This window comes from Bradyrhizobium guangxiense (genome assembly GCF_004114915.1).
Taxonomy (GTDB): Bacteria; Pseudomonadota; Alphaproteobacteria; order Rhizobiales; family Xanthobacteraceae; genus Bradyrhizobium; species Bradyrhizobium guangxiense.
Genome location: NZ_CP022219.1, coordinates 1,825,710 through 1,883,380, shown reverse-complemented (window position 1 = coordinate 1,883,380; position 57,671 = coordinate 1,825,710). Strand labels below are relative to the sequence as shown.

Here is a 57,671-nt window from a genome sequence, read left to right as displayed (position 1 = left end):
CCAGTCGTTGCCGTCGAATTGCAGCATATAGCCGTCCTTGATCGGGCGGAAATCCTGCGGCGTGGTGTTGAGGGTGATGCCGGGCATCAGGAGCGACAGCGGCACGTTCTTCAGGTTCGCGGCCTGCGCCATGATGTTCTCGCGCGTCAGATTGTCCTTGCACTGCTTCAGCAGCACCACCAGCGCCTCGGCGACGGTGTAGCCGTAGAGGCCGGCGACGTTGTTGACGTCGGCATTGGGCAGGCGCTTCTTCATGAAGTCGATATAGGTCGTCATCGCCGGATCGTCCTTGGGCGTCTCGACGAACGGCTTGAGCGAGCCGAGCGAGAGCACGCCCTTGCCGGCATCGAGTCCCGCCGGCACCATCACGGTTGCCTTGTTGGCGCAGCCTGAGGCGAGAAAGCGCGTCGGCTGCCAGCCGACCTCATGGGCCTTGCGGATCGCCTGCGCGCAGGCGCGCGGCGTCACCGAATAGATCATGAAGACGTCGGCCTTGGTGCTCGCCAGCGTCAGCACCTGGGAATCGACGGTGGGATCCGCAACCTCGAAGCTCGAGGCCATCGCGATCGCCTTGTCGGCATCGGCGCCGAGCGCTTCCTTGACGCCGCGCAGATATTCCTTGCCGGCATCGTCGTTCTGGTAGAGCACGGCAAAGCGCGCATTCGGGTTCTTGGCGCGGGCATAGGCGACGTCGATGGCGGCCTCGCTGGTGTAGTTCGGCGCCCAGGGCAGCGCCATCGACCACGGCATGTTGGCGGGATCGTTCCACTTCGACGCCGAGCTGATCAAGAAGAGCTGCGGCACCTTGTTGCTGTTCAGGTACTTTGCGATCGCCGAGCTCGGCGCCGTACCCATGGTGGCGAAGATGAAGGCAACGCCGTCGCCCTCGACGAGACGCCGCGCCGCCTCCATGGTCTTGGGCGGTGAGAACGCGTCGTCGAGCGAGATCAGATTGAGCTTGCGGCCGCCGACCCCGCCCTTCTCGTTGACCTCGTCGAAATAGGCCGCAATCACCCTGCCCGTGATGCTGAGCGGCGAGGCCGGCCCGCTATAGGGCATGGTGTTGCCGATCTTGATCTCGGTGTCGCTGACACCGGGACCATAGGATTTTTGCGCGGAGACAGAAGTCGGCAGGCAGGCGGCAGCCAGCGCCGCGGCCAGGACCAAGGCAGCTTTCATGGTTTCTCCCCGGTGATCATCGTCCGCGCGAGACACTGCGCGGCGCGCTGCTTTTTGTCAGCGCGTCAGATCAGCGAAGTTCTGCATGACGGTCTTGCGTCAAGCTGCTGGTAGTGCAGCCCGACTTGATGCTAGCGAAATGCCTCGAGAGGACGCGAGACCGGGCGCGGCTTCCATGAACAACAAGGAGCCCCCCATGAGCCAGACGCGACGTGTGCTCTCCGCGCAGATCGCCCACGAGACCAACACGTTCTCGATCGTTCCGACCACGCTCGATGACTACCGCAAGCGGCTGTTTCTCCTCGGAGCCGAGATCGCCCCCGCACTCGGCGCCACCAAGATGGAGATCGCCGGGCATCTGGCTGCGGCCCAACGCTACGGCTGGACCCTGGTGCAGCCGATTGCAGCCTCGGCCACGCCGTCCGGCAAGGTGACGGCGGACTGCTGGGCCGAACTGCAACGCCTCGTCTACGAGGCCTGCGAGACGGGACCGCTCGACGGCGTCATCCTCGCCTTGCACGGCGCAATGGTGACCGAGACCGACGAGGATGCCGAGGGTGCGCTGCTGGAAGGATTGCGCAAGCGGCTCGGCGAGACGATCCCGATCGCGGGGACGCTCGACCTGCATGCCAACGTCACCGAACGCATGGGCCGGCTGGCCAACATCATGCTGCCCTACCGGACCTATCCGCACATCGACCAATACGAGACGGCACTCCGCGCGGCCGATCTGCTGCAATCGGCGATGGACGGCAAGATCCGTCCGAAGGTCGTCCACCTGCAGGGACCGCTGCTCGACGGATGCAATCACGGACGAACCCAGGGCGGCGTGATGAGCGATCTGTTGGCGCGCGCGGCGGACATGGAGGCGCGAACACCCGGCCTGTTGTCGGTCGACGTCTGCGCGGGCTTCAGCCGCTCGGACATTGCCGAGGTCGGCCCCAGCGTGCAGGTGACCTACGATGCCTCGCACAACGCCGCGGAGACGGCGGCGCGGCAGGCTGCGGCCGCGCTCTATGACGAGATCTACCGTCGCCGCGCCGAGGTCACCGTCGCGGTGCATGATTTGCCGACCGCGACCAGGCTTGCCGCGGAGGCCGCAGAAGATGTCGCCGATACCCGTCCCTTTGTCATTTCCGATTACAGCGACAACCCGGGTTCAGGCGCCTATGGCGACGGCGTTCGCCTGTTGGAGGCGCTGCTGAAGGCCAACGTCAAAGGCGTGCTGCTCGGCGTCCTCGGCGATCCCGAAGCCGCCGCCCGCTGCCATGCCGCGGGTCTCGGGGCCAGCCTCGAAATCGTTGTCGGCGCCAAGCGCGATCCCGCCAGCTACGGGCCGCCACTCACGCTGGCCGGACGCGTCGCCGCGCTGTCGGACGGCACCTTCGTCTGCGAGGGACCGATGAATGCCGGTCAGCCCATGACGCTCGGCCCGTCCGCCCTGTTCGAGGTGAACGGCATCTCGATCGCCCTGTCGACCAACACGCTGCAAACCTATGATCAGGAAATGTTCCGGATTCTCGGCGCGGAGCCGGCGCAGTTTCGGGTCGTCGCGGTCAAGTCCGCCCACCACTTCCGCGCCGCTTTCGGGCCGATGGCCAAGGTGGTGATCCTGGCCGACAGCGGCGGCCTTGCCACGAATGACTACACGACCCTCGTTTATCGCAGGGTTCGCCGCCCGATCTGGCCGCTCGACGAGATGCCGCTGGATTGATCTGCCAAAGCATGATCCGGCAAGGTCATGCTTCGACATCAACCTGAAGCGCGATCACGATTCATCCAAATCTGATCGCGCTTCGGCACCGCGCGCTTCACTGGAGGTTTCAGCCGCGCCGCTTCAGGCTGAGGCCGAGGCTGAGCCAGCCCGCACCGGCCATGATCAGGTCGATGCCGAGGAACAGACCGAGGATGTAGACGCTGTTCACCGGCCAGCGCGCCAGGATCAACAGCCCGAGCAGCAGCGTGACGACGGCCGACAGCGCCACCCAGACCCACGGGCTTTCGCGCTTCATGCTGAAGGCGAGAAACAGCCTGACTGCGCCGGAGGCCAGCAGCGAGGCGCCGAGGAACAGAGTCAGCAGAACCGCGGCGAAGAGCGGGTTCTCGAAGGTGAGAAAGCCGGCGATGATGTAGAGCACGCCGAGCAGGGCCCAGATCAAGAATTTTCCCCAGCTCTTCATCTGGAAGGCGCCGATGACCTCGGTCACGCCGGCGACGATCATCATCGCTCCGACCACGATCACGCTCGCCACCGTCGCCATGACCATGCTGCCGAGCGCGACGAAGCCGGCGATGAGGTACACGACGCCGAGCGCGACGATCCAGCCCCATTTGCCGTGCAGCGCAGAGATACCCGAGCCGAGACTGGGATGATGGGACGCATCTGAAGCACTTGTCATGGGGCCACTCCTGCATGCGAAGCCCGCGGGCACGCGCCACGATAGCACGCACCAGACCGGGACGACAGCCAGCAGAGCAGCCCTTGCCTGCTGCGACGTTGACGCAAATCAAGATCGAATGCGGCGAGCGAACCCGTCAATCGTCCGAATTGGCGAGCCCCAGCAGTTCCTGGCGCGTCAGCGCATTGTCGCGGAACACACCCAGCATCCGGCTGGTGACGAGATCGGTCCCGGGCTTGTGCGCACCGCGCGTGGTCATGCAGTGATGTGTCGCCTTGATGATGACCCCGACGCCTTCGGGCTTGAGTACGTCGTTGATGGTATTGGCGATCTGGGCGGTCATCTTCTCCTGGATCTGGAGCCGTTTCGCGTAGACGTCCACCACGCGAGCAAGCTTTGAGATGCCGACGACGCGCCCCTGCGGAATATAGGCGACCCAGGCGCGGCCGACGATCGGCGCCATGTGGTGCTCGCAATGGCTCTCGAAGCGAACGCCGCGCAGCACGATCATCTCGTCATAACCTTCGATCTCCTCGAAGGTCTTTTGCAGGATTTCGGTCGGATCCTGCGCATATCCGGAAAAATATTCCTCGAAAGCGCGTGCCACGCGATCAGGTGTCTCGCGCAAACCGTCGCGCTCGGGATCATCGCCGGCCCAGCGGATCATGGTCCGGATGGCCTGCTCGACCTCCGCCCTGTCTGGCCGTTCCACCGGCGCCTGCGCCACCGCGACACGTTCCAGCTTGCGCACTGGTGACTTCATCAAGACCCTCCCTGCAACGAGCCCGCGCATACGGAAGCGGGCCCACAGCTTGGACGGCTGCAATCGGAAAAGGTTCCCGCAGATCAGGGAAATCTTGGAGAACAGAGCTTGGACGGCCTATGATGCAGCCGCTGTCCGGACGTCGATCACGGCCTGCGCCCATTCGGCGGGCCGCTCCTGCGGCAGATTATGACCGGCGCCCGCGAACACGCGCCGCTCGAAGAAGGCCTCGAACTTGCGCGCATGGTGCGCGGTGCCGGGATTGACGCCGTCGCTGTCGCCGTCGATCGCAATCGTCGGCACGCGGATCGGCGGTTGCGCAGCGAGCTGTTCTTCGATCGCGGCATAGGCGGGGTCGCCTTCCACCAGCGCATAGCGGTGGCGGTAGGAATGGATCACGACATCGACGAAATCAGGATTGTCGAAGGACACCGCGCTGTTCTCGAACGTCGCATCGTCGAACGCCCATGTCGGCGACCACATCGCCCAGAGCTGACGGGCAAAGCCGCGCCGGTTCCGCTCCAGCGCGCGGCGGCCGCGCTCGTTGTGGAAGAGATATTGATACCAGAGCGCGGCCTCCTCCGGCGGCGAGGCCGGCTCCATGGATCGGGCGATGTTCTGGATGTTGTAGGAGTTGCCGGAGACGAGACCGATCACGCGCTCCGGATGGAGCGCGGCAACGACACAGGCCGCGCGCCCGCCCCAGTCATAGCCGCCAAGAACCGCGCGCCGGATGCCGAGCGCATCCATGAAAGCCAAGAGATCGGCGCCGAGCGCCGCCTGCTCGCCGGACCGCAAGGTCGACGCGCTGCGAAAACGCGTCGGCCCATAGCCGCGCAACCACGGCACCAGCACGCGCGCGCCGGCCTCTGCAAGGATCGGCGCGGTTTCGGCATAGGCGTTCACGTCGTAGGGAAAGCCGTGGCCCATGATGCAGGGCCAGCCGTCGGGCGCGCCATATTCGCGATAGGCGATGTCGAGGATGTCCGTGGTGACGGTTTTTTGTTGCATGGTGATTCACGGATTGAGGATTTCGTAGCCCGGATGAAGAGTAGCGCAATCCGGGAACGTCGGCATCCGCGAATCCCGGATATCGCTGCGCTCATCCGGGCGACAAGGGGCCTATTTCTGCGGGCCCGACAGTGAGATGTCGCGCTCGGCGCGGAACACGTTGCTGTAGAGATTGGCAATCCACTGCCGGCCGATCTCGGTCTTGTTGAGATAGCCGATCTCGGTCTGGATGTGCGGTGCGACGCTGTTCCAGTAGAACTGTGGATAGCGGTTCACGATATCGGCCGGCGAATCGTAGCCGAGCTGGCGATTCATGCCGACCTCTTCGAACTCGTAATAGAGGGCGTTGGCCTTGCGCAGATAGTTGGGGTCGCCGAGCTGGCCGATGAAGTCGGCCGCGCGCAGGATCGAGGCCTCGTCGTCGTATTCCTGTCCTTGGCGGGCCGGAAAGCGCGTCCCTTCGATGGCGCGGGCGATGCGCTCGGGATCGAGCCCGGGAATATGCCGCAGCCGCCGCGTCACATACAGCTTCGAGCGATCGACGTGATACATCATCAGGCTCGCGTCCGACGCACCCCGCGGCAACGAGATCTTGGTGTCGGCGGCGTCGATGACGAAGCCGTCGGCGTCGTCCTCCTCGAACAGCCCGCGCACATAGCCGATGTCGTGGGCGAGGCAGGCGATCAGCACGTGGACGTAGTCCTCAGCCGACAGATGGGTATGAAGGCTTCGGCCGCGGAGGATTGCCTGGGCCGCCAGCGTCACCAGCATCGTATGCTCGATATTGTGATAGAGCGCATCGCTGTTGCCGATGCATTCCATCGCGGTGCGGGTTGCGCTCTCGACGATACTGGCAGAAGTCTCATCGTACCGGCGACGCATGAACTTGCCGAGGAATTCCTCGAGGGATTCAGCCGCCAGTCTCGGTAAGGTTATCATGGATGCAGCCCCGTCCGCCGCTGGTGTCCCATGCCATCTCCCGACGTCTCTGTTGTTCTCGACGCAGCACTAGCATAGCGCATCTTGGGCCGGCTGACCAAATTCCGTATCAAAAATTCGTAAATATGCTACATTCCCGCTGCGCAACATCGCGGTTGTGGTTCAGCTTAGCCACAGCCTGAAGGCGATCGCGCCGGAAGGGCCCAGGCCGGCCTGTCGCCTTAGGGGGCGGACAGGATGTCGGCGCCATCCGCCGAGCGCGACAGGCTTCTGGCGAGATAGAACAGCTCGACCAGCTTGCCGCGTTTGCCTGCCAGAGAGAAGATGTATTCGGGCGATTCCGCCTCGATTTCTGCGATCGCCACCTTGGCGATGCGATCGATACGGCTCCAACCGTGCTCCCAGACGAAGCCGACACCGAGCCGGTTGGCGACCGCCTCCAGCATTCCCTCGCGCGTGTTGACGACGATCGCCGGGCTAGCGCGCAGATTGACGGCGCGAAACGCCCTGTCCACGGCCCGCTGGGTCGCCGAATCCCGGGTTCGAAACACCAGCGGATATTGCATCAGGCTGACGGCGGAGACGCGCGATTCCCGACTGAGGTCGTGAACGGGATGGCAGATCGCGACGACGCGCTGCTGCACGCAGGGCTCGCGACGGAAGCGGTTGTCCTGCGGCACCTCCGGCAGCACGGCAATGTCGACGCGCTGATCGACCACCGCCGCCATGATCGCCGACCAGCTCCCGATCTCGATATTGATCTGGATCTTCGGATACAGGTTGCGAAAGGCCGCGATCAACGCCATCCCCGGCATGGCGTTGCCGAGCCCGATGCGAAGCTCGCCCCCCGTCAGCTCATCGCGCTGCTCGAGGATGGCCTGCGCATCCGCCTCGAGCGCCTGCATACGGCTGGTCGCTGCGTAGAGTCGCCGGCACAGCGGCGTCGGGATCAGGTTCTGTCCGTGGCGGTCGAACAGCGCAACGGCGAACTCGGCCTCCAGATCGCGCACCAGCTGCGCAACAGCGGGCTGCGACACTCCCAGTTTCCTGGCTGCGGCAGCAAAGCTGCCGGTGTCGAACACCGCGTTGACCGCCCGGACACGCGACGACGTCAATGCCACGACAAGAACTCCAAAACCGGCATCCCGGCTTCAGAACGCCACAAAAGCAAAACCTGGGGTCAGCATAAGCAATGCCATTGACCGTAATGTGAATGTCAGATGCGCTCCTTAACTCCTCGTGCGCCGCAACAGGCAGCAGGGGACCAGCGCGAATGGCGCAAATCGAGCTTTCCGGAATCCGCAAATCCTTCGACGGGGCCGACGTCCTGAAAGGTATCGATTTCCGGATCGAGGACGGCGAGTTCATCTCGCTGGTCGGTCCTTCCGGCTGCGGCAAGTCGACCCTGCTGCGGATCATCGCCGGGCTGGAGCCGCAAAATTCCGGGCAGGTGCGCATCGACGGCGGCCCCGTCGACGACATTCGGCCCAGCGCGCGCAACCTCGCGATGGTCTTTCAGTCCTACGCGCTCTATCCGCATTTGAGTACCTTCGACAACATCGCGGTGCCGTTGCGGATGCGGCGTCTCTCGGCGATCGAGCGGCTCCCGCTGCTCGGCCCGCTGCTGCCGGGCCGGCGCGCCAAGGAACGCGGCATCCGCGCCGACATCACAGCCATCGCCGAGCAGCTCGATATCGCGCCATTGCTGCGGCGCAAGCCCGGGCAATTGTCCGGCGGACAGCGACAACGCGTCGCTGTCGGACGCGCCATGGTGCGCGAGCCCCGGGCGTTCCTGTTCGACGAACCGCTCTCCAATCTCGACGCGAAGCTGCGTGTGCACATGCGCGCCGAGCTCGCCGAGCTGCATCGCCGCCTCAAGGCAACGTTCATCTATGTCACGCATGACCAGGCCGAGGCGATGACGATGTCGAGCCGGATCGCCGTGATGATGGCCGGTGAGCTGATTCAGGCCGGCACGCCCGCGGAGATCTACAACGACCCCGGCGACATCCGCGTCGCCGAATTCATCGGCAGCCCCAAGATCAACATCCTCCCTGGCCGGATCCGGAAGGACGGCGGCATCGACGTGCTGGGCACCGCTCTAAGTCTTGCGTGTGGCGCGAGCGCCGGCGACTGCCGTGTCGGTGTGCGCCCGGAGCGGATCGAGCTGGGCGCGGGGCCATTCTCCGGACGTGTCGCCCATCTGGAAAATCTCGGCGCGGAGGCCTTCGTGCACCTTGCGATCGAAGGCGCCGGAGCGCGCCTGATCGCGCGGCTTGCCGATGTCCGGCAGCTGCCTGCGATGGGCAGTCCCGTCACGTTCGGCTTCGCGCCCGACGCCGTGCGGGTTTTCGATTCGGCCGGGAAGCGGATCGAGCTCAGCGTCGAGCAGGCCGAGCGCAACCGTGAGCCCGCCCATGTCTGACGGCTCCATGACCATTGATGCGGCGATCGGCCCGACCGGCGCCGCGAGGCGGGCGTTGCCGGCTCATCGCACCCGGCGCACGTACTCCGCTTACGCCCTGGTGACGCCCGCCGCCGCGCTCATGCTGGTCATGCTGCTTGGTCCGCTCGCCGGCGTGATCGCCCTCTCCTTCACCGATTATCAGCTCGGCGCGCCGCATTTCTCCTGGATCGGGCTCGCCAACTACCAGGACCTGTTCGCCGACAAGGTGTTCTGGACCGCGCTGCGCAACACGCTGACCTATGTCGTGATCGTGGTGCCCGGCGCGGTGATCGCAGGCCTTGCGATCGCGCTGCTGATCCAGAGCGGCACCAGCCTGCGCAGCCTCTATCGGACGATCTATTTTCTGCCCGTGATGGCGACCCTGATCGCGATGGCGGTGGTGTGGGAATTCATGCTGCATCCGCAATTCGGCCTGGTGAACGGGCTGTTGCGCGGCGCGGGCCTGCCGGCCTTCGCCTGGCTGCAGGACCGCAACACCGCCCTCTACGCGCTGTGCGCAATCGGCATCTGGCAGGCCGTCGGCTTCAACATGGTGCTGTTTCTTGCCGGCCTCGTCTCCATCCCCAAGCAGCTCTACGAAGCGGCCGAGATTGACGGCGCATCGAGCGGCTGGGCCCGCTTCTGCCTCGTGACCTGGCCGATGCTCGGGCCGGTCACGACCTTCGTCGTCGTCATCTCCGGCATCCGCTCCTTCCAGGTGTTCGATACCGTGCATGTCCTGACCAAGGGCGGCCCGTCCAAATCCACCGAGGTCCTGATCCACACCATGTACACGGAAGGGTTCGAGTTCTTCCGCTCGGGCTACGCCGCGGCAATCACCGTCGTCTTCCTGGTCTTCGTTCTCGCGCTCACCCTGATCAAATCGAGGCTCGCCGATCGCGGCGTGCACTACACATGAGCAACGCGCATCCCATCCCGTTCCGCGCGATCCTCCGCCACGTGCTCCTGATCGCGGGTGCCGCGCTCATGCTCGCGCCGTTCATCTGGATGATCTCGACCGCGTCCAAGCCGCAGACCGAGGTCTTTTCCAGCGAGCTGCACCTGATCCCGCATCAGTTCGCGCTGGTGGAGAATCTGCGCGAGGCCTTCGCCAAGGCCAACCTCCTGCGCTTCCTGCTCAATGGCGTCATCGTCACGGTCTCGATCTTCGTGCTGCAGGTGATGGTGGCGCTGCCGGCCGCCTATGCGCTCGCGAAACTTCGCTTCCTCGGCCGCGAGACGCTGTTTGCCCTGGTCCTGTTCGGGATCCTGATCCCGCCGCAGGCGACCGCGATTCCGGTCTTCCTGCTGCTGCACAAGATCGGCCTGCTCGACAGCTATGCCGCGCTGGTCCTGCCCTTCACGATCTCGGTGTTCGGCATCTTCCTGATGCGCCAGTTCTTCAAGACCGTGCCGGACGATCTCGTCGATGCCGCCCGCATGGACGGCATCTCCGAATTCGGCATCGTCTGGCGGGTGATGCTGCCGGCCGCGATTCCGGCAGTCACCGCCTTCGGCATCTTCTCCGTGGTGGCGCATTGGAACGACTATTTCTGGCCGCTGATCGTGCTCAACAGCGAGCAATTGCGTACGCCGCCGCTGGCCGTCGCCCATTTCCGCAACAACGAGGCCGGCACCAGCTACGGCCCGCTGATGGCCGCGGCGATGGTGATCATCGCCCCGCTCGTCATCGCTTTCCTCTTTGCCCAGCGCCGCTTCATCGAGGGCATCACCCTCACCGGGATCAAGTAACCGCGTCACCTCAAACAGGGAGTTATTCATGCTGAAGTCAATCATCGCCGCGGCGGCTCTGTCGCTTGTGGCCGGCTCTGCGCTCGCGCAGACCCAGACCGAGATCGTGATGCAGTATCCCTATCCGGAGCTGTTCACCGAGACGCACAAGCGCATTGCCGAGGAATTCGCCAAGGTGCACCCGGAGATCAAGGTCACCATGCGGGCGCCTTACGAATCCTACGAAGACGGCACCCAGAAGGTGCTGCGCGAAGCCGTCACCAATCAGATGCCGGACGTGTCCTTCCAGGGCTTGAACCGCATCCGCGTACTGGTCGACAAGAACATCCCGGCCGCGCTCGACGGCTACATCGCGGCGGAAAAGGATTTCGACAAGCAGGGCTTCCACCAGGCGATGTACGACATCGGCACCGCCAGCGGCAAAGTCTACGCCCTTCCCTTCGCGATCTCGCTGCCGATCGTCTACGTCAATCTCGACCTGGTGAAGCAGGCCGGCGGCGACGTGAACAACCTGCCGAAGAGCTGGGACGAGCTGCTCACGCTCGCCAAGAAGATCAAGGCGCTCGGCAACGACACCAATGGCGTCACCTATGCCTGGGACATCACCGGCAACTGGCTGTGGCAAGCCCCGGTCTTCGCGCGCGGCGGCACCATGCTCAACGCCGACGAGACCAAGGTCGCCTTCGACGGCGCGGAAGGCAAGTTCGCCATCAACATGATCGCGCGGCTCGTCAACGAGGGCGGCATGCCCAACCTCGACCAACCATCGATGCGCGCGGCGTTCGCGGCCGGCAAGACCGGCTTTCACGTCACCTCGACCTCGGACCTCAACAAGGTCACGCAGATGACCGGCGGCAAGTTCGCGTTGAAGACGATTCCGTTCCCGGACGTCGCCGCCCCGAACGGCAGGCTGCCGGCCGGCGGCAACGTCGTGCTGATCCTTGCCAAGGACAAGGCCAAGCGCGATGCGGGCTGGGAAGCGGTGAAGTTCTGGACCGGCCCCAAGGGCGCTGCGATCATGGCGGAAACCACCGGCTACATGCCGCCCAACAAGGTCGCCAACGAGGTCTATCTGAAGGACTTTTACGTCAAGAACCCCAACAACTATACCGCCGTCAGCCAGCTCGCCCTGCTCACGAAGTGGTACGCCTTCCCCGGCGACAACGGCCTGAAGATCACCGACGTGATCAAGGACCACCTCAACTCGATCATCTCGGGCGCCCGCGCGAGGGAGCCCGAAGCCGTCCTCGCCGACATGACGTCGGATGTGCAGAAGCTGCTGCCAAAGACCACCGGCGCCGCGCGCTGAGCATCACAACATCTGCCGAAGCACGGGGCGCGACCGGCGCCCCGTGCCGCAAGAAACGGAGGGAACGATGAAGCTGCTTCACCTGAGCGACATTCACCTGACGGCGCCCGGCTCGACCATCGGTGGCCGCGATCCGCGCGCCAATTTCGAGCGCGCGCTTGCACATGCCTTCAAGGATCATCATGACGCCGAGTTGATGGTGATCACGGGCGACCTCTCGGACTGGGGCGATGCCGCCGACTATCAATGGCTCAAGCAGTGCCTCGACGTATTCCCGCTGCCGGTCCGGCTGTGCATCGGCAACCATGACCGGCGTGCCGCCTTCCTGAGCGTGTTCCCCGATCTCGCCGACGAGAACGGCTTTGTTCAGGGCGTGCACGATACGGCCGCCGGCCGCTGCCTGTTCCTCGACACCGCGCATCCGGAAACGCATGCCGGCCGCTATTGCGACGATCGCCTCGGCTGGCTCGAGGCGCGGCTTGCCGAGCATGACGGGCCGTTCCTGCTCTTCATGCATCACAACCCCATGCCGGTGCATCTCGCGCCCTTCGACCAGATCCGCCTGTTGGACGACGCTGCGTTCCGGCACCTGGTTGGCCGCAACCGTTCAAAGATCCGTCACGTCTTCTTCGGTCATTGTCACCTGCCTCTGGCCGGTTCGGTCGCAGGCGTTCCCGTCTCGTCGCTGCGCGGCACCAATCATGCGAGCTTTCCACTGTTCTCCGAGACCAGGCTGCTGAGCGCGTCCGACCTGCCGCAATCCTATGGCGTGGTCTTCTTTGGCGAGGACTATGTGACCGTGCACATGGTGGAATACGGCTACGATGGCCCGATCCGCATCGAAGGTTCGCCTGACTATCAGGCCTGGGATCGCGAGACCATGATCCGGTAAGGGGCGAGCGGCGACCGTTTCCAGGGCGCGTAACCATAAAGCCGCGCTGCAGGATCCGCTCCACCTCTATGGCGGCACGTTGGCGTCCCTCACCCTAGGTTGAAGATGGGCGAGAAGCTGAACTGCATATCACCGGACTGAGGGCCATGCAGTGACCAGGATCACATACATTGGGCTCTTGTCTGTCTAGCCATGTCGATTGAGAGATCTTTGCATTGGGGATGGCATGGAGAGGTACGGAGGGGGCGCCATCGAAGTGCGCGATTACGATCCGAACTGGCCGGTTCTTTTCGAGGAGGAGCGTATTCGCTTGCAACCTGTGATCGGTCCGACGCCCAAGATCGAACACATGGGCAGTACATCAGTCCCGGGCTTAGCGGCGAAGCCGATTATCGACATCTTGGTCGGCGTCCCAAGCTTGTCACAAGCGAGATGCACGCTTTTGAAGCCGCTCGTTCAACTGGGATATAGCTACATCCCCGAGTACGAGGCATGGTTACCCGGTGAACTATTCCTTCGAAAGGGAATACCAGGACCTTGGACACACCATCTTCACGTCATGGAGCAGTCCAATCCACGCTGGAGAGACTTCCTGCTTTTTCGCGACTATTTGCGCCTATACCCGGAGATCGCAAGCGCGTACGGCCACTTGAAGAAGTCGCTCGCCGCTGAATTTGGCGAGAACATCGAGGGCTTCCGCAACGCAAAGCATCGGTTCGTTCGGGAAGTGACGGATAAAGCCCTCTCGGCTTCAGTGAGGCAGTGAGGAACTACGCCGAGCCCGCGCTATCTCTAGGAGCCGCTCGGAGGTCAGCTTTGGGTCACACCTGCCGATCACATTCCAGATGGCAGACTTCCCCTTTGCGTAGGAAAGCCGACCCTTATGAGGACACGCCCTACTCCACCAGCAGCACGTCGACGGCGACGCCGAGCTTCTGCTTGGGCGAGCCGACGATGATGCCATCGATCGGCGAGACGTCGGAAAAGTCGCGCCCCACCCCAAGCACGATGTGGTCGTTCGCGACCAGAAGATCGTTGGTCGGATCGAAATCGACCCAGCCGAGCTCCGCCCCGCACCACAGCGACACCCAGGCGTGGGTGGCATCGGCGCCTTGCAGGCGCGGCTGGCCCGGCGGTGGAATGGTGCGCAAATAGCCGCTGACATAGGCTGCAGGCAGACCGATCCCGCGCAGCCCTGCGATCATCACATGGGCAAAATCCTGGCAGACCCCGTGACGATTGTCGAAGACCTCAGCCAGCGGCGTCGAGATCACCGTCGCCTTCGGGTCGTAGCGGAACTGGTTGCGGATACGACGCATGAGGTCGACCGCACCTTCGAGGATGCCCGCGCCGGGTGCAAAGCTCGAAGCCGCATAGGCGCTGACGGGACGCAGCACCGGCACCAGCGGGCTCGCGAAGACGTAGCCGACCGGCGAGGCCGGCCCGAGGCTCGTCGCCTCGAAGGCGATGTCGCGGATGCTTTCCCAGGGCGGACTGGATGCATCGCGCGCCGGCGGCTGGCGCGACACAGAGACGCGCGAACGCGAGTCGATGCGCAAGGTTCGATGCGCGGCTTCGATCACCACGCTCTCGGTCAGCGTGCCGAAGAAGTCGCGCCGCACATTGCGCTCGGCAGGGCGCGGGCGGATCTCGACACTGTGCGAGAGCAGCTCCTGGCCGCTGCCGCTCCGCGGCTCGAGCCGCAGCGTGCAGCGGGCGAAGCTGACCGGATTTTCGTATTCGTAGGTGGTGACGTGACGGATGTCGTAGATCACGCCAGCCCCGTCAGCTTTTCCGGCCTGGCGGCATTGGGGCCATGCGGGAAGTAGTGCTGCCCGATCGCCTCGGCGAGGTTGAGCAGGTCCTGCTCCAATGCGAACAGCGTCTTGACCTCGAGCTTCTCGGCTTCTGCCGTTGCAAGCATCGCCTGCATCGCCACTGCAAGCCGCTGAGGCTTCTCGATCAGGCCGTGCTCCTTCAGGCTCGGCAGCGCGGCAATGTGCTCGTTCAGCGTCGTCACCTGGAACGCCACCGAGCGCGGATTGTAGCCATCGAGCACGGCAAGGTCCCGCACCGGCGCCAGGATCGGCGCCAGCAGATAACGCGAGCGGTAGGTGATCTGGCAATCCACCAGCGTCAACAGGATGTCGAGATCCTCGTCACCGGCCTCGTCATAGGCGAACTGGCGCGTGAAGCGCGTGGTGTTGATGGCGCGCTCGACGCGGCGGCCGATGTCGAGGAAGCGCCAGCCGGCGGCGCGGTTCATGTTCTCCTGCGCCAGCCCCGCGAAGCTCGCGAGCTCCTGCAAGGTTAGCTCGGCAGCGCTCAGCACGCTGTCGTCGTCCTCGACCTCGTAGGCGAGGCGCTCGGCCATCTCGGTGATGACCTGCCAGGCATCGGGCGACAGCCGCTCGCGCAGGGATGTCGCCGTGCGCTGCGCCGCGCGCACCAGCGACAGGGCCGAGCCGAAACGCGCCTCGCTCTGCAGCGCTTCGGCCACGATGCGGCCGGGGGCGGCGCGCGAGGTCTGCGAGACCGCGCCCCAGGCCACCAACAGGCGCTGGATACGTTCGGCCGATTGCAGCGAGGCCGCGGTGCCCTTGTTGGGTCCGCTCGGCGAGCCAAGCGCGCGCACCAGCCGCAGCGTCGCCTCGGCGCGTTCGAGATAACGGCCGAGCCAGAACAGATTGTCGGCTGCGCGGCTTGGCAACACGCCGGCGATGCGGCGTATGCGCACCTTGTCGGTCGCCGGCAGCAAGGTCACGGTCGAGACCTGCTTGTCGGACACCACCCAGACGTCGGCGGCACGGGCACCGTCGCCCATCGACACCGCGCGCGCGTCCGGCTGCTCGGCGATGCGGCAGAAGCCGCCGGGCATGATGGCCCAGCCGTCGGGCGTCGCCGCGGCGAACACTCGCAGCACGAACGGACGCGGCGTGATCTGGCCCCGCTCCCACACCGGCATGGTCGAGAGCCGCACCACCTCCTGCCCGACATAGTCCATGCCGCGCGCGGCGATGGCGTCGACCAGGCGCTGGCGGTCGCTCGCATCCAGCTCGCTGGCGAGCACCGGACCGCTCGAGTCGAAACCGGGCACGCCGCGCTGGTAAGCGCCTTCGATCGCGACCTCGTCGAGCCGCGCCAGCACTTCCTCGCGCGCGCCGCGCTGGCCGCACCACCAGGTCGCGATATGCGGCATCTTCAGCTCTTCGCCGAGCAGGCGGCGGCTCAGCGCCGGCAGGAAGCCGAGCAGCGCCCGCGCCTCCAGGACGCCGGAGCCCGGCATGTTGGCGACGACGACGCCGTCCTTGCGCAGCACGTCGATCAGACCGGGCACGCCGAGATGCGAGGACGCATCGAGCTCGAGCGGATCGAGCGAGTTGGAATCGACCCGGCGCAGCAGCACATCGAGCCGCTTGAGGCCGGCGACGGTGCGGATATGGACGCGGTTGTCGCTGACGGCGAGATCGTCGCCCTCGACCAAGAGGAAGCCGAGATAGCGCGCCAGCGTCGCATGCTCGAAATAGGTCTCGCTGAAGCTGCCGGGCGTGAGCACGCCGATGCGCGGCTCGTCGCGGTCGGCGCGCGCGCGCAAGGAGTCGCGGAAAGCCTCGAAGAACGGCGCCACGCGCGGCACGTTCATGGACTTGTAGAGGTCGGAGAAGGCGCGCGAGAGCACGAGGCGATTCTCCAGCGCGTAGCCCGCGCCCGATGGCGCCTGGGTGCGGTCGCCGAGCACCCACCAGCGGCCGTCAGGGCCGCGGCCGACATCGGCGGCATAGATCGAGAGATAGCGCCCGCCCGGTGGCGGCACGCCGCAGACGGGACGGAGATATTCGGGACTGCCGGCGATCGCGGCCGCCGGCAGCGCACCCTCGGCCACCAGCCGGCCCTCGCCATAAATGTCGCGCAGCACGCGCTCGAGCAGCTCGGCGCGCTGGGTGATGCCCGCGGAAAGCTGCCGCCAGTCAGCCTCGTCGATCAGAAGCGGCAGGTGGCTGATCGACCAGGGCCGGTCGGCGCTGTCGCCGGGGGCACGGTAGGTGACGCCGGCCTCACGCAGGTGGCGGTCGGCCATGCCGAATCGCCGCTCGATCTCGTCGGGCGCCAGCGCGCCGAAGGCTTCGAAGAAGCGGCTCCAGACCGCGCGCGGGGCACCGTCGGCGCCTAAGAACTCGTCAGGGATATCAGGCAGGCGGCTGTAGTCGCGGACCCATTGCGCGAAGCGGCGCTGGCCTTCACGCTGACCTTGCGCCCTCTCTGCCTTATCGTCCTCTTCCGCCGCGCCCTCGGCCATGCGCCTCTCCCTGCCCCAGCATCATACTCATTGCAGGAGCGGGGTCCGCAAGTCGAGGGTCAGCGGAAACTCATTTGTGCGTTCCTCAGGCGGCGGCTGGACCGGCCCCGGCGTGTGGCCATGGTCCTGGAAGCGCGCAAGCCGCCGGGCCTCGGCCTCATAGGTGTTGACCGGCTTGGTGTCGTAGTTGCGCCCACCGGGATGGGCGACATGGTAGACGCAGCCGCCCAGCGAGCGGCCGTTCCAGCTGTCGATCAGGTCGAAGGTCAGGGGCGCGTGAACAGGGATCGTCGGGTGCAGGCCGGAGGCCGGCTGCCAGGCCTTGAACCGGACGCCGGCCACCGCCTCGGCCGAGCGGCCGGTCGAGGTCATCGGCAGGCGGCGGCCGTTGCAGGTGACGATGTGGCGGCCCTCGACAAAGCCCTCCGCCTTGACCTGGAGCCGCTCGACCGACGAATCGACGTAGCGCACCGTGCCGCCGGCCGAACCCTCCTCGCCCAGCACGTGCCAGGGCTCCAGCGCCTGGCGCAGCTCCAGCGTCACGCCGCCATGATGGATGCGGCCGAAGGCGGGGAAGCGGAATTCGAGCTGGGCCAGATACCATTCCGGCTCGAACGGATAGCCGAACTGCTTGAGCTCGCCGAGCACATCGAGAAAATCTTCCCAGATGAAGTGCGGCAGCATGAAGCGGTCGTGCAGCGCGGTGCCCCAGCGCACGAACTTGCCGGCTTGCGGCTCGCGCCACATCTTCGCGATCAGTGCGCGGATCAAAAGCTGCTGCGCCAGCGACATGCGCGGGTCCGGCGGCATTTCGAGCGCGCGGAATTCGACGAGGCCGAGCCGGCCCGTGGGGCCTTCCGGCGAATAGAGCTTGTCGATGCAGATCTCGGCGCGATGAGTGTTGCCGGTGATGTCGACGAGCAGATGCCGGAACAGACGGTCGACCAGCCACAGCGGCGTCTGGTAGCCCGGCGGCGGCACATGCGAGAGCGCGATCTCGAGCTCGTAGATGCTGTCGTGACGGGCTTCGTCGATGCGTGGCGCCTGGCTGGTCGGGCCGATGAACAGGCCGGAGAAGAAATAGGACAGCGAGGGATGCCGCTGCCAGTACAGGACCAGACTCTTCAACAGATCGGGCCGGCGCAGGAACGGCGAGTCCTGCGGGCTCGAGCCGCCGACCACGACGTGGTTGCCGCCGCCGGTCCCGGTGTGGCGGCCGTCGACCAGGAAGCGGTTGGCGCCGAGACGAACCTTGGCCGCGTCCTCATAGAGGCCCGAGGTGATCTCGACCGCATCGCGCCAGCTCTGCGCCGGCTGGATGTTGACCTCGATGACCCCGGGATCGGGCGTGACCTTGATGACCTCGATGCGCGGATCGAAGGGCGGCGCGTAGCCTTCGACATGGACCTGGAGCTGCATCTCGTCGGCGGTGGCCTCGATCGCTGCAATCAGCTCGAGATAATCCTCGATGCGCTCGACCGGCGGCATGAAAGCGCAGATGACGCCGTCGCGCACTTCCATCGACAGCGCCGTGCGCACCGGGACGGATGTGTTGAGCTGTTCGGGCGCGACCCGCGGCGGCGCTTTCGGACGCTCCGGGAGCGTGAACACCGGCAGCTTGCCGCGCGCCTCCAGGGGATCCTGCTCGACGATGTAGGGATACTGATTGGGCGGGACATAGCCGAGCGAGCCGAGCGGCAGACGCAGGCCGAGCGGTGAATCGCCCGGCGAGAGGAACAGGTGGCCGCGCCGGAGCTGCCAGCGCTCACTGCGCCAGCGCGGCGGCGCGTTCCAGCGCTGCACCGGCAGCACGAAGCCGCGCGGCGCGCGGAGGCCCTGGTTGAACACCCGCGCCATGCGCGCGCGTGCCTCGGGATCGGACAATTGCGAGTTGGAAGGATCGACGTTGATCGGAAGCTCCGCCTCTTTCTGAAGCCAGTAAACCGTGTCCTCATAGGCCGGAATGATGTAGCCGGGATCGAGCCCGAGCCGCGCCGCCGTGCCCTCCATGAAATCCTCGGCGTCCTCGGTCTGGGCGCGCCTGGGATTTTCGATTTTTGCAATGAGGTCGGCGTTCTTCCAGATCGGCACGCCGTCCTTGCGCCAGTAGAGACCAAAGGCCCAGCGCGGCAGGCTCTCGCCCGGATACCATTTGCCCTGGCCGTAATGCAGCAGGCCGCCGGGCGCAAATCGATTGCGCAGGCGGCGGATCAGATCGTCGCCAAGCGCGCGCTTGGTCGGGCCGACGGCTTCCGTATTCCACTCCGCCGCCTCGAGATCGTCGACCGAGACAAAGGTGGGCTCGCCGCCCATGGTGAGCCGCACGTCCGCGCTCGCGAGATCGCCGTCGACCTGCTCGCCGAGATCGTTCAGCCGGGCCCAGGACTCGTCGGAGAACGGTTTTGTGATGCGCGGCGCTTCGCGGATACGCTTCACGCTCATGTCGAAGGCGAACTCGACCTCGGCGAAGCCGGCGCCTCCGGAGATCGGCGCCGCCGAGCGGTAATGCGGCGTCGCCGCCACGGGGATATGCCCCTCGCCTGCCAGCATGCCCGAGGTTGCGTCAAAGCCGATCCAGCCCGCGCCCGGCAGATAGACCTCGGCCCACGCGTGGAGATCGGTGAAATCGTTCTCGACCTCCGGCGGCCCTTCAATCGGATCAATGTCGGGGCGGATCTGAATCAGATAGCCGGAAACGAAGCGGGCCGCGAGGCCGAGATGGCGGAAGGTCTGGATCAGGAGCCAGGCCGAGTCGCGGCACGAGCCGGCGCAGGAGGTGAGCGTCTCCTCCGGCGTCTGCACGCCGGGCTCCATGCGGATGATGTAGCGGATCTTCTGCTGCAGCGCGCGATTGAGGTCGACCAGGAAATTGACCGTGTTCGGCGCCTCGCGCGGGATCGAGGCTAGATACTTTGCGAATTCGGGATCGGGCTTGATGGTCTCGAGATACGGCGCCAGCTCAGTCTTGAGATCCTTGGGATACTCGAACGGAAAGCTGTCGGCATAGGGCTCGACGAAGAAGTCGAACGGATTGACCGTGGTCATCTGCGCCGTGAAGTCGACCTCGAATTTCAGCTCGGTGGTCTTCTCCGGAAAGACATAGCGGGCGAGCCAGTTGCCTTGCGGATCCTGCTGCCAGTTCACGAAATGGTTGGCTGGTGAGACCTTGAGCGAATAGCTCAGGATCGGCGTGCGCGTATGCGGCGCCGGACGCAGGCGGATGGTCTGCGGACCGAGATCGATCGGGCGGTCGTATTTGTAGTGCGTGACGTGATGCAATGCGACGTAGATCGACACGGGGTGCGGTGCTCCAGCAGCTTTTTTGAGCAGAACACCTGATGTCAGCGTGATCAAGCACTAACAACGGGCAGAGCGTGCCTAGGTAAGGTGCGGGGCGAGTGTTCGTGGGGCGCTATTCGGTACACCGGCAGCGCCTCCCCTTCTCCCGTGTGGGGGAAGGTGGCGCGAAGCGCCGGATGAGGGATATTCTCCGCTCGCAAGGCCGTTCGTGGGGATAGAACCCCTCACCCGTCTCGCCGCTTTGCGGCGAGATGCCCTCTTCCACAAGGGAGAGGGAAAGAGAGCACGTCCTCTTGCCGAAAAGCCTTACGCCGCCGACGTCAGCCGCTGCAAAAATTGCGTCACCTCGCGGCGGAGCGTCTCGACTTCGCCGTGAACGCGCTCGGAGGCGCTGTTGACGCGGGCGGCGACGCGGCCCGTATCGGCGGCGGCTTCGCTGATGCCTGACACGTTGGAGGAGACCTGCGAGGTGCCGGCGGAGGCTTCGTGAACGTTGCGGGCGATCTCGCGCGTCGCAGATCCCTGCTGCTCGATGGAGGCCGCAATGCTCGCGGTGATGCCGTCGATCTCGGCGATGGTCTGCGCGATCGCTTCGACCGCTGCGACCGAATTGGTGGTCGACTGCTGCATCTCACCGACCTTGGCGCTGATCTCCTCGGTCGCCTTCGCGGTCTGGTTGGCGAGGCTCTTGACCTCGGAGGCCACGACCGCAAAGCCGCGGCCGGCCTCGCCTGCCCGCGCCGCCTCGATCGTGGCGTTGAGCGCCAGCAGGTTGGTCTGCGAGGCGATCTCGCTGATCAGCTTGACGACGTCGCCGATCCGCATCGCGGCCTCCGCGAGGACACGAATTTCGCTGCCGGCGCGGTTGGCTTCGTCGACGGCGCGACCGGTGCTCGCGGTCGAGCCGGCCACTTGGCGGCTGATCTCGGCGATCGAGGATGCGAGCTGTTCTGCCGCGCTCGCCACCGTCGCAACGTTGCTCGAAGCCTGCTGGGAGGCGCTGCGCATGCCGGAGGTCTGGCGGTTGGTCGTCTCCGCCGCGGCCGCCATCTGGCCGGCGTCGGATTCCAGATCTGTCGCGGCGCTCATCAGGCTGCCGGCAACCTCGTCGAGATGCGTGCCAAACTGCTTTGCAAGGCCGGCGATCTCGACCACGCGGCGGCCGAGGCTGTCGGTGCCCGCGTTGATGACGGTGGCCGAGCGGCGGAACGAGCCGGGCAATCCGCGCGCGAGGATCTTGCGGAAATACTTGCCGCGGCTGGCATAGTCCATCGAGGCCGAAGCTTCGCGCACGAAGGCATCAGTGATGTCGAGCATGTCGTTGACCGACTTCTGGATGGCGCCGATCCGCCCGGCCTGACGCTCGCTCAGGATCCGCGCCTCGAGATCGCCGCGCGCCGCCTTGCGGCAGACGTCAGTGACCTCATCGACGGCCGCTGCCGTGCGATGCTGGCACCAGAGGGCGTAGCCGAGCACCGGGATCGCCGCGCCGAGCAGTACTGTACCGATGAGTCCGCTCCAGCCGAGCAGCGAGGCGACGAATGCGACGGCGGCGAGAAGACACGCGACGGCAGTCGCTCCCTGCGCCTTAGAGAGAGAGCACAAATTCATCGTAAGCGACACCGTTTTGCTTGAGCAGACCGACCATCATGTCGAAGCTCGCACGCATGCCATCCTTGGCATTGACGTGGCGGGGCTCTTCCGCGCAGAGCGCCTTGTAGATCGGTTTGATTTTCTCGACCGGCGCCGGATCCGGCCTGCGCCGATTGGAATGATAGCCGATGATGTTACCGCCATCGTCGAGCGTCGGGGTGACGTGGGCGAACACCCAATAATGACTGCCGTCGGCAGCGAGATTGACGACGTAGGCGAAGATTTCCTGCTTGGCCTGGAGCGTGTCCCACAGCAGCTTGAAGACGCAGCGCGGCATGTCCGGATGGCGGATCAGGCTGTGGGGCGCGCCCATCAGCTCCTTCCAGGGATATTTTGCCATGCGGAGAAACACGTCATTGGCGTAGGTGATGCGGCCTTTGAGATCGGTCTTCGATACGATCAGCTCCTCCTCACCGAGGAGATTTTCCACCCCAGTGGGACGTATCGCTTGCATCGGCTCGATCCTTGAACACAGGCCGGCCCCACTACGCTGTGGAGCCGCATCGCCTCCTGTCTAGGGCAACAGTGTTAACCAGATGTAAGCCGAGGGTCCCCAAGGCGAGACGCGCGCCTCCGTATCATTACTTAGCGAGCGGTCGTTGCATCCCGTGCAACCACACGCGTCGCTGATCACTTGATTCAATTCAATTGCGACTGGGTGGCGATTGCGACCGCGCGCCCGGCGCGACTACATCGTCGCGCCCAGCACCCAGGGCGCGAACTCGGCGCCGCCGAAATCGAAGCTCTCGCTCTTGGTCGGCTGGCCAGAGGCGGTCTTCAGGATGAGATCGAAGATGCGCTGGCCGCACTGTTCGACGCTCTCCTCGCCTTCGAGGATGGTGCCGCAATTGACGTCCATGTCCTCTTCCATACGCTTGTACATGGGCGTGTTGGTGGCGAGCTTGATCGAGGGTGCCGGCTTGCAGCCGAACACGCTGCCGCGGCCGGTTGTGAAGCAGACCAGATTGGCACCGCCTGCGACCTGCCCGGTCGCGGCGACCGGATCGTAGCCGGGCGTGTCCATGAAGACGAAACCCTTCTTGGTGATGGGCTCGGCATAGCGCAGCACCTCGACGAGATTGGTGGTGCCGGCCTTGGCCATCGCGCCGAGCGACTTCTCCAGAATGGTGGTGAGGCCGCCCGCCTTGTTGCCGGGGCTCGGATTGGCGTTCATCTCGGCGCCTTCGCGCGTCGTGTATTCGTCCCACCAGCGCATCAGCTCGACCAGCTTCTCGCCGACCTCGCGGCTGACGGCGCGGCGCGTCAGGAGATGCTCGGCGCCATAGGTCTCCGGCGTCTCGGACAGGATCACGGTGCCGCCGTGACGCACGATGAGATCGCTGGCAGCGCCGAGCGCAGGATTGGCGGACACGCCCGAATAGCCGTCCGAGCCGCCACATTGCAGGGCCACCGTGAGCTCGCTCGCCGGTACCGTTTCGCGCTTCACTTTGTTGGAATCCGCCAGCGCCTCGCGCACGAAGGCGATGCCGGCTTCCACCGTCTTGCGGGTGCCGCCGACCTCCTGGATGTCCATCGCGCGCAGGCGGCCGGCGAGCTTCTGCTCTTCCATCAGGCCGCCGATCTGGTTCACCTCGCAGCCGAGGCCGAGCACGATGACGTGCGAGAAGTTGACGTGCCGCGCATAGCCGCCGAGGGTGCGGCGGAGCAGCGCCAGCGGCTCCTTCTGCGTCATGCCGCAGCCGGGCTTGTGGGTGAGCGCGACCACGCCGTCGACATTGGGAAAGTCGGCGAGCGGATTGTCGCCGGTGAAGGGATTCTTCTTGAAGACGTCGGCGACGAGGCTTGCGACATGCGCGCTGCAATTCACCGAGGTAAGGATGCCGATATAGTTACGCGTCGCAACGCGGCCGTCCGGGCGACGGATGCCTTCGAAGGACGCCGGCAGGTCGAAGTTCGGCGTCGGCTTGACGTCGACGCAATAGGCGTAGTCCTTGGCAAAATCGCCCATGCCGCAATTCTGCACGTGCACGTGCTGGCCCGGCGCGATGGCCTGGGTGGCAAAGCCGATGATCTGGCCGTAGCGCTTGATCGGCTCACCCACCGCAATCGGCTTGATCGCGACTTTGTGGCCGGAGGGAATGCGCTCGACCGTGGTCACGCCGTCGGCCACCATGGTGCCCGGCGGCAGGCTGGCGCGCGCGATCAGCACGCCATCATCGGGATGGAGGCGGATGACGGGGCTGACGGTCATGGGAAGTCTCCTTCGGAGGCGAGTAGCGAATGGTGAATAGCGAATGGAAAAAGGGAGTAGCCTATTCGCTACTCCCCATTCGCCATTCGCGAGAGATCAGGCCTTGCCGCCCGAATCCTTGCGGGTCGCGTTGACCTGCATCTTGGCGTAGGTGGTCATCAGGCCGACCTCGTTCGACAGCGTCACCAACTTGAAGCCCATGTTGATGGCGCGCGCCGCGCCCTCGGCGCCGCTGCAATGGATGCCCGGATTGAGGCCGCGCTTGCCGCACTCCTTGATGATCTTCTCGTAGATCGCGAGGATCTCGGGCTCGCTGCGGTCGAGCTTGGGCTCGAGGCCGTAGGAGAAGCCGAGATCGGACGGTCCGATATAGACGCCGTCGATGCCCTCGACGTCGAGGATCGCTTCCATGTTCTCGACCGCCGTCCTCGTCTCCATCATCGGCAGCAGCACGATCTCATCGTTGGCGGTCTTCTGGTACGAGCCCGCGGTGCCGTACATGCCGGCGCGGATCGGTCCGTTGGAGCGCACGCCCTTCGGTGGATATTTCGAATAGGAGACCAGGTTCCGGGCTTCCTGCGGCGTGTTGACCATCGGGCAGATCACGCCGTAGGCGCCGCCGTCGAGCACCTTGCCGATGATGCCCGGCTCGTTCCAGGGCACGCGGACCATCGGGGTCACCGGATGCTTATCCATGGCCTGGAAGCACTGCACCATCGACAGATAGTCCTGCACGCCGTGCTGCATGTCGACGGTGACGCTGTCGAAGCCGCATTGCGCGACCATCTCGGCCGAGAAGCCGGAGGGTATAGCAAGCCACGCGTTGACCACCGCCTTGCCCGACTTCCAGATTTCCTTGACCTTGTTCGCCACGTTGCCTTCCTTCTTTGTTGTTTGAACCTTCGTCACCATGACGAGCGCCGCGACAGCACGCCCCGCTGTTACCGCGAACCGGGCCGCCGCGCTACGCTCGCAATGACGCAACGCCTATGCGGCCGCCTTCTGGCCGGGAATCGGCGCCCGACCGGCCGCCAGACCGGGCCGCAATTTGCGCGAAAATGCGCATGCATGTCCATGGCTTGCGGCGCCCGGACGCGCATATCTGGTTTCACTCCCCGGCACTTGCCTCATCCGCCGCCCCGAGGCCCGCGAGGCTGTGTTCGAGCTCGCCGAGCATCTCCTGCAACTCGGCAAGCTTGCGCGCGCCGAAGCGTCGCGTGATCTCGGCGTAGATCGCCTCCGACGTCGGCGCCACCGAGGCCATCAGCTTCACACCCTCTTTCGAGATCGAGACCATGCTGCGGCGCTGGTCCGCCTTCGCGGTCCTGCGTTCGATCAGATGGCGCGCCTCGAGATCGCGCAGGATGCGCGACAGGCTCGGCCCGAGCAGGAACGCGGTCCGCGCCAGTTCCGTGACCTCGGCCGCCTCGATCGCCGCCAGCGCGCGCAGGATTCGCCATTGCTGCTCGGTCAAGCCGTGCTCGCGCAGCGAGGGCCGGAACTGACGCATCACCGCTTCGCGGGCGCGCAGCAGCGACATCGGCAGCGAGCGCGAGAAGTCGCGCATCGGCACCTGCCGCGCGGCGGGCGCGCTTCCGTTGGCTGGATCAGCCGGTTTCTTCACCATGGCGCCCTTTCAAGCCGCGGAACGTTTGCAGTGCAGCAAGCCGAATTGAGTTTGACGCATTCATTTAACATGTTAAGTATCGCCCGGCACCCCACTTTGTAAGATCACAAATGGCGCTTTCCAACGACGATATCCAAGCTTGCGCGAGGCGTCTGCACCAGGCGGAGAAGACCCGCACGCAGATCCGGCAGCTCTCGCAGGATTTCCCTGGGATCACCATCACTGACGCCTACGCGATCCAGAAGGCTTGGGTCGATGTCAAGATCGCGGAGGGGCGCATCGTCAAAGGCCACAAGATCGGCCTCACCTCGAAGGCGATGCAGAGCGCGCTCAACATCGACGAACCGGATTCCGGCGTGCTGCTCGACGACATGTTCTTTGCCGATGGCGGGATCATTCCGACCGGGCGCTTCATCGCGACGCGCGTCGAGGCCGAACTCGCCTTCGTCATGAGCAAGCGGCTCGCGGGGCCCGATTGCACGATGTTCGACGTGCTCAACGCCACCGACTTCGTGGTGCCGGCACTTGAGATTCTCGACACCAGGGTCGAGCGCGTCGATCCCGACACGAAGGCAACGCGGAAGATTTTCGACACCATCGCCGACAATGCCGCGAATGCCGGCATCGTGCTTGGCGGCCGGCCGATCCGCCCGCTGGATGCGGACCTGCGCTGGATCGGCGCGCTGTGCTTTAAGAACGGCCAGCTCGAGGAGACCGGCCTTGCCGCCGGCGTGCTCAATCATCCGGCCACCGCGGTTGCCTGGCTCGCCAACAAGATCGCACCCCTCGGTCTTGCGCTCGAGCCCGGACAGGTCGTGCTCGCCGGCTCCTTCATCCGTCCGATCGAGACCCGCAAGGGCGACACAATTCAGGCCGATTATGGCGCCTACGGCTCGGTCAGCTGCTATTTCGCTTAAGACGACAAAAAGACAGGGAGTGAAACCGCGATGCCGCATTTCACCATCGAATATTCCGCCAACCTCGACAGCCGCCTCGACATGGCCCTGGTCTGCGAAATCGTGCGCAAGGCGGCGGTCGAGACCGGCATTTTCCCGCTCGGCGGCATCCGCGTCCGCGCCATCCGCTGCGAGCATTATGCAATTGCGGATGCGCGCTACGACTACGGCTTTCTCGACATGGTGCTGCGCATCGGCGAGGGCCGCGACCTCAAGACGCGCCAGCAGGCCGGCGAGCATGTCTTCCAGGCACTCTCCCACCATCTCGATCCCGTCTTTGCCGCCAGCAAATTCGCTTTGTCGTTCGACATGCAGATCAACGACAAGGACACGAGCTGGAAGCGCAACAACATCCACGACGCCCTGAAAGCGGAAGCTGCCCATGGATAAGCCCACCCCGAAAGCCGATGTGTTCCAGGCCAACAGGGACCGCGTCGCGCCGCTGTTGAAGAAGCTGCGTGGCGACGGCATCGGTCACATGATCGACGGCAAGACCGTTGCCTCGATCTCCGGCGAGGCGTTCGAGACGAAATCGCCGGTCGACGGCACGAGGCTTGCGAGCGTTGCGCGTGGCACCGCCGAGGATATCGACCGCGCCGCAACGGCCGCTGCGCTGGCCTTCAGATCCTGGCGCGACATGGGTCCGGCGATGCGGAAGAAGCTGCTGCATCGCGTCGCCGACGCCATCGAGGACAATGCCGAGGACATCGCGGTGCTCGAATGCATCGACACCGGCCAGGCCTATCGCTTCATGGCCAAGGCCGCGATCCGCGCGGCCGAGAATTTCCGCTTCTTCGCCGACAAATGCGCTGAGGCCCGCGACGGCCTCAACACGCCGAGCGAGGAGCACTGGAACATCTCGACCCGCGTACCGATCGGTCCCGTCGGCGTGATCACGCCGTGGAACACGCCGTTCATGCTCTCGACCTGGAAGATCGCCCCTGCCCTCGCCGCCGGCTGCACCGTTGTGCACAAGCCGGCCGAATGGTCGCCGGTCACCGCGGATATCCTGTCGAAGCTGGCCAAGCAGGCGGGCATTCCCGACGGCGTGCTCAACACGGTCCACGGCTTCGGCGAGGAGGCCGGCAAGGCGCTGACCGAGCATCCCGCGATCAAGGCGATCGGCTTCGTCGGCGAGAGCGCGACCGGTTCGGCCATCATGAAACAAGGCGCGCCGACCTTGAAGCGCGTGCATTTCGAGCTCGGCGGCAAGAACCCGGTGATCGTGTTCGACGACGCCGATCTCGACCGCGCGCTCGACGCCGTCGTGTTCATGATCTACTCGCTCAACGGCGAGCGCTGCACGTCTTCCAGTCGCCTGCTGATCCAGCAGAGCATCGCGGAAAAATTCGTGGAGAAGCTGACTGCACGCGTGAAGTCGCTGAAGGTCGGCCATCCCCTCGATCCCGCCACCGAGATCGGGCCGCTGATCCACGAGCGGCATCTGGAGAAGGTCTGCTCCTATTTCGACGTCGCGCGCCAGGACGGCGCGACCATCGCGGTCGGCGGCACAGCCCATGACGGCCCGGGCGGCGGACATTACATCGAGCCGACGCTGGTCACCGGCGCGCATGGCAAGATGCGCATTGCGCAGGAGGAGGTGTTCGGCCCCTTCCTCACCGTGCTGCCGTTCAAGGACGAGAGCGACGCAATCGAGATCGCCAACGACATCCGCTATGGCCTGACCGGTTATGTCTGGACCAACGACATGGGACGCGCGCTGCGCGTTGCGGATGCGCTGGAAGCCGGCATGATCTGGCTGAACTCGGAAAACGTTCGCCATCTGCCGACGCCGTTCGGCGGCATGAAAGCGAGCGGCATCGGCCGCGACGGCGGCGACTATTCGTTCGACTTCTACATGGAAACCAAGCACGTCTCGCTGGCGCGGGGCACGCACAAGATTCAGAAGCTGGGAATTTAGCGGCAGTGTCATTCCGGGGCGGCTCGCAGAGCCGAACCCGGAATCCATCATGCAGCAGAGTTCGTGGATAAATGGATTCCGGGTTCGTGCTTCGCACGCCCCGGAATGACGAAGCCGACCGAGGGGAAACGCCAATGCCCGTACCGCTACACGTCTTCGAGCCGCCGTTCAACATCATCCGTTCCAGTCACGTCGTGCTCGACGTGACTGACCTGAAGCTGAGCCGCGAGTTCTACGAGACCACCATCGGCCTGCATGTCGAGGATGCCGACGACAAGGTCGTTTACCTACGCGCCGCCGAAGAGCACCAGCATCACTCGCTGGTGCTGCGCAAGGCCGCGGTGCCGGCTTGCGCCCGGCTCGGCTTCAAGGTCGGCAACGACAAGGATCTCGACAAGGCCGCCGCGTTCCTGTCCGAGAACGGCCTTTCCTACGCCTTCGTCGATCAGCCGTTCCAGGGCCGCACCCTGCAATTCACCGATCCCTTCGGTTTCCAGATCGAGCTCTATGCCGCGATGGACCGTCGGCCGCATCTTTTGCGCCGCTATGACCTCTACAGGGGCTGCCATCCGCAGCGGCTCGATCATTTCAACGTCTTCGCCGCCGAGGGGCAGGACACAGTCGACTTCTATGCCCGGCTCGGCTTCCGCCTCACCGAATATGCCGAGGAGGACGGACCGAACGGCCGCATCGCGGCGGCCTGGATGCATCGCAAGGGCAATGTCCACGACTTCGCCATCACCAATGGCAAGGGCCCGCGGCTGCACCATTTCGCCTATTGGACGCCGACGGCGATGAACATCATCCATCTCTGCGACGTCATGGCCTCGCAGGGCTTTGTGAAGAACATCGAGCGCGGCCCGGGACGGCACGGCATCTCGAATGCGTTCTTCCTCTATGTCCGCGATCCCGACGGGCACCGCCTCGAGCTCTACACCAGCGACTATTTCACCGGGGATCACGACCACGAGCCCCTGCGCTGGTCGCTGCGCGATCCGCGCCGTCAGACGCTCTGGGGCGCGCCGGCGCCGCGTTCATGGTTCGAGCAGGGCTCGCCGTTCACGGGGCAGGCCGTGCGCGAGCCGAAATTCGTGGCCGACGTGCTGGTGGCCGACTGATGAAGCTGCCTCGTCTCGCCACCTATTCCGTCAAGGGTGATGTCAGCTATGGCGCCGTCCTGGAGGGCGGCATCGTCGATCTCTCCGCGCGTCACGCAAGAGACTATCCCACGCTGCGCGAGGTGATCGCTGCGGGCAAGCTCGTCGGCTTTGCCGAAGAGGCCGCCGGCCGCAAGCCGGATCATGCGCTCGCCGACATCACCTGGTTGCCGCCGGTACCGGCGCCGGAAAAGATCATCTGCATCGGCGTCAACTATCCCGACCGCAATGCCGAATACAAGGACGGCCAGGACGCGCCGAAATATCCGAGCATGTTCATGCGCTCGCCCCGCTCCTTTGTCGGCCACGACACGCCGCTGGTGCGTCCGCGCGCGTCCGCTCAGCTCGACTATGAGGGCGAGATCGTGCTCGTGATCGGCAAGCAGGGCCGGCACATCCCCGAAAGCAGCGCGCTCGACCACATCGCCGCGCTCACGCTGTGCAACGAAGGCTCGGTGCGCGACTGGCTGCGCCACGCCAAGTTCAACGTCACGCAGGGCAAGAACTTCGATTCCAGCGGCAGCCTCGGCCCGTGGCTGGGGCCCTACATCCGGGAATCGCAGATCGCCGACATCAGGCTGACCACGCATGTCAACGGCGAGCTCAGGCAGGACGATCGCACCAGCCGGCTGATGTTCCCGTTCCGCTATCTCTTGAACTATATCTCGACCTTCGCAACGCTGGTCCCGGGCGATATCATCGTCACGGGCACGCCGACCGGCGCGGGCGCCCGGTTCGATCCGCCGCGCTACCTGAAGCCCGGCGATGTCGTCGAGGTCGAGGCCGAGGGGATCGGACGCTTGCGCAACGGTGTCGTCGACGAAGCCTGAACAATCATCGAAGTGGAATAGTCAAACATGACCACCCTCACCGGCGGCGAAGCGATCGTAAGCGGGCTTGTTGCTCACGGCGTCGACACCGTGTTCGGCCTGCCGGGCGCGCAGGTCTACGGCTTGTTCGACGCCTTCCACCAGGCCCAGCTGAAGGTGATCGGCGCACGGCACGAGCAGGCCTGCGGCTACATGGCGTTCGGCTATGCGCGCTCCAGCGGCAGGCCCGGCGTGTTCAGCGTGGTGCCCGGCCCCGGGGTGCTCAATGCCAGCGCGGCGCTGCTCACCGCCTTCGGCTGCAACGAGCCGGTGCTGTGCGTCACCGGCCAGGTGCCGACGCAGTTTCTGGGCAAGGGCCGCGGCCATCTGCACGAGATGCCGGACCAGCTTGCGACCTTGCGCACCTATGTGAAATGGGCGGACCGGATCGAGTATCCCGGCAATGCGCCGACGGTCGTGGCGCGCGCCTTCCAGGAGATGATGTCCGGCCGGCGCGGCCCGGCCTCGGTCGAGATGCCCTGGGACATCTTCACCCAGCGTGCCGACACCGCCGCTGCCCGGGTGCTGGAGCCCCTGCCCGTTCCGCAACCCGACCCTGACCTCGTGAAGCAGGCGGCGGCACTGATCAAGGCCAGCAAGGCGCCGATGATCTTCGTCGGCAGCGGCGCGATCGAGGCCGGCGAGGAGATCCTCGAGCTCGCCGAGATGATCGACGCGCCCGTCGTTGCCTTCCGCAGCGGCCGTGGCATCGTCTCCAACGCGCATGAGCTCGGCCTGACCATGGCCGCCGCCTACAAGCTGTGGCCGACGACCGATTTGATGATCGCAATCGGCACCCGCGCCGAGCTGCCGGCATCCGGCTTCCGCTGGCCCTATCAGCCGAAGGGGCTGAAATCCATTCGCATCGACATCGACCCGACCGAGATGCGCCGGCTTGTCGTCGACACCGCCATCGTCGCCGATGCCAGGGCCGGGACGGCCGATCTCATCGCGGCCGTGAAGAAGGCCGGCTATACCAAGGGCCGCGGCCGGCGCGAGCAGATCCGGGAGGCGACCGCGACCACGCAAGCGGAGATCCAGCGCATTCAGCCGCAGATGGCCTATCTCGACATCCTGCGCGAGGTGCTGCCGGCGAATGCGATCGTGACCGATGAATTGTCGCAGGTCGGCTTCGCCTCCTGGTACGGCTTTCCGGTCTACCAGCCGCGCACCTTCATCACCTCGGGCTATCAAGGCACGCTCGGTTCGGGCTTCCCGACCGCGCTCGGGGCCAAGGTCGCCACCCCTGACAAGCCGGTAGTGGCGATCACCGGCGACGGTGGCTTCATGTTCGGCGTGCAGGAGCTCTCCACCGCCGTGCAGTTCAACATCGGCGTGGTGACGCTGGTGTTCAACAACAACGCCTACGGCAATGTCCGCCGCGACCAGCGCGAACGTTTCGACGGCCGCGTGGTGGCGTCCGATCTCGTCAATCCGGATTTCGTCAAGCTCGCGGAGTCATTTGGCGTCGCGGCTGCGCGCGTCACCGCGCCGGAACAGTTCAGGGCCGTACTGGAGAAGGCGCTCGGCCATGGCGGGCCATATCTGATCTCGGTCGAGGTGACGCGAGACTCGGAAGTGAGCCCGTGGGCGTTCATTCCCCCGCCGAAGCCTTGATCCTCATGGTGAGGAGGCGCGCCAGCGCCGTCTCGAACCATGAAAGGCCCTGCTGATACAGCTTGGCCTTCATCCTTCGAGACGCGCACCAAGTGGCGCGCTCCTCAGGATGAGGAGATAGATTACCGCGTCTTCCGGAAGGTCAGATTGATCCGCCGCCGCCCGAGCAGCGCGTGCTCGCCATCGGCAAGCGGCGCCACGCCGTGATAGGCGAGCCGTGACGGCCCACCCCAGACCACGACGTCGCCATGCACCAGCCGGAAACGCCGCGGCTTGTCGCTGCGCGCCATGCCGCCGAACAGAAAGGTCGCAGGCAGTCCGAGCGAGACCGAGACGATCGGCGCCGAATAATCCAGCTCGTCCTTGTCCTGATGCAGCGACAGCCGGGTGCCGGGCTCGTAGCGGTTGACGAGGCAGGCATCGGGCGCGAAATCCTGAAAGCTGCCCTGCTCCGCCGCACGACGGGCGAGGTCGCGGAGCACGGGCGGCATCGCAGGCCACGGCGCGCCGGTGCGCGGATCGATGGGATCGTAGCGATAGCCGGTGTGATCGGTGATCCAGCCGCGCTCGCCGCAATTGGTCATGGCCACGGACATCAGATGACCGCCGGGCGTCGTCATCCGCCGGAACGGCGATTGCGCCACGATGGCGCGCACCGCGTCGATCAGATCGCTTTCGATCGGCCTGACGAAGCCGCGCAGCAGCACGGCGCCGTCCGCGATCTCCTCGCGTGTCGGCTGCGCCTCGGCGACGGTATCGAACAGATCAGCCGTCAACGGCTGCGCTCATTTGGCATCATGAAAGATCACACCCAGCGTGTGGCGCCGGCCGGAGCGAATCCGGCTAACCCCATGACGCAGATTAACGCGGTAGGTGCCGCGTGTGCCCTGCACGGGGCGGTGATGCACGGCGAAGGCGACCGCATCGCCCTGCGCCAGCGGTACCACCTCGGCACGCGACTGCATGCGCGGACGCTGCTCGGTCAGCACAAACTCGCCGCCGGTGAAATCGCGGCCGGGCTCGGACAGCAGGATCGCGACCTGGAGCGGGAACACGTGCTCGCCATAGAGATCCTGATGCAGGCAATTGTAGTCGCCGGCCTCATATTGCAGCAGCAACGGCGTCGGCCGCGCCTGGCCTGCCTCGTGGCAGCGCTTGAGGAATGCCGCGTGTGTTGCGGGATAGCGGATGTCGATCCCCATCGCCTCGTTCCAGCGATTGGCGATGCCTTGTAGATGGGCATAGAGCGTGGGCCGGAGCTGCGCGATCAGGTCGGGCAGCGGATAGGCGAAGTACTTGTACTCGCCGCGGCCAAAGCCGTGGCGGCCCATCACGATGCGGCTGCGGAAGTGCGCATCGTCCGGGTACAGCGCGGCGATGGCGCGGCATTGGTCCGGCGTCAGCAGGCTCTTCAGGACGGCGCAGCCCTGGCTGTCCAGTTCGGCGGTGATCTGCGGCCAGTCGAGGGCATCGACGTGGGCGACGAGGTCGGCTGTTTGGTCGACAACGGAAACGCGTTTCGCGATGGCCATGACGATGATCCTATCCACATCCGTCATTCCGGGGCGCGACGCAGTCGCGAGCCCGGAATCCATTCATCCGCCGACCATGCAGTACGATGGATTCCGGGCTCGCGCCAAGAGGCGCGCCCCGGAATGACGGAAGTGGGTGTGCCAGCCCCTGAGCACCACAACCACCCGATTTCCGACGACTCTCTCTCCGTCATTGCGAGCGAAGCGAAGCAATCCAGAATCCCTTCGCGGAACTAGTCTGGATTGCTTCGTCGCAAGGGCTCCTCGCAATGACGTGGAGAGAGCAGCGCTCGCAATGATGGAGGGCGGCTTACCCCCTCACCGGCAGCGTAGTCACGTCATAGCCGTGCCTGATCGTCCGCTTCAGCACGGGATCTTCAAGTTCGAAATCGAAGCGGTCAGCGGGGCGGATGCCGCCCTTGGCCGCGAAGGTGCCGCCGAACATGGCACAGCCGTCGGGAAATTTTCCGCCCGCAAAGCCGCGCGCGATAAGGTCCGTGACCGGCAGCATCGCGTCCAGCGTGCCCTCCTGATAGAGCACGCGCTCGCCCTTGATGGTGGCGTAGGAGCGCAGAATCATCTTGTCCCAATGGCTGATGACGTCCTCGAGCTCCCACAGCGTGGAGGCAATCGGCTTGTCGCACATCTGCTTGGACACGGTGACGCTGTAGGCCTCGACCTTGCGGTCGGTATGGTCGGAGCCGCAGCCGACGAAGATGCGGCCCTGCCAGCCGATCAGCACGAACTCGACCTCGCCGGAGGAATCGCCGCCGCTGCATTCGATGCTGTCCTCCTGGGTCAGCCGCCGCGCCGAAGCGCGGTAGTAGATTGGCGTCGAGGCCGGCGGGGCGATGCCCATCTCCTCGAGCTCTTTGATGTGCTTGTCGCGCGCGACGGGATCGCGGCCAGTCCAGCCGGCGATGACCATCTGGTCGATCGCCAGCGTCAACGGCGTGGTGGTGCCCTGGGCGTCGACGGTGAAAGTCAGGTCAAACACGAATGACGGCCTCCATGCCGGCAGCAAGTTCGAAAATGCGATGGTCCGAGCCGCCCCCGCCCGCCAGCATCAGACCGACGGGAACGTCGCCCTCGCGATGACAGGGCAGCGAGATGGCACAGCCGTCGATCAGGTTGATCAGGCTGCAATTGCGCAAGGCGCGGATGTTCTCGCGGGTGAACGCCTGATCGTCGGCGAGGTCGGCGATCTTCGGCGGCGTGTTGGGCGTGGTCGGCAGCACCAGCGCATCATAGGGCGCGATGCGGGCGTTGACGCGGGCGATCAGCGAGCGGCGTTCGTTGAGCAGGTCGATGTAGTCGGCCGCGCTCTGCGCCTCGCCGCGCATGATGCGGACCGACACGCGGGGATCGTAGACGGCGCCCTTGGCCGTGATGAGATAGCGATGCCAGGCATAGCTTTCCGACGCGGCAAAGCCGCCCTTGGCGTTCATCGGGCCGATGTCGTGGAATTCGGCCATCTCGATGCGCTCGATGATGGCGCCGTGATCGGCGAGCGATTTCAGCGCGCGCTCGAAGGTCGCGGTGACCTCAGCATCGAGGTCGTCGAGTGCGATCGTGGTGGGCACCGCGAGCCGCATGCCTTTCACCGGGCGCGGCCTCAGAGCCGTGATCGGCTCGTTCGCGAGCACCGCATCGAGTATGGCGCAACAGCTGACCGATCGCGCCAAGGGCCCGATGCTGTCGAGCGAGAACGACAGCGGCACCGAGCCGTCGAGCGGCACCCGCCGCTGCGTCGGCTTGTAGCCGACGATGCCGTTGAAGGCGGCTGGAATGCGGCAGGAACCGCCGGTGTCGGTGCCGAGCGCGCCATGGGCCATGCCATCGAGCACCGACACCGCCGCGCCCGAGGACGAGCCGCCGGGCACGTGGCCCACGGCCCGGTTCCAGGCCCCCTTCGGGGTGCCGTAATGCGGATTGATGCCTATGCCGGAATAGGCGAACTCGGTCATGTTGGTGCGGCCGATTACGACGAAGCCGGCCTTGCGCAGGCGCGCCACCGTCGCGGCGTCCTGCTCGGCCGGCGAGGAATCGTCGAGGGCGCGGGAGCCGGCCCGCGTCACCTGGCCCTTGATGTCGAACAGATCCTTGATCGAGACCGGGATGCCGGCATAGCGCGACGGCGCGGCCTTGGCCTTGCGCAGGCCGTCCATCGCGTCCGCGGCCGCGAGCGCGGCGTCCTTGTCGACGTGGAGGAAGGCGCGCTGGCCCTCGCCGGCGGGATCGGCGATCCTGGCGATGCACGCCTCGACCAGCTTGCGGGCGGTGGTGCGGCCGCTTTCGAGGTCGTCGGCGAGCTTCGCCAGTGTCGGAAAATCGGGCATGTCTGTCTCACGGAATATTGGCGCGCGCAATCTATAGCGCTGGCTCAGCTCGACACAAGCATTGTGCGCATGATGGCATGCATGCGCATTGCTGGACCGTTGACGCATGATGGCCGATTGTCGCATCAAGATCGAAACAGGCAGGCGTGAAGCCTGCCTCTTGGGAGGAGCCGCCGATATGGCCGAACCGCAGCGCGCGCGACCGAAACCGACGCCGGAGACCCAGCATTTCTGGGACGGCACGAAGGCGGGCGAGCTGCGCCTGCAGCGCTGCGACGCCTGCGCCCATGTCTACTTCCCGCCGCGCCCGTTCTGCCCGTCCTGCGCCTCACGCAAGGTCAGCATCTTCAAGGCGAGCGGCAAGGGCTTCCTCTACAGCTACGTGATCAACCACCGCCCCGCCGCGCCGGGCTTCGCGCCGCCTTACGCGATCGCGGTGGTCGAGCTCGCCGAGGGGCCGCGGATGATGAGCAATATCATCGACTGCCCACAGACGCCGGAGGCGCTGGAGCTGGACATGAAACTGGAAATCGCGTTCCAGGAGCTCGACGACAAGATCAGCCTCCCCGTGTTCCGTCCGGCGAAGGGGTAGACCATGCGCAAGAACCAGGTTGCCGTCGTCGGCGCGGCCGAGACCACTGAGCTCGGTATCATCGCCAACGCCTCGCAGCTCCAGCTTCACGCGGATGCGGCGCTGAACGCCATTGCCGATGCCGGGCTGAAGCTGTCCGACATCGACGGCTTCGCCACCGCGGTCGAGACGCCGCAGCAGGTCTGCCACTATCTCGGCATCAAGCCGACCTGGGTTGACGGCACCTCGGTCGGCGGCTGCTCCTTCATGCTGCACGTCCGCCATGCCGCGGCCGCCATCGAAGCGGGCCTGTGCAAGACGGTGCTGATCACCCATGCCGAGAGCGGCAAGTCGATGATCGGCAAGCTGCCGCGCTCGATCCCCGCCGACAGCCTGCAAGGCCAGTTCGAGGCGCCCTACGGCGTCTACGGCCCGCCCAGCATGTTCCCGATCCCCGTACTGCGCTTCATGAAGACCTACGGCATCACGCACGAGCAGCTTGCTTCGGTTGCGGTGGTGCAGCGGGAATGGGCGGCGAAGAATCCGCGGGCGATGATGAAGGATCCGATCACGGTCGCTGATGTCCTCAACTCGCGCATGATCGCCTATCCGTTCCGGCTGCTGCAGTGCTGCCTCGTCACCGACGGCGGCGGCGCGCTGATCCTGACCTCGGCCGACCGCGCCAGGGACTTTCCGAACAAGCCCGTCTACATCATGGGCACCGGCGAAAGCGTCGAGACGCCGATGGTCAGCCAGATGGAGACGTTCAACTCCTCGCGCGCGTTCAAGACCGCGGGACCGCTGGCCTTCAAGGAGGCCGGCATCGCCCATAAGGACGTCGATCATCTCATGATCTACGATGCGTTTGCGCATCTGCCGCTGTTCGGGCTCGGCGACCTCGGCTTCATGCCGCATGAGGAGACCGGCAAGTTCATCGCGGACGGCAATACGCGGCCCGGCGGCAAGCTGCCGCTCAACACCAATGGCGGCGGATTGAGCTACATGCATTCGGGCATGTACGGCATGTATGCGCTACAGGAGAGCGTGCGGCAGATGCGCGGCATTGCGCCGGCACAAGTGCCGAATGCGAAGATTTCAGTGTGCCACGGCGTCGGCGGCATGTTCGCCGCGAGTGGCACGATCGTGTTTACAAACGAGAGGTAGCAGCCCGTCATTCCGGGGCGCGCGCAGCGCGAACCCGGAATCTCGAGATTCCGGGTCTGGCGCTTCGCACCATCCCGGAATGACGGACACAACAGGAGCACTCACATGAGCAAATCACTGCAGGACAAGGTCATCATCGTCACCGGCGCAGGCCGCGGCATCGGGCGCGAGATCGCGCTTCTGTGCGCAGGCGAAGGCGCCAAGGTCGTCGTCAACGATCCCGGCGGGGCCGCCGACGGCGCCGGCTCGAACGCGGCGCCCGCCGAGGAGGTGGTCGAGGAGATCAAGAAGCGCGGCGGCACTGCGGTTGCCAATTTCGAGTCGGTCGCCGAAGCGATTCCGGCCAGCAAGATCGTGAAGACCGCGACCGATGCTTTCGGCCGGCTCGACGGCGTCGTCAACAATGCCGGCATCTTGCGCGACATGATCTTCCACAAGATGAGCGTGGAGGCGTTCGAGGCCGTCATCAAGGTGCATCTGATGGGCTCGTTCTACGTCTCTCACGCCGCGGCGCGCATCTTCCGCGAGCAGGAGTCGGGCTCTTTCGTGCACTTCACCTCGACCTCCGGCCTGATCGGCAATTTCGGCCAGGCCAACTACGCCGCCGCCAAGCTCGGCATCGTCGGGCTCTCCAAGTCGATCGCGCTCGACATGGGCCGCTTCAACGTCCGCTCCAACTGCGTCTCGCCGTTCGCCTGGACGCGCATGATCGGCACCATCCCGACCGAGACCGAGGCCGAGAAGGCGCGCGTCGAGAAGATCAAGCAGATGGGCCCGGAGAAGATCGCCCCGCTCTGCGGCTATCTGCTCGGCGATTCCGCCAAGGACGTCACCGGCCAGATTTTCGGCGTGCGCATGAACGAGATCTTCCTGTTCAGCCAGAACCGGCCGATCCGCTCGGTGCAGCGGAGCGAGGGCTGGACGCCGCAGTCGATCGCGGAACACGGCATGCCGGCGCTGAAGGGCTCGTTCTACAAGCTCGACCGCTCGGCCGACATCTTCACCTGGGATCCCGTCTAGCCGCATTTCCGGCATCCCTGCCCTGCGATCTTCGGTTGTCTCGGCCGGAGATTGCTCTGCTTTACGCCCGAATGCAGGCGAATGGTGTCCTCCCAACGAAACCATTGGGAGGAAACCATGACAAGAATACTGACCAACTCCGACGACACGACGGCAAGCGAACCCCAAGGTCTCGGCCGTCGCACGCTTCTGAAGGGCGCAGCTGCACTTGCCGCCTCCAGCGTCCTCGCATCGCAAGCTAGTGCCCGCGACTTCGGCGCCAATGCCGAACCGCAGCGCTATCCCGACCCCGATATCGTCGTCATCGACCCCAAGCGCTTCAAGGCCAAGGTCGGCAACACCACGATCAAGCGGCTCTACACCGGCTGCCTCTGGGCGGAAGGGCCGGCCTGGAACGCGCAAGGCCAATATCTCGTCTGGAGCGACATCCCCGCCAACCGGCAGCTGCGCTATCTCGACGACGACGGGCACATCTCCGAGCAGTTCCACAAGCCCTCGAACGAGGCCAACGGCAACTCGTTCGACACCGAGGGCCGCCAGCTCACCGCCGAGCGCACGCGCCTCGTCCGCTACGAGCACGACGGCTCGGTGACGACGCTGGCCGAGCAGGCCGGCGGCAAGCCGCTCAACGGCCCGAACGACATGGTGGTGCATCCCAACGACAAGGCGGTCTGGTTCACCGATCCCGGCTATGGCGCGATCAGCATCTATGAAGGCAAGCTCGCCAACACCGGCTCGCTGCAGCCGCACCAGAAGGAAGCCGTCTATCGCCTGGACACCCAGACCGGACAGCTCGCGAAGGTCGCGGAGGAGCCGTTCAAGCCGAACGGCATCGCCTTCAGTCACGACTACAAGAAGCTCTATGTCTGCGACACCGGCATCACGCATTACCCGCAGGCCGAGAACGTGGTGTGGTCCTACGACATCGACGGCGCAAAGCTGTCCAACCCGAAGAAGCTGATCGACATGAAGCTCGAGGGCAAGTCGGGCTTCCCCGACGGCCTGCGCGTCGACACCGAGGGCAACATCTGGGTCGGCGCCGGCTGGGTCGGTCCCGGATATGACGGCGTGCAGGTGTTCGCGCCGAACGACGGCGCGCGGATCGGGCAGATCCTGCTGCCCGAGACCTGCGCCAATGTCTGCTTCGGCGGCAGGAAGCGCAACCGCCTGTTCATGACCGCGAGCCAGTCGCTTTATGCGGTCTATGTGGAGACGCAGGGCGCGCATTTCTGTTGAGTGCCCCGCTCTCTCCGCGCGTCATGGCCGGGCTTGACCCGGCCATGCACGCCTTGCCAAGCAGCACGAAGAACGTGGAAGCCCGGGCATGACGGCTGAGGCTGTGGCTGCAACGTGGCCAATCCCCCTGTATTCCGCAAGCCCGCCGAAATCCCGTTGATCGTCAGTTGGATCCCACGCAGCACCTGCTCGTCCGGGTTCTGCGCGCGGTGCTCTTTCAAGAGCTCGACCTGCACGTGGTTGAGCGGATCGAGATAGGGGAAGCGGTGGCGCACGGAGCGCTCCAGCAGCGGATTGCCCTGCAGCAGGCGATCCTGGCCCATGATGTCGAGCAGCGTCTCGATGCAGGAATGCCACTCGCGGCGGATGCGGCCAAAAATCTTTTCGCGCAGGGCCTCATCCGGCACCAGTTCGGCGTAGCGCGAGGCGATCGCGATCGAGCTCTTCGCCAGCACCATGTCCATGTTCGACAACAGCATGCGGAAGAACGGCCATTCCTTGTAGAGCTCTTTCAGGAACGGCATGCCCTGTTGCGGGTGCTCCGCGATCCACTGCTCGACGGCGCTGCCGAAACCGTACCAGCCGGGCAGCATCAGGCGGCATTGCGCCCAAGAGAACACCCAGGGGATCGCGCGCAGATCCTCGATGGCGCGGGTCTTCTTGCGCGAAGCCGGGCGGCTGCCGATGTTGAGCGTCGCGATCTCGTTGATGACGGTCGATGACCAGAAATAGTCGACGAAGCCTTCGGTCTCGTAGACTAGGCCGCGATAGGCTTTGAAGGCGAGGTTCGACAATTCGTCCATCGCGGTCAGATATTCGCGGCGCGGCGCGCTCTGGCGCGGATGCAGGAGGCTTGCCTCAAGCGTCGCGGCCGCGAGAATTTCCAGGTTGTTGCGGCCGACCTCGGCGTTGGAATATTTCGACGAGATGATCTCGCCCTGCTCGGTGATGCGGATCTGGCCGTTCACGGCGCCGCCGGGCTGGGCGATGATGGCATCATAGCTCGGGCCGCCGCCGCGGCCGACCGAGCCGCCGCGGCCGTGGAACAGGCGCAAGCGCACGTGATGGCGCTCGAACACGTCGACGAGGTTGATCTCGGCCTTGTAGAGCTCCCAGCCCGAGGTGACGAAGCCGCCGTCCTTGTTCGAGTCGGAATAGCCGAGCATGACCTCCTGCACGCCGCCGCGGCTGTCGACGAGGCGCCGGTAGTCGTGCAGCGACAGCATACGGTCCATGATGCCTGAGGAGGCCTGCAAATCCTCAATGGTCTCGAACAGCGGCACGATGTTGATGGCGCTGCGCCCGGAGGGATGGACGAGGCCGACCTCCTTCAGCAGCACCGCGACCTCGAGCATGTCCGACATGCCCTTGCACATCGAGATGATGCATTGGGGAATCGCGTCCGAGCCGAACTTCGCATGCGCTTCCGCGGCGGCGTGGAACACGTTGAGCTCGCCCATGGTCTCGTCGCTGTACTTGACGAAGGGCGACACCAGCGCGCGCGTCGAGCGCAGCTCATTGGTGAGCAGCGAGATGCGGGCGTCCTCGCCGAGGGCGAGATAGGACATGCCGGGGTTGGCGGCGTCGATCAGCTCGGCGATGGTGCGCTCGTGCACCGCCGAGTTCTGGCGGATGTCGAGCCGGGCCAGATGAAAGCCGAAGCAATCCACCGCGCGGCGCAAGAGCCGCAGGCGGCCGCGGGCGATGACGCGGGCATTGTTGGAGATCAGCGAGCGGTGCAGCACGTCGAGATCGGCCTGCAGCTCCTTGACGCTTTCATAGGGCGCGGCCTTGCCGACCGGCCGGCGCGTGATCTCGACCTCGAGCTTCTCGGCCGTCGCGGTCAAGCGCGCATAGATGCCCGACACCGCGAGGCGATAGGGCTCCCCGCTCCGGTGCGGCGAGGTGTCGGGTGAGCGCTCCGCAAGCGTGCGCAGCTCTTCGGAGACGTCGGCGAGATGGGCTGCGATCGACAGCTCCGAGCCGAGCACGTGCAGCTCGTTCAGATAAAACTGCAGCACCCGGCTCGACTGCAGCCGCAGCGTGCCGCGCATGACATCGGCGGTGACGAAGGGATTGCCGTCGCGGTCGCCGCCGATCCAGCTGCCCATGCGCAGGAACGAGGCGAGCTCGCCGGCCGCCTGCTCGCCGCCCTCCTCCAGCCGGTCCTCCAGCGCGTTGACCAGGCGCGGCACCTCGCGCAGGAAGGTGTAGTCGTAGAACGACAGGCCGTTGGCGACCTCGTCCAGCACGGTGAGCTTGGTCCGGCGCAAGAGATTGGTCTGCCACAAGGTCAGCACCTCGCGGCGAAGCTGCTCGTCGCTGGCATCGGCCTCCTCCGCGGTCAGCGCCACGCGCTCGCGGCGGTCGAGCAGGCCTGCGACCTCCATCTCGCGGTCCATGGTGCTCTTGCGGCGGACCTCGGTCGGGTGCGCGGTCAAGACAGGGCTGACCAGCGCCGTCCTGAAGAAGCTGCGGAGCTGATCGGGGCCGATGCCGGCTGCCTTGGCGTGGGCGAGCGTCTCCGCCAGGACCCCATTGCCGCCGGCCTTGCCCGCGCTGCGGGCGCGCATCTGGCGGATGTTGTTCTGGTCCTCAGCGATGTTGGCGAGGTGGGAGAAATAGCTGAAGGCGCGGACGATGCGCACCGTCTCGGAAATCGACATGCTGTCGAGGATCTGCTCCAGCTCACGCCGGGCGAGCCGGTCCTCGTCGCGGTGGAACCTGATCGAGGTCTGCCGGATGCGCTCGACCAGATCGAACACGTCAGCGCCCTCCTGGTCGCGCACGGTGTCGCCGAGGATGCGGCCGAGCAGGCGAATGTCGTCCCGCAGCCGGGCTTCCGCGTCCGTCACCTGAAGGTCCTCAGGGCGATTGGCGCGATGCTCGATGCTGTCGGATGAAACTGTCTGGAGGGACATGGCTCGCTCCCCTGCTCGCGCCCTTGGCGGCCCGGTCCGGGAGAGTGTGCGATATTTTTCTGCCGCAGTGCAAGATGAAGTTGGGGGCGGTGCGGTAAGTGGGCTGGCCATAGCAGCAAGCTGCCAGAGTGGCGCACATGCCTTCGCGATCTCGCGGCGCGTTCCGCCCGAGCTTTGTTGTCCGTTTCGCCCTCATCGAGAACAAAGGGCGCAGGGAAGGCCGGGTGCCGGCAGGCACCCAGGGTCCGCACGCGACAAGACGCACGCGGGGTTGACCACAGGTGATGCCGGGCTCCCGGCCTTCCCTGCGCAATGGTGCTACGGCTTATGGCGCGCTGACGGCGTAGGAGGGGTAGAGCGAAGCGAAACCCATCCTACGAGCTATGGGCCGTTCCTCTGCCCAAGAAAATTGCCCCACTCCTCCCTGAGGACCGCGCGAAAAATGCCGGGCGGCAGCGCTTCCTGCACGACTCCCCCTTTTGAGGCGCCGTTGGTGTCCAAGAAGATCCCGAACAACGGCAGACACGCTCTCATCGCGTAGCTCGCAGCGTCCTCGAGCGTTCGAACACCCGCCGCTTGCGCATCATGCGCGTGCATGCGAACACAAGCACGAAAACGGGAAACGGATGGCGGTTCTTCGTTGTGCGTCTGCGCGGCTAACGGTGATGACGACAACACCAGAAGCGAGATTAAAACAGGTACTCTCATTGGACTCGCCCCGAGGCGTTCAACCATCGTTCTCCAGAGAGTTTTCGCGCATCGTTGTGGCGGTTTCGGGCCAAAAGCCCGCGCAGCGCGTAGGATGGGTTGAGCCCTTGCGAAACCCATCATGCCTCGTCGCCGGCGGATGGAGGGATGAGTTTCGCTGCGCCCTACCCATCCTGCACGTTCGCCTCAGGCCGGCACGATCACCTTACCGATCGGCCACAGCGCGATGCCGGCGAGCTTGAGGTGCGCCCAGGCAAAGGGAATGCCGATGATGGTGGCGGCAAGGACAAGCGCCGTCAGGAGGTGGCCGAGCGCCAGCCACCAGCCGGCGAGCACGAACCAGATGATGTTGCCGATCACCCCGAGCGGGCCGGTGCCAATATCCTCGACGCCGGTGACGTCGTAACGGTTGACTGCCCTCGAGCCGAACGGCAGCAGTGTGTAGACGGCAATGTTGAACGCCGCTCGCGCCCAGGGCAGGCCGACGATGGTGATGGCCATGATGACCGCGGCGACCACCCAGCCGAACGCCATCCAGGCGCCGCCGATGAGGATCCAGAGCAGGTTGAGCAGGATGGAAACGGGGGCCATGGCTTTATCCGTGGGGTCAGTGACCCCTTCAGTATAGCACGTCCCGCGAGGTCATAGTCCATGACGTCGGCTGCGTTCCGCGCGCAACGATGTGCCGACGAACCCGACATCCTCGATCCCGCGCGAAATCTCTTTCGCGCAAAGCCAAAGCGTCAGCACGGCGATGCCGATCGCGCTGAGCCCGGAGATGAGAATGGGATTCGAGCAGAGTATGACAAGAAAAACGTCGAGCGGGGGATATCCAATCGGCGTGTGCGGCCAGCAATAAAATGCCAGAGCCCAACCGCACAGCATCACGATTGCGGCGTTCACCCCGGCCAAGGCCGTCACGACGATCGCGAGACCCTTCTTCATGGAGAGCCCGAGATCGACCAGCTTCACGACCGCACAATATGCGACCGCCATCATGATCACCGGCGCCCAACCGGAAGCCCCCGCGGCGATGCCCTGGGCCGGACCGCTCCAGACCCACAGCGCCATCACGCCGGCGAGCACGGCCAGGTTGACCTTCACGGCTTCGGGAAATTTGCAGCGAAGCACATAGGCATTCGCCTTCTCGACCAGGTCCAGCAGTGCGCAGACGATCAGGCCGGCCGCAAAGCCACCGAGGTGAACGCCCCAATCGATGCGCGAATTGCCGAGCGCGAACGCAATGTTCAGGCCGATGTTGATCGCGAAGAAGTCGAACCCGACCTCGAGCTTGCCGAGGATCCACAGGCAAAGCAGTGCGCCCAGGATGCCCGACGTCGCGCCGGACGCGCCGACCGTCAAATAGGGTGTGGAATGGATGCCGTTGCCGATGACGGCACCGAGCACCATCGCGCAGAGATAGATGATGAGAAAATAGGCCGGCCCGACCCGCCGCTCCAGATGTGCACCCCACAGCACGAGGCACAGCATGTTCATGGTGAGATGAACGAAATTGACGTGCAGAAAACCGTAGGCAACGAGGCGCCAGTATTCATGTCGAGCGATCGCAGTCGCATACATGCCGCCGTAGCGATACAGTAACTCCGCCGGCGCCGCCGGACCGCCCGCCTGGATAAAGCAGAACCCCGACGCGAGGACCGTCACGGTCATCAGCGTATAGACGGCGGCATGAGGCACTTCGAAGAAACCGGGACTGGCGCGGTGTGACGGCATGGATGATTGCAACGGGCCTGGCGTGGGAATGCCAACCTAGCCCAGCCGGCCGGTGATTGCTACTCCCGCGCGTACCACTAGGTGCCCGCTACCGCCCCTTGAATTTCGCCTCGCGCTTCTCCATGAAGGCCCTCATCCCCTCGGCCATGTCCTCCGTTTTGAACAGCGGCAGGAGCTGGAGATAGACGTGGTGGACATGGTCCTGGAAATTCTCATTGAGGCCCATCCGCATCATGCGCTTGGAGGCCTGCACCGCCAGCGGCGCATTGGCGGCGATCTCGCGGGCGATCGCGGTGGCCCGGCTCATCAACTCGGCGTCGGGCACGACCTCGTTGGCGAGGCCCCAGTCCAGGCACTCGCGGGCGCTCAGCGTGCGGCCGGTGAAGATCAGCTCGGAGGCCTTGGCCCAGCCGAGCATGCGCGGCAGCAGCCAGGTGCCGCCGGATTCCGGCACCACGCCGCGCTTGACGAAGGCGGCGGCGAGCTTTGCCGACTCTGCCATGATGCGGATATCACAGCCGAGCGCGGTGTCCATGCCGTAACCGGCCGCGCCGCCGTTGACGGCGCAGACGGTCGGCTTGTCCATCGCCTGCAGGACTGTCGGCGGCGTGTTGCGGAGGTTGATCGTGGTTGGCGAGGATGCGGCGCTGAGGCCGTTGCCATCGCGCTCCTTGCGCAGGTCGAGCCCGGCGCAGAATGCCTTGCCCTTGCCGGTGAGGATCACGACGCGGACGTTGTTGTCCTCATTGGCTTCAGTCAGGCGCCGGGCGAGGTCGTTCAGCATCGCGCCCGAGATAGTGTTCATGCGCTCCGGCGCGTTCAGCGTGATGGTCGCGATGTGGCCGGCGACGTCGTAGAGGACTTCGTTGTTGGCGTCGCTCATGACAAATGTTTTCCTATCGGTTGTTCGTAAGGTGGGCAAAGGCGCGCTTGTGCCGTGCCCCCGATCTGTCTCCGTAGGCGAAATTGGTGGGCACGCTTGCGCCCACCCTATGATAGCGTCAGATCTTCCGCCCTGCCTGCTCCCAATAGGGATCGCGCAGGCGGCGCTTGAAGATCTTGCCGGAATCTTCGCGCGGCAGGCCGCTGCGGATCTCGATGTGCTTCGGTACCTTGTAATCGGCCAGATGCGCCTTCAAGCTCGCGCGGACATCGGAGGCCTCGAGCGTGACGCCGGCTTGCGGCTCGACCACCGCCATCAGGGCCTCGCCGAACTCGGCATCGGGGATGCCGAACACGGCGCAATCATGCACGCCAGGCACGGCGTGCAGCACGGCTTCGATCTCCGCCGGGTAGATATTGACGCCGCCTGAGATCACCATGTCGCGCTTGCGGTCGCAGATGAAGACGTAACCGTCCTCGTCGATGTAGCCGACGTCGCCAGAGGTGATGAAGCCGTCGCGGTCGATCTCGGCGCGCTTCTCCGGCTTGTTGTGATAGGTGAAATCGGCGAGCTCGGCCATGCGGGAGTAGATCTCGCCGATCTCACCGACGCCGAGCACGCTTCCGTCCTCCGCCAGAAAGCGCAGCTCGGCACCGGGTGAGATCTTGCCAACGGTGCCGGGCTTCTTCAGCGCATCCTCCGAGGTTGCGAAGGTGACGGCACTGGATTCGGTCGAGCCGTAGAATTCGTAGATCACCGGCCCCCACCATTCGATCATGGCGCGCTTGACGTCGGCCGGGCACGGCGCGGCGGCATGGATGATGTGGCGCAGCGAGGAGACGTCGTATTTCCTGCGCACCGCCTCCGGCAGCTTCATCAGGCGGACGAACATGGTCGGCACCATGAAGATGGTATCGATCTTGTATCGCTCGATCAGCTCCAGGAACTCCTCCGCTTCGAAGCGCGGCATCAGCACCAGCGCCCCGCCGAGCTTACCCGCGCGGATGCCGAACGAGTTCGGCGCCGAATGATAGAGCGGGCCCGGCAGCAAGGCGCGGGCGCCCGGCTTCAGCCCATAGATCATCGCGCGCATGCGTTCGCCGGCGGCCTGCTGCTCCGGCGTCGGCGCGTTGCGCCGCACGCCCTTGGGATGGCCTGTCGTCCCTGATGTGTAGATCATGTTCATCGGCTGCGGCACGACCGGGCCGTCATAAGGCCGGTGCTGCGCGAGCCAGGATTCGAAGTCGATCGCAAAGTCCGGTGTTTTCAGATGATCGGGATCGATCTTGTAATTGGACAGGATCTCCGGCGGCGTCGGCACGCTGAGCACCGTGACGCCTTTCGGGATCGCCTCACGCAGGGCGTGCAGCATATCGGCGTGGCCGATCAGCACGGAGGTACCGGTGTCCTTGAGGATGTAGTTGATCTCCTCCGGCTTGAAGTGCCAGTTGATCGGCACGCCATAAGCCCGGAGCCGCATCGCGGCATAGGCGGCTTCCAGGAAGGCGATGTCGTTGCGCATCAGCATGCAGACGCAATCGCCCGGGCGGACGCCGATCCTGGCGAGACCGCTCGCGATGCGGTCGGCGCGATCGGCGATTTCGGTGTGGGTGCGGCGGCGATCGCCGGAGACGATGCCGAGGAAGTCAGACGTTTCGCTCATTGTTGTTTTTCTTTGTTGTTGTTTGTGCCGTCATTCCGGGGCGGCTCGGAGAGCCGAGCCCGGAATCTCGAGCTTCCGGGTTCGATGCTGTGCATCGCCCCGGAATGACAGAAAGTTAATCCGCAAAGTTCGGCGCGCGCTTCTCCAGATTGGCGCGCACCGCCTCAGTCTGGTTGGGGCTGCCGATCAGCTTCTGCTGCTCGACCGATTCGGCGAGCAGCGCCGGACCCGGATCGACCGAGAGATTGTTCAGCATCCGCTTGGCGGCGCGGACCGCATCGGGGCTCTTGCCGGCGATCTCGCGGGCGACCTCCAGGGCCGCAGTGCGCGGATCGTCGCAGATGCGGGTGGCGAGGCCGTAAGCCATCGCCTCCTGCGCGGAGAAGATGCGTCCCGTATAGGTGAGATCGCGCAGGATATCGTCGCGCACGAGGCTGGCCAGGATCGGCGTGCCCGCCATGTCGGGCACCAAGCCCCACTTGATCTCCATGATCGACATCCGCGCATCCGACGAGAGGAAGCGCATGTCGGCGCCGAGCGAGAGCTGGAAGCCGCCGCCGAAGGCGACGCCGTGCACGGCCGCAATCACCGGCACCGGAAGCTGGCGCCAACCCCATACCGCCTGTTGCGGAAAGTTGGCCTTGCCATGCGTGCGCTTGGTGAGATCGCGATTTTCGCCGCCCGGAATTCCGTTGCCGCCCTTCTCCTTCATGGCGGCGAAACGTCCCATGTCGAGACCGGCGCAGAAGGCGCGGCCTTCGCCTGACAGCACCACGGCGCGCAGGCCTTTTTCCTTTGAAAGCCGGTCGGTTGCGGCGACGAGGGCCTCGAACATGGCCTGATCCAGCGCGTTCATCTTGTCGGCGCGCACCAGGCGCACGTCGGCAACGCCTTCCGAGATCGAGATCGAGACGCGCTCTTCCATGGACGAATTCTCCCCTGCTCTTGACCTGTTGCCGCTTTACAGGACGCCGGCGGCCGGATTTAGTCAATCGACCAATTAACTGACAATCCCTACGGGGGAAACAGCCATGTTCAAGGAAAATCTTCTGGCCGGCCGGCGCATTCTCGTGACCGGCGGCGGCACCGGTCTCGGCAAGTCGATGGCGGCGCGCTTCCTCCAGCTCGGCGCCGAGGTGCACATCTGCGGTCGCCGCAAGATCGTGTGCGACGAAACCGCCACCGAGCTGATGGATCTCTATGGCGGCCGCGTCACTAGCCACGGCGTCGACATCCGCAACGCGCTCGCGGTCGACGAGATGGTCGAAAATATCTTTCGCGACGGTGGCCTCACCGACCTCATCAACAACGCCGCCGGCAATTTCATCTCGCGCACCGAGGAGCTGTCGCCGCGCGGCTTCGACGCGGTCGCCAACATCGTCATGCACGGCACGTTCTACGTGACTCATGCGGTCGGCAAGCGCTGGATCACGGACAAGCAACCCGGCAACGTCGTCTCGATCACCACGACCTGGGTACGCAACGGATCGCCTTACGTGGTGCCATCGGCGATGAGCAAGTCGGCGATCCACGCCATGACGATGTCGCTCGCGGCCGAATGGGGCCGCTACGGCATCCGCCTCAACACCATCGCGCCGGGCGAGATCCCAACCGAGGGCATGAGCAAGCGCATCAAGCCCGGTGACGAAGCCGGCGCGCGCACCAAGGCGATGAACCCGATGGGCCGCGTCGGCACCATGGAGGAGCTGCAGAACCTCGCGGTGTTCCTGATCTCCGGCGGCTGCGACTGGATCAGCGGCGAGACCATCGCCATGGACGGCGCGCAGGCCCTCGCGATGGGCGGCAATTTCTACCAGCTCCGCGACTGGAGCGACGACGACTGGAAGACCGCGCGCGAGAGCATCATGGCGCAGAACGAGAAGGACCGGGCGAAGCGGGGGTGATATCGTAGCGCGAATGCGGGCGTGAGGGCTGGCACTCTTACGCCAACCCCACTTGTCGTCCCCGCGAACGCGGGACCTGTTGCCACAGGGAGACATGTGGCACGAGGCTGGTAACTCCGAGTCTTCGCCAAATCCTTGTTGCGGCGTATGGGTCCCGGATCTGCGCGCGCTTATGGCGCGCTTGTCCGGGACGACGGGGGGCCATCTTGTCTTCACCCGCGGATGTCGCCACACTCCCCGGCATAAGAACAAGCGCCCACGGGAGAAACATGTCCACACAGAAACTGGCGAATCTCGCCGACATGGTGCGCGAGCGCGCCAAGAGCCGCGGCAACGCCATCGCCTACGAGTTCGAGGGCCGCGCCACCAGCTTTGCCGAGTTCGACACGAGGACCAACAAGGTCGCCAACGCGCTTGTTGCGATGGGCGTCGGACGCGGCGACCGCATCGCCTATCTCGGCAAGAACAGCGACATCTATTTCGAGCTCCTGATGGGCGCGATGAAGGCCGGCGTCGTGATGGCGCCGGTAAACTGGCGGCTCGCCGGGCCGGAGGTCGCCTTCATCGTTTCGGACTGCAAGGCGCCGGTGCTGTTCGTCGGACCGGAATTCATCACACAGGTCCGCCAGATCAGGGACCAGATACCAGGCGTGCGCACCATCATCGCCACCGAGGGCGGCGCGCCGGAATGGCCGGATTTCACGGCCTGGCGCGATGCGCAGAGCGGCAACGATTCCAAGCTGCCGATCGACCCGAAAGACGTCGCGATCCAGCTCTACACATCCGGCACCACGGGCAAGCCGAAGGGCGCGATGCTGAGCCACGCCAACTTCCTCAATCTGGTACAGTCCGGCAATGCCGAGGACAAGCCGGAGTGGAACCGGTGGTCGACCGACGACGTGTCGCTGGTCGCGATGCCGGTGTTCCACATCGGCGGCTCCGGCTGGGGCGTGATGGGGCTCTATCACGGCGCCCGCGGCGTGATCGCGCGCGAGTTCGATCCGACCAAGGTTCTGGATTTCTTCGAGCAGTCGGGCATCACGAAACTGTTCATGGTGCCGGCCGCGATGCAGTTCGTGGTGCGGCAACCGCGCGCCAGGACGGTGGACTTCTCGCGGCTGAAATACATGCTGTACGGCGCTTCGCCGATTCCGGCGGCGCTGCTGAAGGAGTGCATCGAGGTCTTCAAATGCGGCTTCGTGCAGCTGTATGGGATGACGGAAACGACCGGCACGATCGTCGCGCTGCCGCCCGAGGATCACGTCGAGGGACTGGAGCGGATGCGCTCGGCCGGCAAGGCGCTGCCGGGCGTCGAGATCGCGATCCTGGATGTGGACGGCAAGCCGCTGCCGCCGCGCCAGGTCGGCGAGATCGCGACGCGATCAGGCTCCAACATGGCGGGCTACTGGAACCTGCCGGAGGCCACGGCCGCGACGCTGCGCAGCGACGGTTGGCTGCGCACGGGCGATGCCGGCTACATGGACGAGGACGGCTACCTCTACATCCACGACCGCATCAAGGACATGATCATCTCCGGCGGCGAGAACATCTCCCCCGCCGAGGTCGAGAGCGCGCTGTGCGATCACCCTGACGTCGCCGAAGCCGCCGTGATCGGCGTACCCGACGACAAATGGGGCGAGGCCGTTAAAGCCGTCGTGGTGATGAAGCCCGGCAAGGAGGCGACCGCCACCGACATCATCAACTTCACTCGGACGCGCATCGCCGGCTACAAGACGCCGAAGAGCGTGGAATTCCTGCCGGCACTGCCGCGCAATCCGTCAGGCAAGATCCTGCGGCGGCAGCTGCGCGAGCCGTATTGGGCGGGCAAGGATCGGCGGGTGAACTGATCCGCGGTTTCGTAGGGTGGGCCAAGGCGCATAGCGCCGTGCCCATCGTTCTTCGTTTGCAAAAAGGACGGTGGGCACGCGTGCGCTTTGCTCACCCTACGAGAGCGGTGCAAGCCTCAATGCTTCCCCAGCCCCATATAGCCGAACAAGAATCCTGCCACCTTCCGCATCTGGATCTCCTCGCTGCCTTCGGTGATGCGGTAGCGGCGGTGGTGGCGGTAGATGTGCTCGAACGGCTTGTGGCGTGAATAGCCCATGCCGCCATGGACCTGCATGGCGCGGTCGGCGGATTCGCAAGCGAGGCGGTTTGCCCAGTAGTTGCACATGGAGACGCGGTCGGAGAGCGTGCGCTCGATCTGCTCCTCGGTGAGCTGATCCATCTCCCAGGCGGTCTTGCGGATCAGAAGGCGCAGCATCTCGGCTTGCGTCGCAAGCTCGACCAGCGGGAACTGGATCGCCTGGTTTTCCGCGAGCGCCCGGCCGAACGGCTTGCGCTCGCGCGCGTATTTCACGCTCTCGTTGATGCAGTAGACGGCGGCGCCGAGCGAGCTCGCGGCCTGGCGGATGCGGTTCTGGTGCACGAAGCACTGTGCCAAAGACAATCCGCGGCCGACCTCGCCGAACAGCGCAACCTCCGGCACGAACACGTCGGTGAAGCTGACGCGGGGATGGTCCGTCGGCATGTTGAAGGTCCACATATATTCCTCGACCTTCACGCCGTGGCTCTTCGCCGGCACCAGGAAGCAGGTGATGCCGCGGGCATCGCCGTCGTTGCCGCTGGTGCGCGCGAACAGCGCGCAGTGCGTGGCGACGTGCATGCCTGTCGTCCACATCTTCTCGCCATTGATGATCCAGCCCTTGACGTTGTCGCGGGTCGCGGGCACCGCGCGCGTCTCCATGTGGGTGGCGTCCGAGCCGTGATGCGGCTCCGTCAATCCAAAGGTGATGCGGTACTTGCCCTTGATCGAGCCGTCGATCATCGCCTTCTGGTCGTCGCGGCCGTAGCGGTCGAGCATGGTGACGACCGGAAAATTGCCGACGATGGAATGCTCGTTCTGGAGATCATTGTGCAGGCCGAGGCCCTTTGCGGCGAAGTGCTCGCGGATCACGGCCATCCAGAGGTTGGAGCCATCCTTGCCGCCATATCGCTTCGGCACAGGGAAGCGCAGATGCCCGGCGGCATCGGCGAGATCCTTGGCTTTGCGCAGCAGCGCTTCCCATTCGTGGCGCGGCAGGCCGCCATTCTCGAAATCGGTGCGCGCCCATTCGCGGCGATGGTCGAAAAAGCGGATGTTGTCATCGGCCTCTTCCAGCGGCTTGATCTCGCGTTCGATGAAACGGTCGAGCTCTCCGAGATAGGCGACGAGATCGGCAGGCAATGAGAAATCCAAGGGTTCTCTCCCGGAATAATTTTGTCGTTTTGCGTTAAGGCGCTAGGCGCGTTCTTGCCTCGCACGATTAAGGTGAGAAGAGCGCATCCAAGTCAAGCAATGCGAGACGTGCCGAAGGCGCAAGGCGCTTTGCGCAATTCGGTGGTGCTCAGGCGCACCTGCACGGTAGTATGGCGCCAACATTCCTTCGAAGGAAAATCCGGGAGCGCGCGATGGAACTGAAATTCTCAAAGGTGGAACGCAAGGGGCCGATCACGATCGTCACGCTGTCGCGACCCGAGGTCTACAACGCGCTGCACACCGATGCGCATTTCGAATTGCAGAAAGTGTTCGACGATTTCTCCGCGGACCCTGCGCAGTGGATTGCGGTCGTCACCGGCGCCGGCGACAAGGCGTTCTGCGCCGGCAATGATCTGAAATGGCAGGCTGCGGGGGGAAAGCGCGGCTGGGACAAGGGCGGCTTCGCCGGCCTCACCTCGCGTTTCGACTGCGACAAGCCGATCATCGCCGCCGTGAACGGCGTCGCCATGGGCGGTGGCTTCGAGATCGCGCTGGCCTGCGACCTCATCATCGCCTCGGAGAACGCGACCTTCGCCTTGCCCGAGCCGCGGGTCGGCCTCGCCGCACTGGCCGGCGGCCTGCACAGGCTGCCGCGTCAGATTGGGCTCAAGCGCGCCATGGGCATGATCCTCACCGCGCGCCATGTCAGTGCCAAGGAAGGTCTTGAGCTTGGCTTCGTCAACGAGGTCGTGCCACAGGGCGAGGCGCTTGCAGCCGCGCTGCGCTGGGCGGAGATGATCAGCAAGAACTCGCCGATGTCGATCCGCGCCTCGAAACAGGCGATCCAGAAGGGCCTCGGCGTCTCGCTGGAGCAGGCGATCGCGGAGCAGCGGGAGTATCCGGCGGTGAAGGCGATGGTGGCCTCGCAGGACTATATCGAGGGCCCGAAAGCGTTCTCGGAGAAGCGGCCGCCGCAATGGGTGGGGAAGTGACCGCGCTTCCGGGTTCGTCGCTACGCGACGTCCCGGAATGACGGCAGAGAGAGTATTGCGCCTTACCCGCCTCGCCCAAGCTCGCGCTTGTACGAGGCGTAGTTCGGTTGATCGACCGCCAGCTTGTCCATCGTGGTGGCCCATAGATGCTCGGCGAGGCCCGGCGTTGTTAGATCGGCCTCACCCTTGGCGATGCGCTCCGCCAGCGCGCGGTTAAGCTCCGTCACCGAGCCGTCGATGCCGAGCAGCCCGCGCAACCGCTCCACCTCCCTCGCATTACTCCCCTCCTCCTGCGTCAGCTGCCGCGTGACGAGATCGAGGATGTTGATGGCGACGCGCAGCTTGAAGGCCTGGTGGCCGGAGATCAGCGGCGTGATGTCGTTGCGGAGGAAATCGGCGACTGCCTTGGTCAGCTCGATCGGGGTCGGCTCGTCCTGCATGTGTCAGCTCCCGCGCGGCGCCAGCAGCCGCAACAGATCGATCTCGGTCTCGCTGGCGCGGCGGCCGATCATGGCGCGCTCCATGGAATGATCCGGCCCTTCGCGGAACCGCTGCATCATGCCGCCGCACATGATGCCCCAGCGCAAGGTGCCCATCACTTCCCAGAATTTGACGCGTTCGGGGTCGACCTTGCGGCCGGCGGCCTCATAGCCTGCGAACAGCTCCTCGCGCGAGCCGAAGCCGCCGACGGGCTTGTCGATCTCGCCGAAGCGCCAGGAGTTGACGCAGACCCAGCCGAGATCCTCCATGGGGTCGCCGAGATGGGCGAGCTCCCAGTCCAGCACCGCGCGCACGCCGTCGGCGCCGATGATGAGATTGCCGTTGCGGAAATCGCCATGCACCAGCGTGGTCTCGGCCGACGGGCCCGGATCGTGGTCGCGCAGCCAGCGCAGCGCCAGCTCGAACACCGGCTTGGGCCAGTTCAGGCTGCGATAGTCGCGATCGAATTCGGAAATCTCTTGCGTCGCGCCGCGGATGCGCAGCTCCGGCAGCTTGTCCCTTGGCAGCCGATGCAGGCCGGCGAGAATGCCGCCGATCTGCCGCGCCAGAATGGGGCGCGCCGCCGCGTACTGCTCATCGCGAAGAATCTTGCGCGCGATGGTCTCGCCCTCGACCCTTTGCATGATGAAACCGGTGCCGAGGTCGTCCTCCGGGACGAGCACATGCATCACGCGTGGCGATGGCACGCCGGCCTCGAAGGCGAGCTGCATCAGCTGCGCTTCAGCGGCGAGGCCCGCCGCGCGCGTCGGTGCCGCGCCATAGCCCTTCGGCGAGCGGCGCAGAATCGCGCCGATCACTCCGTCCGGATGCACGATATCGAAGCGCCAGGTTTCCTGGCTGGCCCCGCCGGAGAGCTTTGCCGCAGAGGTCGCGCCGGTCGCGCCCTTGCACCAGCGCTGAGCGCTGCGGGAGAGTTCGGCCTCAATCATTTGCCTTTGAACTGCGCGGGCCGCTTCTCCAGGAACGCACCGACGCCCTCGCGGAAATCCTGGGTGTCGCCGGCGCGGAGCTGGCACTGGAATTCGAGATTGAGCTGATCCTCGAAGGAGTTTTCGGGGCTGTCCCAATAGAGCTTGCGGATCAGCGACAGCGCCACCGTCGGCCCGCCGGCGAGATCGCGGGCGAGCTTCATCGCCTCCTCCATCAGCACGCCGTCGTCATAGACGCGGTTGACGAGGCCCCATTCCAACGCCTTTTCGGCCGGCAGCCGCTCGCCCATCAGCGACAATTCGATCGAGCGCGCCCGGCCGACGAGGCGCGGCAAGAGCCAGGTCGAGCCGCAATCCGGCACGAGCCCGATGCGGCGGAAAGCCTGCAGGAAATAGGACGAGCGCGCGCACAAGATCATGTCGCCGAGCAGCGCGAAGCTCATGCCGGCACCGGCAGCGGGGCCGTTGACCGCGGTGATGATGGGGCAATGCAGGTTGCGGATGCGGCGCAGGAAGGGATGAAAACCGGTCTCCAGCGTCAGGCCGGCCTTGGTCTTCTTCGACTGGTTGTTGCGCCCTTGCAGATTGGCGCCGGTGCAGAAGGCGCGGCCCGCGCCGGTCAGCACCACGCAGCGCACCTCGTCCTTTTTCTCCTCGATCGTATCGAGCGCCTCGGCAAGGCCACCCAGCATGTCCACGGAGACCGCGTTCATCACCTCCTGATGGTCGAGCCTGAGGATCGCGACCGAGCCATCGAAGTCGAGCGTGACGTGTTTGAACTGCATGGTTTCCTCGTCAGTTGCGCCTGCGTCAGTTTCGCAGACCGGAATTCGTTTTGCCGGGGCGCATATTTGATTTTTGGCGCGGTCTTGTCCATGGTGATCAGAGCATAGCAAGCAATCTTGCGCGCAGCGGCTGATGCGCCGCATGCCAGGATTTCTCGCAAAAAAGGGAAACGCGCCATGAACCTTTTCGACCTCTCCGGCCGCGTCGCCGTGATCACCGGTGGCAATGGCGGCATCGGTCTCGGCATCGCGCAGGCGCTCGCCGGCCAGGGCTGCAACGTCTCGATCTGGGGCCGCAATCCCGACAAGAACAAGGCTGCGGCCGCGAGCATGGCGGGGCTCTCAGGCAAGGTCGACACCCGCGTCGTCGACGTCACCGATGCGGCCTCGGTCAATGCCGCGATGAAGGCGACGCTCGATACTTTTGGCCGGGTCGACGGCTGCTTCGCCAATGCCGGCATCGGCGGCGGCGGCCGGCGCTCCTTCATCGAGCGCACCGAAGAGGAATGGCGCACGATGTTCGCGACCAATCTGGACGGCGTGTTCCACGCCTTCCAGGCTGCGGCCAAGCACATGACCGAGCGCGCCAATGCCGGCGATCCCTTCGGCCGGCTGGTCGCGACCTCGAGCCTCGCCTCGATCTTCGGCACCGCGCGCAACGAGCATTATGCGGCGACCAAGGCTGCGATCAACGCGCTGGTGCGTGCGCTCGGTGTCGAGCTTGCCCGGCACGGCGTCACCGCGAATGCGATCCTGCCCGGCTGGATCAAGAGCGACATGACCGCGGGCCTGATGGGCAACGAGAAGTTCGTCGCCAACGTGATGCCGCGCATTCCGCAGCGCCGCTTCGGCGAAGCGAGCGATTTCGGCGGCATCGCGGTGTATCTGATGAGCAAAGCGTCGTCGTATCACACCGCGGATACCTTCGTGATCGACGGCGGCTATACGGCGTTCTGAGACTTCGTAGGATGGGCAAAGGCGCCTTTGCGCCGTGCCCACCATGAGCTTTTTTCGAATGTCGTGGTGGGCACGCTGCGCTTTGCCTACCCTACGGCTTCTCGTTTTGTCAGCGCAGAAGGGAATGGGCAAATGTTCTCGCACATCATGATCGGCACCAACGATCTCGACAAGGCCAAGACGTTCTACGACAATCTGCTGAGCACGCTCGAGGTTCGGCCGGCCAGGGTCGACGGTCATCGCATCTTTTACATCACCAAGACCGGTGTGTTCTCGGTGTCGAAGCCGATCAACG

Annotated in this window: 49 protein-coding genes and 1 pseudogene (2 of these 50 cut by a window edge); 22 read left to right on the top strand and 28 right to left on the bottom strand. The window is 65.1% G+C overall.

Annotation, left to right across the window (positions count from 1 at the left end):
- Positions 1-1,179 carry the 5' portion of an ABC transporter substrate-binding protein gene (locus tag X268_RS08850; protein ID WP_164937618.1) on the bottom strand. 33 nt of this gene lie to the left of the window's left edge, so only the first 1,179 of its 1,212 coding nucleotides appear in the window; it begins with the start codon at positions 1,177-1,179; its stop codon lies off the left edge, out of view.
- A gap of 196 nt (positions 1,180-1,375) precedes the next feature.
- On the opposite strand from X268_RS08850, the gene X268_RS08845 reads away from it, so the two are divergent.
- Positions 1,376-2,893 (top strand): M81 family metallopeptidase, encoded by a 1,518-nt coding sequence (locus tag X268_RS08845; RefSeq protein WP_128924579.1) that lies wholly within the window; start codon positions 1,376-1,378, stop codon positions 2,891-2,893.
- 109 nt (positions 2,894-3,002) lie between these two features.
- On the opposite strand, the gene X268_RS08840 is transcribed toward X268_RS08845, so the two are convergent.
- The 5 genes from X268_RS08840 to X268_RS08820 form a co-directional block, all read right to left on the bottom strand.
- Positions 3,003-3,578 (bottom strand): HdeD family acid-resistance protein, encoded by a 576-nt coding sequence (locus X268_RS08840; protein ID WP_128924578.1) that lies wholly within the window; start codon positions 3,576-3,578, stop codon positions 3,003-3,005.
- Positions 3,579-3,714: 136 nt separating this feature from the next.
- Positions 3,715-4,341, bottom strand: a complete 627-nt coding sequence (gene folE, locus X268_RS08835) for a GTP cyclohydrolase I FolE (protein ID WP_128924577.1) — start codon at positions 4,339-4,341, stop codon at positions 3,715-3,717.
- A gap of 117 nt (positions 4,342-4,458) precedes the next feature.
- Positions 4,459-5,352 carry an alpha/beta fold hydrolase gene (locus tag X268_RS08830; protein WP_128924576.1) on the bottom strand — a complete coding sequence of 298 codons (894 nt, stop codon included), beginning with the start codon at positions 5,350-5,352 and terminating at the stop codon, positions 4,459-4,461.
- Positions 5,353-5,463: 111 nt separating this feature from the next.
- Entirely contained in the window at positions 5,464-6,291 is an 828-nt protein-coding gene (locus tag X268_RS08825; protein WP_128924575.1) for an HD domain-containing protein, read from the bottom strand.
- A gap of 221 nt (positions 6,292-6,512) precedes the next feature.
- The gene (locus X268_RS08820; RefSeq protein WP_128924574.1) at positions 6,513-7,412 is read right to left on the bottom strand and encodes a LysR family transcriptional regulator; all 900 of its coding nucleotides are present in this window, start codon (positions 7,410-7,412) and stop codon (positions 6,513-6,515) included.
- A 152-nt stretch (positions 7,413-7,564) separates the two neighbouring features.
- Between X268_RS08820 and X268_RS08815 the strand changes: the two genes are divergently transcribed.
- The 6 genes from X268_RS08815 to X268_RS08790 all read left to right on the top strand — a co-directional run bounded on the left by X268_RS08815 (position 7,565) and on the right by X268_RS08790 (position 13,456).
- Positions 7,565-8,716, top strand: a complete 1,152-nt coding sequence (locus X268_RS08815) for an ABC transporter ATP-binding protein (RefSeq protein WP_128924573.1) — start codon at positions 7,565-7,567, stop codon at positions 8,714-8,716.
- A 7-nt stretch (positions 8,717-8,723) separates the two neighbouring features.
- Positions 8,724-9,656, top strand: a complete 933-nt coding sequence (locus X268_RS08810; RefSeq protein ID WP_430648402.1) for a carbohydrate ABC transporter permease — start codon at positions 8,724-8,726, stop codon at positions 9,654-9,656.
- Positions 9,653-10,489, top strand: coding sequence for a carbohydrate ABC transporter permease (locus X268_RS08805; protein ID WP_128924571.1), 837 nt, complete (start codon positions 9,653-9,655; stop codon positions 10,487-10,489). The genes X268_RS08810 and X268_RS08805 overlap by 4 nt, the downstream gene beginning before the upstream one ends.
- Positions 10,490-10,517: 28 nt before the next feature.
- Positions 10,518-11,798, top strand: coding sequence for an ABC transporter substrate-binding protein (locus X268_RS08800; RefSeq protein WP_128924570.1), 1,281 nt, complete (start codon positions 10,518-10,520; stop codon positions 11,796-11,798).
- Between the two features lie 67 nt (positions 11,799-11,865).
- Positions 11,866-12,690, top strand: coding sequence for a phosphodiesterase (locus tag X268_RS08795; protein WP_128924569.1), 825 nt, complete (start codon positions 11,866-11,868; stop codon positions 12,688-12,690).
- 226 nt (positions 12,691-12,916) lie between these two features.
- Positions 12,917-13,456, top strand: coding sequence for a GrpB family protein (locus X268_RS08790; RefSeq protein WP_128924568.1), 540 nt, complete (start codon positions 12,917-12,919; stop codon positions 13,454-13,456).
- Between the two features lie 130 nt (positions 13,457-13,586).
- Here the strand turns inward: X268_RS08790 and X268_RS08785 are convergent, their stop codons facing one another.
- From X268_RS08785 to hpaR, 8 genes are all read right to left on the bottom strand, one after another.
- Positions 13,587-14,465: a transglutaminase family protein gene (locus tag X268_RS08785; protein ID WP_128924567.1), complete on the bottom strand. Its 879-nt coding sequence runs from the start codon at positions 14,463-14,465 to the stop codon at positions 13,587-13,589.
- Positions 14,462-16,987 (bottom strand): circularly permuted type 2 ATP-grasp protein, encoded by a 2,526-nt coding sequence (locus tag X268_RS08780; RefSeq protein ID WP_128924566.1) that lies wholly within the window; start codon positions 16,985-16,987, stop codon positions 14,462-14,464. The genes X268_RS08785 and X268_RS08780 overlap by 4 nt, the downstream gene beginning before the upstream one ends.
- A 27-nt stretch (positions 16,988-17,014) precedes the next feature.
- Positions 17,015-20,284, bottom strand: coding sequence for a transglutaminase family protein (locus X268_RS08775; protein ID WP_128924565.1), 3,270 nt, complete (start codon positions 20,282-20,284; stop codon positions 17,015-17,017).
- Positions 20,285-20,593: 309 nt separating this feature from the next.
- Positions 20,594-21,898, bottom strand: coding sequence for a methyl-accepting chemotaxis protein (locus X268_RS08770; RefSeq protein WP_164937617.1), 1,305 nt, complete (start codon positions 21,896-21,898; stop codon positions 20,594-20,596).
- The gene (locus X268_RS08765; protein WP_128924563.1) at positions 21,876-22,394 is read right to left on the bottom strand and encodes a PAS domain-containing protein; all 519 of its coding nucleotides are present in this window, start codon (positions 22,392-22,394) and stop codon (positions 21,876-21,878) included. Before X268_RS08765 ends, X268_RS08770 begins: the two co-directional genes overlap by 23 nt.
- A gap of 234 nt (positions 22,395-22,628) precedes the next feature.
- A complete protein-coding gene (locus X268_RS08760; protein ID WP_128924562.1) occupies positions 22,629-24,152 on the bottom strand; it encodes a UxaA family hydrolase in 1,524 nt (507 codons plus the stop codon).
- A gap of 96 nt (positions 24,153-24,248) precedes the next feature.
- Positions 24,249-25,025: an HpcH/HpaI aldolase family protein gene (locus X268_RS08755; protein ID WP_124160740.1), complete on the bottom strand. Its 777-nt coding sequence runs from the start codon at positions 25,023-25,025 to the stop codon at positions 24,249-24,251.
- A gap of 235 nt (positions 25,026-25,260) precedes the next feature.
- Complete coding sequence (gene hpaR, locus X268_RS08750; RefSeq protein WP_128924560.1) at positions 25,261-25,779, bottom strand: homoprotocatechuate degradation operon regulator HpaR; 519 nt, start codon at positions 25,777-25,779, stop codon at positions 25,261-25,263.
- A gap of 110 nt (positions 25,780-25,889) precedes the next feature.
- Between hpaR and hpaH the strand changes: the two genes are divergently transcribed.
- From hpaH to X268_RS08720, 6 genes are all read left to right on the top strand, one after another.
- Positions 25,890-26,696, top strand: coding sequence for a 2-oxo-hept-4-ene-1,7-dioate hydratase (gene hpaH, locus X268_RS08745; RefSeq protein ID WP_128924559.1), 807 nt, complete (start codon positions 25,890-25,892; stop codon positions 26,694-26,696).
- Positions 26,697-26,726: 30 nt separating this feature from the next.
- Positions 26,727-27,125, top strand: coding sequence for a 5-carboxymethyl-2-hydroxymuconate Delta-isomerase (locus X268_RS08740; RefSeq protein ID WP_128924558.1), 399 nt, complete (start codon positions 26,727-26,729; stop codon positions 27,123-27,125).
- Positions 27,118-28,656 (top strand): 5-carboxymethyl-2-hydroxymuconate semialdehyde dehydrogenase, encoded by a 1,539-nt coding sequence (gene hpaE, locus X268_RS08735; protein ID WP_128924557.1) that lies wholly within the window; start codon positions 27,118-27,120, stop codon positions 28,654-28,656. The genes X268_RS08740 and hpaE overlap by 8 nt, the downstream gene beginning before the upstream one ends.
- A gap of 134 nt (positions 28,657-28,790) precedes the next feature.
- Positions 28,791-29,774 carry a 3,4-dihydroxyphenylacetate 2,3-dioxygenase gene (hpaD, locus tag X268_RS08730; protein ID WP_128924556.1) on the top strand — a complete coding sequence of 328 codons (984 nt, stop codon included), beginning with the start codon at positions 28,791-28,793 and terminating at the stop codon, positions 29,772-29,774.
- The gene (locus tag X268_RS08725; protein ID WP_128924555.1) at positions 29,774-30,643 is read left to right on the top strand and encodes a fumarylacetoacetate hydrolase family protein; all 870 of its coding nucleotides are present in this window, start codon (positions 29,774-29,776) and stop codon (positions 30,641-30,643) included. The genes hpaD and X268_RS08725 overlap by 1 nt, the downstream gene beginning before the upstream one ends.
- Positions 30,644-30,670: 27 nt before the next feature.
- Positions 30,671-32,299, top strand: a complete 1,629-nt coding sequence (locus X268_RS08720; protein ID WP_128924554.1) for a thiamine pyrophosphate-dependent enzyme — start codon at positions 30,671-30,673, stop codon at positions 32,297-32,299.
- Positions 32,300-32,421: 122 nt separating this feature from the next.
- On the opposite strand, the gene alkB is transcribed toward X268_RS08720, so the two are convergent.
- The 4 genes from alkB to X268_RS08700 all read right to left on the bottom strand — a co-directional run bounded on the left by alkB (position 32,422) and on the right by X268_RS08700 (position 36,170).
- A complete protein-coding gene (gene alkB, locus X268_RS08715; RefSeq protein WP_128924553.1) occupies positions 32,422-33,075 on the bottom strand; it encodes a DNA oxidative demethylase AlkB in 654 nt (217 codons plus the stop codon).
- A 9-nt stretch (positions 33,076-33,084) separates the two neighbouring features.
- On the bottom strand, positions 33,085-33,831 hold the full coding sequence (locus X268_RS08710) for a 2OG-Fe(II) oxygenase (protein ID WP_128929194.1): 747 nt from the start codon (positions 33,829-33,831) through the stop codon (positions 33,085-33,087).
- Positions 33,832-34,141: 310 nt separating this feature from the next.
- Complete coding sequence (locus X268_RS08705) at positions 34,142-34,828, bottom strand: DUF2848 domain-containing protein (protein WP_128924552.1); 687 nt, start codon at positions 34,826-34,828, stop codon at positions 34,142-34,144.
- Complete coding sequence (locus X268_RS08700) at positions 34,821-36,170, bottom strand: amidase (RefSeq protein WP_128924551.1); 1,350 nt, start codon at positions 36,168-36,170, stop codon at positions 34,821-34,823. Before X268_RS08700 ends, X268_RS08705 begins: the two co-directional genes overlap by 8 nt.
- 178 nt (positions 36,171-36,348) lie before the next feature.
- Between X268_RS08700 and X268_RS08695 the strand changes: the two genes are divergently transcribed.
- From X268_RS08695 to X268_RS08680, 4 genes are all read left to right on the top strand, one after another.
- Positions 36,349-36,762, top strand: coding sequence for a Zn-ribbon domain-containing OB-fold protein (locus X268_RS08695; protein WP_128924550.1), 414 nt, complete (start codon positions 36,349-36,351; stop codon positions 36,760-36,762).
- A gap of 3 nt (positions 36,763-36,765) precedes the next feature.
- On the top strand, positions 36,766-37,905 hold the full coding sequence (locus tag X268_RS08690; protein ID WP_128924549.1) for a thiolase C-terminal domain-containing protein: 1,140 nt from the start codon (positions 36,766-36,768) through the stop codon (positions 37,903-37,905).
- 105 nt (positions 37,906-38,010) lie between these two features.
- Complete coding sequence (locus X268_RS08685; RefSeq protein WP_128924548.1) at positions 38,011-38,925, top strand: SDR family NAD(P)-dependent oxidoreductase; 915 nt, start codon at positions 38,011-38,013, stop codon at positions 38,923-38,925.
- Positions 38,926-39,042: 117 nt separating this feature from the next.
- Positions 39,043-40,161, top strand: a complete 1,119-nt coding sequence (locus X268_RS08680) for an SMP-30/gluconolactonase/LRE family protein (protein WP_128924547.1) — start codon at positions 39,043-39,045, stop codon at positions 40,159-40,161.
- 125 nt (positions 40,162-40,286) lie between these two features.
- Here the strand turns inward: X268_RS08680 and ppc are convergent.
- The 6 genes and pseudogenes from ppc to X268_RS08650 all read right to left on the bottom strand — a co-directional run.
- Positions 40,287-43,082: pseudogene (gene ppc, locus X268_RS08675) on the bottom strand (phosphoenolpyruvate carboxylase); the annotation flags it as partial.
- A gap of 894 nt (positions 43,083-43,976) precedes the next feature.
- On the bottom strand, positions 43,977-44,381 hold the full coding sequence (locus X268_RS08670) for a YccF domain-containing protein (RefSeq protein ID WP_128924546.1): 405 nt from the start codon (positions 44,379-44,381) through the stop codon (positions 43,977-43,979).
- 51 nt (positions 44,382-44,432) lie between these two features.
- On the bottom strand, positions 44,433-45,524 hold the full coding sequence (locus X268_RS08665) for a rhomboid family intramembrane serine protease (protein WP_128924545.1): 1,092 nt from the start codon (positions 45,522-45,524) through the stop codon (positions 44,433-44,435).
- An 88-nt stretch (positions 45,525-45,612) separates the two neighbouring features.
- Entirely contained in the window at positions 45,613-46,407 is a 795-nt protein-coding gene (locus X268_RS08660; protein WP_128924544.1) for an enoyl-CoA hydratase/isomerase family protein, read from the bottom strand.
- 118 nt (positions 46,408-46,525) lie between these two features.
- Entirely contained in the window at positions 46,526-48,070 is a 1,545-nt protein-coding gene (locus X268_RS08655) for an acyl-CoA synthetase (protein ID WP_128924543.1), read from the bottom strand.
- Positions 48,071-48,185: 115 nt separating this feature from the next.
- Positions 48,186-48,995 (bottom strand): crotonase/enoyl-CoA hydratase family protein, encoded by an 810-nt coding sequence (locus tag X268_RS08650; protein WP_128924542.1) that lies wholly within the window; start codon positions 48,993-48,995, stop codon positions 48,186-48,188.
- Between the two features lie 106 nt (positions 48,996-49,101).
- Between X268_RS08650 and X268_RS08645 the strand changes: the two genes are divergently transcribed.
- Positions 49,102-49,974 carry an SDR family oxidoreductase gene (locus tag X268_RS08645; RefSeq protein ID WP_128924541.1) on the top strand — a complete coding sequence of 291 codons (873 nt, stop codon included), beginning with the start codon at positions 49,102-49,104 and terminating at the stop codon, positions 49,972-49,974.
- Positions 49,975-50,243: 269 nt separating this feature from the next.
- Positions 50,244-51,821, top strand: a complete 1,578-nt coding sequence (locus tag X268_RS08640) for a fatty acid--CoA ligase (RefSeq protein ID WP_128924540.1) — start codon at positions 50,244-50,246, stop codon at positions 51,819-51,821.
- 116 nt (positions 51,822-51,937) lie between these two features.
- On the opposite strand, the gene X268_RS08635 is transcribed toward X268_RS08640, so the two are convergent.
- A complete protein-coding gene (locus X268_RS08635) occupies positions 51,938-53,212 on the bottom strand; it encodes an acyl-CoA dehydrogenase family protein (RefSeq protein ID WP_128924539.1) in 1,275 nt (424 codons plus the stop codon).
- Between the two features lie 212 nt (positions 53,213-53,424).
- On the opposite strand from X268_RS08635, the gene X268_RS08630 reads away from it, so the two are divergent.
- Entirely contained in the window at positions 53,425-54,204 is a 780-nt protein-coding gene (locus X268_RS08630) for an enoyl-CoA hydratase-related protein (protein WP_128924538.1), read from the top strand.
- Between the two features lie 62 nt (positions 54,205-54,266).
- Here X268_RS08630 and X268_RS08625 read toward each other — a convergent pair whose 3' ends face one another.
- Genes X268_RS08625 through X268_RS08615 form a run of 3 tightly spaced genes read right to left on the bottom strand, consistent with a single transcriptional unit; the run spans position 54,267 to position 56,419 of the window.
- Positions 54,267-54,644, bottom strand: a complete 378-nt coding sequence (locus X268_RS08625) for a DUF6285 domain-containing protein (RefSeq protein ID WP_128924537.1) — start codon at positions 54,642-54,644, stop codon at positions 54,267-54,269.
- Positions 54,645-54,647: 3 nt separating this feature from the next.
- Entirely contained in the window at positions 54,648-55,634 is a 987-nt protein-coding gene (locus X268_RS08620) for a phosphotransferase family protein (protein ID WP_128924536.1), read from the bottom strand.
- Positions 55,631-56,419, bottom strand: a complete 789-nt coding sequence (locus X268_RS08615) for an enoyl-CoA hydratase/isomerase (protein ID WP_128924535.1) — start codon at positions 56,417-56,419, stop codon at positions 55,631-55,633. The genes X268_RS08620 and X268_RS08615 overlap by 4 nt, the downstream gene beginning before the upstream one ends.
- A gap of 177 nt (positions 56,420-56,596) precedes the next feature.
- Here X268_RS08615 and X268_RS08610 point away from each other — a divergent pair, with 177 nt between their 5' ends.
- On the top strand, positions 56,597-57,376 hold the full coding sequence (locus tag X268_RS08610; RefSeq protein WP_128924534.1) for an SDR family NAD(P)-dependent oxidoreductase: 780 nt from the start codon (positions 56,597-56,599) through the stop codon (positions 57,374-57,376).
- 132 nt (positions 57,377-57,508) lie between these two features.
- Positions 57,509-57,671, top strand: the beginning of a protein-coding gene (locus X268_RS08605; protein ID WP_128929193.1) for a VOC family protein. Its footprint extends 218 nt past the window's final position; 163 of the gene's 381 nt are visible here — the first part of the coding sequence; the start codon lies at positions 57,509-57,511; its stop codon lies off the right edge, out of view.

Excerpts from the sequence above, each read along its gene's own strand:
- X268_RS08845 (WP_128924579.1), top strand. The coding sequence starts at position 1,376 with ATGAGCCAGACGCGACGTGTGCTCTCCGCGCAGATCGCCCACGAGACC.
- X268_RS08840 (WP_128924578.1), bottom strand. The coding sequence starts at position 3,578 with ATGACAAGTGCTTCAGATGCGTCCCATCATCCCAGTCTCGGCTCGGGT.
- folE (WP_128924577.1), bottom strand. The coding sequence starts at position 4,341 with ATGAAGTCACCAGTGCGCAAGCTGGAACGTGTCGCGGTGGCGCAGGCG.
- X268_RS08830 (WP_128924576.1), bottom strand. The coding sequence starts at position 5,352 with ATGCAACAAAAAACCGTCACCACGGACATCCTCGACATCGCCTATCGC.
- X268_RS08825 (WP_128924575.1), bottom strand. The coding sequence starts at position 6,291 with ATGATAACCTTACCGAGACTGGCGGCTGAATCCCTCGAGGAATTCCTC.
- X268_RS08815 (WP_128924573.1), top strand. The coding sequence starts at position 7,565 with ATGGCGCAAATCGAGCTTTCCGGAATCCGCAAATCCTTCGACGGGGCC.
- X268_RS08810 (WP_430648402.1), top strand. The coding sequence starts at position 8,724 with ATGACCATTGATGCGGCGATCGGCCCGACCGGCGCCGCGAGGCGGGCG.
- X268_RS08805 (WP_128924571.1), top strand. The coding sequence starts at position 9,653 with ATGAGCAACGCGCATCCCATCCCGTTCCGCGCGATCCTCCGCCACGTG.
- X268_RS08800 (WP_128924570.1), top strand. The coding sequence starts at position 10,518 with ATGCTGAAGTCAATCATCGCCGCGGCGGCTCTGTCGCTTGTGGCCGGC.
- X268_RS08795 (WP_128924569.1), top strand. The coding sequence starts at position 11,866 with ATGAAGCTGCTTCACCTGAGCGACATTCACCTGACGGCGCCCGGCTCG.
- X268_RS08790 (WP_128924568.1), top strand. The coding sequence starts at position 12,917 with ATGGAGAGGTACGGAGGGGGCGCCATCGAAGTGCGCGATTACGATCCG.
- X268_RS08780 (WP_128924566.1), bottom strand. The coding sequence starts at position 16,987 with ATGGCCGAGGGCGCGGCGGAAGAGGACGATAAGGCAGAGAGGGCGCAA.
- X268_RS08770 (WP_164937617.1), bottom strand. The coding sequence starts at position 21,898 with ATGAATTTGTGCTCTCTCTCTAAGGCGCAGGGAGCGACTGCCGTCGCG.
- X268_RS08765 (WP_128924563.1), bottom strand. The coding sequence starts at position 22,394 with ATGCAAGCGATACGTCCCACTGGGGTGGAAAATCTCCTCGGTGAGGAG.
- X268_RS08760 (WP_128924562.1), bottom strand. The coding sequence starts at position 24,152 with ATGACCGTCAGCCCCGTCATCCGCCTCCATCCCGATGATGGCGTGCTG.
- hpaR (WP_128924560.1), bottom strand. The coding sequence starts at position 25,779 with ATGGTGAAGAAACCGGCTGATCCAGCCAACGGAAGCGCGCCCGCCGCG.
- hpaH (WP_128924559.1), top strand. The coding sequence starts at position 25,890 with ATGGCGCTTTCCAACGACGATATCCAAGCTTGCGCGAGGCGTCTGCAC.
- X268_RS08740 (WP_128924558.1), top strand. The coding sequence starts at position 26,727 with ATGCCGCATTTCACCATCGAATATTCCGCCAACCTCGACAGCCGCCTC.
- hpaE (WP_128924557.1), top strand. The coding sequence starts at position 27,118 with ATGGATAAGCCCACCCCGAAAGCCGATGTGTTCCAGGCCAACAGGGAC.
- hpaD (WP_128924556.1), top strand. The coding sequence starts at position 28,791 with ATGCCCGTACCGCTACACGTCTTCGAGCCGCCGTTCAACATCATCCGT.
- X268_RS08725 (WP_128924555.1), top strand. The coding sequence starts at position 29,774 with ATGAAGCTGCCTCGTCTCGCCACCTATTCCGTCAAGGGTGATGTCAGC.
- X268_RS08720 (WP_128924554.1), top strand. The coding sequence starts at position 30,671 with ATGACCACCCTCACCGGCGGCGAAGCGATCGTAAGCGGGCTTGTTGCT.
- X268_RS08710 (WP_128929194.1), bottom strand. The coding sequence starts at position 33,831 with ATGGCCATCGCGAAACGCGTTTCCGTTGTCGACCAAACAGCCGACCTC.
- X268_RS08700 (WP_128924551.1), bottom strand. The coding sequence starts at position 36,170 with ATGCCCGATTTTCCGACACTGGCGAAGCTCGCCGACGACCTCGAAAGC.
- X268_RS08695 (WP_128924550.1), top strand. The coding sequence starts at position 36,349 with ATGGCCGAACCGCAGCGCGCGCGACCGAAACCGACGCCGGAGACCCAG.
- X268_RS08690 (WP_128924549.1), top strand. The coding sequence starts at position 36,766 with ATGCGCAAGAACCAGGTTGCCGTCGTCGGCGCGGCCGAGACCACTGAG.
- X268_RS08685 (WP_128924548.1), top strand. The coding sequence starts at position 38,011 with ATGAGCAAATCACTGCAGGACAAGGTCATCATCGTCACCGGCGCAGGC.
- X268_RS08680 (WP_128924547.1), top strand. The coding sequence starts at position 39,043 with ATGACAAGAATACTGACCAACTCCGACGACACGACGGCAAGCGAACCC.
- X268_RS08670 (WP_128924546.1), bottom strand. The coding sequence starts at position 44,381 with ATGGCCCCCGTTTCCATCCTGCTCAACCTGCTCTGGATCCTCATCGGC.
- X268_RS08665 (WP_128924545.1), bottom strand. The coding sequence starts at position 45,524 with ATGCCGTCACACCGCGCCAGTCCCGGTTTCTTCGAAGTGCCTCATGCC.
- X268_RS08660 (WP_128924544.1), bottom strand. The coding sequence starts at position 46,407 with ATGAGCGACGCCAACAACGAAGTCCTCTACGACGTCGCCGGCCACATC.
- X268_RS08655 (WP_128924543.1), bottom strand. The coding sequence starts at position 48,070 with ATGAGCGAAACGTCTGACTTCCTCGGCATCGTCTCCGGCGATCGCCGC.
- X268_RS08650 (WP_128924542.1), bottom strand. The coding sequence starts at position 48,995 with ATGGAAGAGCGCGTCTCGATCTCGATCTCGGAAGGCGTTGCCGACGTG.
- X268_RS08645 (WP_128924541.1), top strand. The coding sequence starts at position 49,102 with ATGTTCAAGGAAAATCTTCTGGCCGGCCGGCGCATTCTCGTGACCGGC.
- X268_RS08640 (WP_128924540.1), top strand. The coding sequence starts at position 50,244 with ATGTCCACACAGAAACTGGCGAATCTCGCCGACATGGTGCGCGAGCGC.
- X268_RS08630 (WP_128924538.1), top strand. The coding sequence starts at position 53,425 with ATGGAACTGAAATTCTCAAAGGTGGAACGCAAGGGGCCGATCACGATC.
- X268_RS08625 (WP_128924537.1), bottom strand. The coding sequence starts at position 54,644 with ATGCAGGACGAGCCGACCCCGATCGAGCTGACCAAGGCAGTCGCCGAT.
- X268_RS08620 (WP_128924536.1), bottom strand. The coding sequence starts at position 55,634 with ATGATTGAGGCCGAACTCTCCCGCAGCGCTCAGCGCTGGTGCAAGGGC.
- X268_RS08615 (WP_128924535.1), bottom strand. The coding sequence starts at position 56,419 with ATGCAGTTCAAACACGTCACGCTCGACTTCGATGGCTCGGTCGCGATC.
- X268_RS08610 (WP_128924534.1), top strand. The coding sequence starts at position 56,597 with ATGAACCTTTTCGACCTCTCCGGCCGCGTCGCCGTGATCACCGGTGGC.